General features: G+C 49.1%; 55 protein-coding genes and 1 pseudogene (1 of these 56 only partly in view). 15 read left to right on the plus strand and 41 right to left on the minus strand.

Translation table 11 applies throughout. The annotated features are described in order from the left end of the window. From B9D94_RS17215 to B9D94_RS17280, 14 genes are all read right to left on the minus strand, one after another. Window positions 1–296, minus strand: partial view of a ribonuclease FAU-1 family protein gene (locus tag B9D94_RS17215; protein ID WP_006209645.1) — the 5' portion only. The gene continues 262 nt to the left of window position 1, outside the view; 296 of the gene's 558 nt are visible here — the first part of the coding sequence; it begins with the start codon at window positions 294–296; its stop codon lies beyond the left edge, outside the window. Window positions 297–398: 102 nt separating this feature from the next. Beyond that, the gene (locus tag B9D94_RS17220; RefSeq protein WP_063479249.1) at window positions 399–3,059 is read right to left on the minus strand and encodes a PBP1A family penicillin-binding protein; all 2,661 of its coding nucleotides are present in this window, start codon (window positions 3,057–3,059) and stop codon (window positions 399–401) included. Between the two features lie 180 nt (window positions 3,060–3,239). Further along, window positions 3,240–3,479: an RNA chaperone Hfq gene (hfq, locus tag B9D94_RS17225; protein ID WP_006209643.1), complete on the minus strand. Its 240-nt coding sequence runs from the start codon at window positions 3,477–3,479 to the stop codon at window positions 3,240–3,242. Between the two features lie 52 nt (window positions 3,480–3,531). After that, the gene (gene miaA / locus B9D94_RS17230; protein WP_148247583.1) at window positions 3,532–4,479 is read right to left on the minus strand and encodes a tRNA (adenosine(37)-N6)-dimethylallyltransferase MiaA; all 948 of its coding nucleotides are present in this window, start codon (window positions 4,477–4,479) and stop codon (window positions 3,532–3,534) included. After that, window positions 4,469–5,248, minus strand: coding sequence for a class I SAM-dependent methyltransferase (locus tag B9D94_RS17235; RefSeq protein WP_036637537.1), 780 nt, complete (start codon window positions 5,246–5,248; stop codon window positions 4,469–4,471). Before B9D94_RS17235 ends, miaA begins: the two co-directional genes overlap by 11 nt. Window positions 5,249–5,265: 17 nt before the next feature. Then, a complete protein-coding gene (mutL, locus tag B9D94_RS17240) occupies window positions 5,266–7,248 on the minus strand; it encodes a DNA mismatch repair endonuclease MutL (RefSeq protein WP_148247584.1) in 1,983 nt (660 codons plus the stop codon). 38 nt (window positions 7,249–7,286) lie between these two features. Next, a complete protein-coding gene (gene mutS, locus B9D94_RS17245) occupies window positions 7,287–10,061 on the minus strand; it encodes a DNA mismatch repair protein MutS (RefSeq protein ID WP_148247585.1) in 2,775 nt (924 codons plus the stop codon). Window positions 10,062–10,122: 61 nt separating this feature from the next. Next, the gene (locus B9D94_RS17250; protein WP_148247586.1) at window positions 10,123–11,379 is read right to left on the minus strand and encodes a putative amidoligase domain-containing protein; all 1,257 of its coding nucleotides are present in this window, start codon (window positions 11,377–11,379) and stop codon (window positions 10,123–10,125) included. 107 nt (window positions 11,380–11,486) lie between these two features. Then, window positions 11,487–12,053, minus strand: coding sequence for an outer spore coat protein CotE (locus tag B9D94_RS17255; RefSeq protein WP_006209636.1), 567 nt, complete (start codon window positions 12,051–12,053; stop codon window positions 11,487–11,489). A gap of 128 nt (window positions 12,054–12,181) precedes the next feature. After that, complete coding sequence (locus tag B9D94_RS17260; RefSeq protein ID WP_006209635.1) at window positions 12,182–13,162, minus strand: aromatic acid exporter family protein; 981 nt, start codon at window positions 13,160–13,162, stop codon at window positions 12,182–12,184. Between the two features lie 101 nt (window positions 13,163–13,263). Beyond that, complete coding sequence (locus B9D94_RS17265) at window positions 13,264–14,097, minus strand: ABC transporter permease (RefSeq protein WP_006209634.1); 834 nt, start codon at window positions 14,095–14,097, stop codon at window positions 13,264–13,266. Window positions 14,098–14,102: 5 nt separating this feature from the next. Next, window positions 14,103–14,876, minus strand: a complete 774-nt coding sequence (locus B9D94_RS17270) for an ABC transporter ATP-binding protein (RefSeq protein WP_036637528.1) — start codon at window positions 14,874–14,876, stop codon at window positions 14,103–14,105. A 40-nt stretch (window positions 14,877–14,916) separates the two neighbouring features. After that, window positions 14,917–15,921 carry an ABC transporter substrate-binding protein gene (locus B9D94_RS17275; RefSeq protein ID WP_148247587.1) on the minus strand — a complete coding sequence of 335 codons (1,005 nt, stop codon included), beginning with the start codon at window positions 15,919–15,921 and terminating at the stop codon, window positions 14,917–14,919. A 183-nt stretch (window positions 15,922–16,104) separates the two neighbouring features. After that, on the minus strand, window positions 16,105–17,622 hold the full coding sequence (locus tag B9D94_RS17280; protein WP_006209631.1) for a carboxypeptidase M32: 1,518 nt from the start codon (window positions 17,620–17,622) through the stop codon (window positions 16,105–16,107). A 129-nt stretch (window positions 17,623–17,751) separates the two neighbouring features. Between B9D94_RS17280 and B9D94_RS17285 the strand changes: the two genes are divergently transcribed. The 5 genes from B9D94_RS17285 (at window position 17,752) to B9D94_RS17305 (ending at window position 20,264) form a co-directional block, all read left to right on the plus strand. Next, window positions 17,752–18,090, plus strand: coding sequence for an iron-sulfur cluster biosynthesis family protein (locus tag B9D94_RS17285; RefSeq protein ID WP_036637526.1), 339 nt, complete (start codon window positions 17,752–17,754; stop codon window positions 18,088–18,090). Between the two features lie 30 nt (window positions 18,091–18,120). Beyond that, window positions 18,121–18,690 carry a beta-class carbonic anhydrase gene (locus tag B9D94_RS17290; RefSeq protein ID WP_006209629.1) on the plus strand — a complete coding sequence of 190 codons (570 nt, stop codon included), beginning with the start codon at window positions 18,121–18,123 and terminating at the stop codon, window positions 18,688–18,690. Window positions 18,691–18,894: 204 nt separating this feature from the next. Next, a complete protein-coding gene (locus B9D94_RS17295) occupies window positions 18,895–19,473 on the plus strand; it encodes a PadR family transcriptional regulator (protein ID WP_036637524.1) in 579 nt (192 codons plus the stop codon). 56 nt (window positions 19,474–19,529) lie between these two features. Then, window positions 19,530–19,982: a hypothetical protein gene (locus B9D94_RS17300; RefSeq protein ID WP_148247588.1), complete on the plus strand. Its 453-nt coding sequence runs from the start codon at window positions 19,530–19,532 to the stop codon at window positions 19,980–19,982. Between the two features lie 3 nt (window positions 19,983–19,985). Beyond that, window positions 19,986–20,264, plus strand: coding sequence for a YxcD family protein (locus B9D94_RS17305; protein ID WP_006209626.1), 279 nt, complete (start codon window positions 19,986–19,988; stop codon window positions 20,262–20,264). Between the two features lie 102 nt (window positions 20,265–20,366). Here the strand turns inward: B9D94_RS17305 and B9D94_RS17310 are convergent, their stop codons facing one another. The 3 genes from B9D94_RS17310 to B9D94_RS17320 all read right to left on the minus strand — a co-directional run bounded on the left by B9D94_RS17310 (window position 20,367) and on the right by B9D94_RS17320 (window position 21,837). Next, complete coding sequence (locus B9D94_RS17310) at window positions 20,367–21,008, minus strand: GNAT family N-acetyltransferase (protein WP_253805996.1); 642 nt, start codon at window positions 21,006–21,008, stop codon at window positions 20,367–20,369. A 93-nt stretch (window positions 21,009–21,101) separates the two neighbouring features. Beyond that, entirely contained in the window at window positions 21,102–21,410 is a 309-nt protein-coding gene (locus B9D94_RS17315) for a helix-turn-helix transcriptional regulator (protein WP_148247589.1), read from the minus strand. Between the two features lie 157 nt (window positions 21,411–21,567). Beyond that, entirely contained in the window at window positions 21,568–21,837 is a 270-nt protein-coding gene (locus B9D94_RS17320) for a DUF6809 family protein (protein WP_148247590.1), read from the minus strand. 245 nt (window positions 21,838–22,082) lie between these two features. On the opposite strand from B9D94_RS17320, the gene B9D94_RS17325 reads away from it, so the two are divergent. Continuing rightward, entirely contained in the window at window positions 22,083–23,474 is a 1,392-nt protein-coding gene (locus B9D94_RS17325) for a TraB/GumN family protein (protein ID WP_148247591.1), read from the plus strand. A 172-nt stretch (window positions 23,475–23,646) separates the two neighbouring features. Further along, complete coding sequence (locus tag B9D94_RS17330) at window positions 23,647–25,485, plus strand: UbiD family decarboxylase (protein ID WP_148247592.1); 1,839 nt, start codon at window positions 23,647–23,649, stop codon at window positions 25,483–25,485. Window positions 25,486–25,583: 98 nt separating this feature from the next. Here B9D94_RS17330 and B9D94_RS17335 read toward each other — a convergent pair whose 3' ends face one another. Both B9D94_RS17335 and B9D94_RS17340 read right to left on the minus strand, forming a co-directional pair. Next, window positions 25,584–27,209: a helix-turn-helix domain-containing protein gene (locus B9D94_RS17335; protein ID WP_172963965.1), complete on the minus strand. Its 1,626-nt coding sequence runs from the start codon at window positions 27,207–27,209 to the stop codon at window positions 25,584–25,586. A gap of 112 nt (window positions 27,210–27,321) precedes the next feature. After that, entirely contained in the window at window positions 27,322–28,299 is a 978-nt protein-coding gene (locus tag B9D94_RS17340) for an ABC transporter substrate-binding protein (protein WP_148247593.1), read from the minus strand. A 260-nt stretch (window positions 28,300–28,559) separates the two neighbouring features. Here B9D94_RS17340 and B9D94_RS17345 point away from each other — a divergent pair, with 260 nt between their 5' ends. After that, window positions 28,560–29,087 (plus strand): GNAT family N-acetyltransferase, encoded by a 528-nt coding sequence (locus B9D94_RS17345; protein WP_148247594.1) that lies wholly within the window; start codon window positions 28,560–28,562, stop codon window positions 29,085–29,087. 40 nt (window positions 29,088–29,127) lie between these two features. On the opposite strand, the gene B9D94_RS17350 is transcribed toward B9D94_RS17345, so the two are convergent. Then, window positions 29,128–29,925: a formate/nitrite transporter family protein gene (locus B9D94_RS17350; protein ID WP_036637514.1), complete on the minus strand. Its 798-nt coding sequence runs from the start codon at window positions 29,923–29,925 to the stop codon at window positions 29,128–29,130. Window positions 29,926–30,262: 337 nt separating this feature from the next. Here B9D94_RS17350 and B9D94_RS17355 point away from each other — a divergent pair, with 337 nt between their 5' ends. Next, on the plus strand, window positions 30,263–30,859 hold the full coding sequence (locus tag B9D94_RS17355) for a YjgB family protein (RefSeq protein WP_148247595.1): 597 nt from the start codon (window positions 30,263–30,265) through the stop codon (window positions 30,857–30,859). A 114-nt stretch (window positions 30,860–30,973) separates the two neighbouring features. On the opposite strand, the gene B9D94_RS17360 is transcribed toward B9D94_RS17355, so the two are convergent. The 4 genes from B9D94_RS17360 to B9D94_RS17375 form a co-directional block, all read right to left on the minus strand. Continuing rightward, the gene (locus tag B9D94_RS17360) at window positions 30,974–31,981 is read right to left on the minus strand and encodes a phosphotransferase (RefSeq protein WP_148247596.1); all 1,008 of its coding nucleotides are present in this window, start codon (window positions 31,979–31,981) and stop codon (window positions 30,974–30,976) included. 209 nt (window positions 31,982–32,190) lie between these two features. Beyond that, entirely contained in the window at window positions 32,191–32,976 is a 786-nt protein-coding gene (locus B9D94_RS17365) for a DeoR/GlpR family DNA-binding transcription regulator (RefSeq protein ID WP_172964059.1), read from the minus strand. A gap of 325 nt (window positions 32,977–33,301) precedes the next feature. Then, window positions 33,302–34,177, minus strand: coding sequence for a formylglycine-generating enzyme family protein (locus B9D94_RS17370; RefSeq protein ID WP_148248814.1), 876 nt, complete (start codon window positions 34,175–34,177; stop codon window positions 33,302–33,304). A gap of 303 nt (window positions 34,178–34,480) precedes the next feature. Continuing rightward, entirely contained in the window at window positions 34,481–35,941 is a 1,461-nt protein-coding gene (locus B9D94_RS17375) for a sulfatase family protein (RefSeq protein WP_148247598.1), read from the minus strand. Window positions 35,942–36,195: 254 nt separating this feature from the next. On the opposite strand from B9D94_RS17375, the gene B9D94_RS17380 reads away from it, so the two are divergent. After that, window positions 36,196–36,999, plus strand: coding sequence for a helix-turn-helix domain-containing protein (locus B9D94_RS17380; RefSeq protein ID WP_148247599.1), 804 nt, complete (start codon window positions 36,196–36,198; stop codon window positions 36,997–36,999). Window positions 37,000–37,022: 23 nt separating this feature from the next. Here B9D94_RS17380 and B9D94_RS17385 read toward each other — a convergent pair whose 3' ends face one another. The 10 genes from B9D94_RS17385 to B9D94_RS17430 all read right to left on the minus strand — a co-directional run bounded on the left by B9D94_RS17385 (window position 37,023) and on the right by B9D94_RS17430 (window position 44,545). Further along, window positions 37,023–37,625 carry a class I SAM-dependent methyltransferase gene (locus B9D94_RS17385; RefSeq protein ID WP_148247600.1) on the minus strand — a complete coding sequence of 201 codons (603 nt, stop codon included), beginning with the start codon at window positions 37,623–37,625 and terminating at the stop codon, window positions 37,023–37,025. Between the two features lie 85 nt (window positions 37,626–37,710). Continuing rightward, a complete protein-coding gene (locus B9D94_RS17390; RefSeq protein ID WP_148247601.1) occupies window positions 37,711–39,636 on the minus strand; it encodes a terpene cyclase/mutase family protein in 1,926 nt (641 codons plus the stop codon). 124 nt (window positions 39,637–39,760) lie between these two features. Next, the gene (locus B9D94_RS17395; protein ID WP_006209604.1) at window positions 39,761–40,543 is read right to left on the minus strand and encodes a sulfite exporter TauE/SafE family protein; all 783 of its coding nucleotides are present in this window, start codon (window positions 40,541–40,543) and stop codon (window positions 39,761–39,763) included. Window positions 40,544–40,703: 160 nt separating this feature from the next. After that, complete coding sequence (locus B9D94_RS17400; protein WP_148247602.1) at window positions 40,704–41,831, minus strand: MBL fold metallo-hydrolase; 1,128 nt, start codon at window positions 41,829–41,831, stop codon at window positions 40,704–40,706. 112 nt (window positions 41,832–41,943) lie between these two features. Next, entirely contained in the window at window positions 41,944–42,519 is a 576-nt protein-coding gene (locus B9D94_RS17405; RefSeq protein WP_148247603.1) for a sulfurtransferase TusA family protein, read from the minus strand. 104 nt (window positions 42,520–42,623) lie between these two features. Further along, window positions 42,624–42,920, minus strand: a complete 297-nt coding sequence (locus tag B9D94_RS17410) for a rhodanese-like domain-containing protein (protein ID WP_063479220.1) — start codon at window positions 42,918–42,920, stop codon at window positions 42,624–42,626. Window positions 42,921–42,951: 31 nt separating this feature from the next. Continuing rightward, complete coding sequence (locus tag B9D94_RS17415) at window positions 42,952–43,311, minus strand: rhodanese-like domain-containing protein (RefSeq protein WP_148248815.1); 360 nt, start codon at window positions 43,309–43,311, stop codon at window positions 42,952–42,954. Between the two features lie 44 nt (window positions 43,312–43,355). Continuing rightward, entirely contained in the window at window positions 43,356–43,841 is a 486-nt protein-coding gene (locus B9D94_RS17420) for a DsrE/DsrF/DrsH-like family protein (RefSeq protein WP_036637495.1), read from the minus strand. 85 nt (window positions 43,842–43,926) lie between these two features. After that, window positions 43,927–44,154, minus strand: a complete 228-nt coding sequence (locus B9D94_RS17425) for a sulfurtransferase TusA family protein (protein WP_006209597.1) — start codon at window positions 44,152–44,154, stop codon at window positions 43,927–43,929. 130 nt (window positions 44,155–44,284) lie between these two features. After that, window positions 44,285–44,545 (minus strand): metal-sensitive transcriptional regulator, encoded by a 261-nt coding sequence (locus B9D94_RS17430; protein ID WP_006209596.1) that lies wholly within the window; start codon window positions 44,543–44,545, stop codon window positions 44,285–44,287. A gap of 261 nt (window positions 44,546–44,806) precedes the next feature. Between B9D94_RS17430 and B9D94_RS17435 the strand changes: the two genes are divergently transcribed. Then, complete coding sequence (locus B9D94_RS17435; protein ID WP_148247604.1) at window positions 44,807–46,459, plus strand: CoA-disulfide reductase; 1,653 nt, start codon at window positions 44,807–44,809, stop codon at window positions 46,457–46,459. A gap of 87 nt (window positions 46,460–46,546) precedes the next feature. Here the strand turns inward: B9D94_RS17435 and B9D94_RS17440 are convergent. The 3 genes and pseudogenes from B9D94_RS17440 to B9D94_RS17445 all read right to left on the minus strand — a co-directional run. Next, window positions 46,547–47,434 (minus strand): annotated as a pseudogene (locus tag B9D94_RS17440) (IS3 family transposase); the annotation flags it as partial. Next, the gene (locus B9D94_RS31935; RefSeq protein ID WP_367613778.1) at window positions 47,374–47,727 is read right to left on the minus strand and encodes a transposase; all 354 of its coding nucleotides are present in this window, start codon (window positions 47,725–47,727) and stop codon (window positions 47,374–47,376) included. The pseudogene B9D94_RS17440 and the gene B9D94_RS31935, both read right to left, overlap by 61 nt. A gap of 120 nt (window positions 47,728–47,847) precedes the next feature. Continuing rightward, window positions 47,848–49,233 carry an MATE family efflux transporter gene (locus tag B9D94_RS17445; protein WP_148247605.1) on the minus strand — a complete coding sequence of 462 codons (1,386 nt, stop codon included), beginning with the start codon at window positions 49,231–49,233 and terminating at the stop codon, window positions 47,848–47,850. A 691-nt stretch (window positions 49,234–49,924) separates the two neighbouring features. On the opposite strand from B9D94_RS17445, the gene B9D94_RS17450 reads away from it, so the two are divergent. Both B9D94_RS17450 and B9D94_RS17455 read left to right on the plus strand, forming a co-directional pair. After that, window positions 49,925–50,536 carry a DUF1796 family putative cysteine peptidase gene (locus tag B9D94_RS17450; RefSeq protein ID WP_148247606.1) on the plus strand — a complete coding sequence of 204 codons (612 nt, stop codon included), beginning with the start codon at window positions 49,925–49,927 and terminating at the stop codon, window positions 50,534–50,536. A 200-nt stretch (window positions 50,537–50,736) separates the two neighbouring features. Then, the gene (locus B9D94_RS17455) at window positions 50,737–51,549 is read left to right on the plus strand and encodes a hypothetical protein (protein ID WP_148247607.1); all 813 of its coding nucleotides are present in this window, start codon (window positions 50,737–50,739) and stop codon (window positions 51,547–51,549) included. A 69-nt stretch (window positions 51,550–51,618) separates the two neighbouring features. Here the strand turns inward: B9D94_RS17455 and B9D94_RS17460 are convergent, their stop codons facing one another. Beyond that, on the minus strand, window positions 51,619–52,209 hold the full coding sequence (locus B9D94_RS17460) for a hypothetical protein (protein ID WP_036636984.1): 591 nt from the start codon (window positions 52,207–52,209) through the stop codon (window positions 51,619–51,621). A 172-nt stretch (window positions 52,210–52,381) separates the two neighbouring features. After that, complete coding sequence (locus tag B9D94_RS17465) at window positions 52,382–53,218, minus strand: AraC family transcriptional regulator (protein ID WP_036636981.1); 837 nt, start codon at window positions 53,216–53,218, stop codon at window positions 52,382–52,384. Window positions 53,219–53,340: 122 nt separating this feature from the next. Here B9D94_RS17465 and B9D94_RS17470 point away from each other — a divergent pair, with 122 nt between their 5' ends. Both B9D94_RS17470 and B9D94_RS17475 read left to right on the plus strand, forming a co-directional pair. Further along, window positions 53,341–54,336: a Gfo/Idh/MocA family protein gene (locus B9D94_RS17470; RefSeq protein WP_148247608.1), complete on the plus strand. Its 996-nt coding sequence runs from the start codon at window positions 53,341–53,343 to the stop codon at window positions 54,334–54,336. Between the two features lie 35 nt (window positions 54,337–54,371). Further along, on the plus strand, window positions 54,372–55,313 hold the full coding sequence (locus B9D94_RS17475) for an aldo/keto reductase (protein ID WP_148247609.1): 942 nt from the start codon (window positions 54,372–54,374) through the stop codon (window positions 55,311–55,313). Between the two features lie 1,140 nt (window positions 55,314–56,453). Here the strand turns inward: B9D94_RS17475 and B9D94_RS17480 are convergent. Continuing rightward, window positions 56,454–57,050, minus strand: a complete 597-nt coding sequence (locus tag B9D94_RS17480) for a TetR/AcrR family transcriptional regulator (RefSeq protein ID WP_148247610.1) — start codon at window positions 57,048–57,050, stop codon at window positions 56,454–56,456. A 145-nt stretch (window positions 57,051–57,195) separates the two neighbouring features. Then, window positions 57,196–57,651, minus strand: a complete 456-nt coding sequence (locus tag B9D94_RS17485; RefSeq protein ID WP_006209585.1) for a VOC family protein — start codon at window positions 57,649–57,651, stop codon at window positions 57,196–57,198. Between the last annotated feature and the right edge of the window lie 20 nt (window positions 57,652–57,671).

The raw sequence follows: 57,671 nt of genomic DNA on the forward strand, positions 1-57,671 counted from the left end.
GTTACTCCTTGCTTCTTGCAAATATCAATGTACCATTGCACGATCTTTCGCTTGTCATCAAACATGGCGGTAACGATGAAATGGCTGTCCTTCGGATAATACTGCAGCCAAGAATAACCTTTGTCCGCGATTCGGTAGGTATGACGGCCATACGTCTTCCACAACGGTTCTTTCAGGCCGTATATGGTATATAGCGTGAGATACCCTGTAAATTGCTCACATTCCACATACCGGGAAGTGAAGTGTCGGCGGGTGATACGGCGCCAATTCGCCCGATCTCCGAATTTACGTTTCATGGAACTTTTCCTCCCCATATCGTATTCCCAGCTTACCACATTTGGGTTTCACACTCAAAACAAAGAAGCCCCCGCAATTCAAGCGGAGGCTTTCTTGTTTGGTTATGGGCTTTCTTGCGGTGCATCCTGTGTATTCGCAGGATCCGATGGATCAACAATGGTCCCCGGTACCGTAGAAACATTGCCCGTATCCGAGTTGGTTCCCCCTGTGCCGTTGCCTCCATTGTTGGAGCCATCCCCTGAACCATCAGAACCATTGCCTGGGTTCTGGCCGTCTTGACCCGTTCCGGTCCCATTGTCAGGAGGTGGATTCGTTCCATTGCCGTTTCCGCTGCCAGGTCCTTCACCAGTGCCATTTCCATTGCCTGTATCTCCAGGACCAGTGCCATTACCGTTTTCGTTACCCGGAGGCACTTCGTTCCCTGCTCCATTGTCACCATCCTCAACCGGAGGCGGTTCTTCGGTATCTACCGGAGGTGGTTCCACTTCCTCGGGCGGCAGCTCCTCCGAAACAGCGACGACCTGCAGAACGTTCGAAGGTTCCGACTCCTTGCCAGTCGAAGTATCAAAAGCAGTCACGTAGTAATCGTAGGTCAATCCTTCCATGGCGCTCACATCTTCAATGGAGGTTCCGCCCAAGGAATCGAGAATACGGGTGTATTCCGCCTCGGATGTTTCCTTACGATACAAGTGATACTGAATATTGCTGCCTTGAACCGCATTCCAGCTCAGAGATACGGTTTGTGTCTCGCCATTATACGAACCGGTCAGTCCGCTGACGGCGGTTAAAGTCGTTTCTTCTACTGGAGGCGGTGGCGGTTCGGTGCTCGGGAAGTTCTTCGCTTCATAACCCTGAACCGCCTTCTCCATCACTTTGCCCCATAATGAAGCCGAGATCGAGCTGCTTCGTTTCAGCAGATGCTGTCGGTCAGGCGTATCGTATCCCATCCACACAGCAGCGGTTAACTCCGGTGTGTATCCGACAAACCAAACATCACGGTTCGAGCTAACACCCTTGTATCCACTTTGCGTGGTTCCGGTCTTACCGGCTACCGGACGACTGATCCGGGCGTTCTTGCCCGTTCCTTCATCAACGACGCGACGCATCATGTCTGTCATTTGCGAAGCTGTAGAAGCTTCCATTACACGCTTCCCTTTGCTTCCTTTGTTCTCGTGCACAACCTTACCTTTGTTATCTTTAATCTGTTTGATCGCAAAGGCCTCTTTAAACTCACCGCCATTTGCGAAGGCACTGAACGCTTGGGCCATTTCAAAAGTATTTGTACCGGTATCCATTCCGCCCAGTGCAAGGGACAGATTCGCGTCACCCTCGGACATTTTGATGCCCAAACTCTGCGCAAAATCAAAACCGGTCTTAACTCCAATCTGATTCAACAGCCAGACGGCCGGAATATTCTCGGAGCGCTGAATCGCTTCAGGCATACTGATTGTCTCCGAGTAACCATGCAGGTTATTCGGACAGTAATTGCCGCCGAAGCACTGCTTTTTATTGCTCAGCCTGGAATCTTTCGTGAAATTCCCGGATTCCAGCGCAGGTGCGTACGACACAATTGGCTTCAACGCGGAGCCCGGTTGGCGACGGCTGTCGGTTGCCCGGCTGAACCCGCCTCTCGTATACTCACGCCCACCGGCCATGGCAACGATACCGCCGGTCTCTTGGTTAATAATAACCATAGAGCCTTCAACAGGTACATCATCCGGGCTTTCTTCGAAGTTAGCCGGGTTGCTGAACTCCTCCTCCACAGCCTGCTGAGCATTGATATCCATGGTGGTATAAATCTGGTAACCTCCGATGTTGACATCATCCTCGGTAAGGCCCCACTTCTCTTCGGCCTCTTCCATGACGTAATCAATAAACGCCGTATACTTCTGCTGTCTTTCAGGCGGTGTATAATCATAATCCACCTTTTTCGCTTCCTCAGCCTCACCGGCCGTAATGTACCCTTGCTGCTCCATCAGAGTCAGCACCACAGCACGACGCTCTTTGGAGAGGTCGGGGTTCTTCAGCGGATTGTAACGGGAGGGCCCCTTCGGCATTGCCGCCAGTGTTGCCATTTCCCACAATTCCAGATTGTTCAAGTCGGATTCCCCAAAATACCGCTCGGAAGCCGCTTTAATGCCGTAATAAGGTCCACCGAAGTTAATTCGGTTCAAATACATCTCAATGATCTCTTCCTTGCTGTGCTGACGCTCAAGCGCGAGCGCGATCGACATTTCCGTCGCTTTGCGGAAAAATGTTTTATCGCGTGTCAGGAAGATATTTTTTGCAAGCTGCTGTGTGATCGTACTTCCGCCCTCTACCATGGATCGAGCCATGATATCCTTGACCGCAGCACGGCCGATCGACCACATATCCACGCCGTTATGCTCCATAAATCGTTTATCTTCTGTTGCAATGAATGCCTGTACTAATAAATCAGGAATATCTTTGTACTCGACCGGGTCACTCTTCTGGATAGATAGTTCACCCATCAGGGTGCCGTTACGGTCATACACTTTGGAGGTACCGTAAGCGGTCAGTTTATCCTGGTTCTGCTCCAGCAGCTTCTCGCCGCTGATCAGGATGAACAAGTAACCTGCAAGCGCGCAGAAGATCGCAATGACGGCTGTAAAAAACAACGCCCATGCAATTCGTTTGCCTTTGCCTTTTTTCTTCTTCGATTTAGGTTTGGTGGTTTTGGATGTCTTCGAGTTGTCTTTGTTTTTGTTCAACCTTGACATCTGATTATCTTTTCCAGCCATTTGTCCCCCTCCTTACTCCCTTGCGGGATCAAGCCTCTGACTCTCGTCAAGTCTCGGAAAGAAAAGAACAACCTTCTCAGGTTGCTCTCTGCACTCCTTATAACTAAACGAATTATAAACAAAAAAGTTTCAAAATAATCAGGATGGTATGATTATGCTCTCTATGAATCAATCTAAAATCTATTGATCGTTGTTGTTATCCTGCATCAGGGACACATTGCGCTGCGGCATGAACGTGGAGATGGCATGCTTGTACACCATTTGCTGACGGCCGTCGCTGTCAATCACGATGGTAAAATTGTCAAAAGCTTTGATCGTTCCACGGATCTGAAAGCCGTTTGTCAGGTATACCGTGGCCGGAATGTTCTCTTTACGCAGTTGGTTCAAGAACGTGTCTTGGATGTTAATGGACTTGTTCATTAGCCGTACCCCCAATGGTTCAATTAGATTGTTTTGAAATATATTCAAGATTTCAGTGAAACTTTCCTGCTATTATAGCACGGATTTTTTGATAGTTTGCAGAAAAATTTCCCGAGTCGGTGACGTCTACCCACTCGATGTCTTTCATATGACGAAACCATGACAGCTGCCGCTTAGCGAACCGGCGTGTATCACGCTTGAGCAGAACCACCGCTTCCTCGTAGCTAAACTCCCCGTTAAGATGCGATACAATCTCCTTGTAACCAAGCCCTTGCATGGATACAAGCCCTGGAGCATACCCTTTGTCCATGAGCGCCGCCACCTCATCAACAAGTCCCTGATTCAGCATAAGATCAATTCGCTCTTCAATACGGTTATATAGCATTTGCCTGTCCATTGTCAAACCGACCAAGCATAAGTCATAGGGAGACTGCTTGGTTTGAGGGGCCAGCTGGGCTGAAAGCGGGATACCTGTCATGTGGAATACCTCCAGTGCACGAACGACCCGACGTAGGTCATTAGGGTGAAGCCGATCGGCTGTTTCAGGGTCTACATCGGCAAGTTTCCGGTGAAGGGCTTCCGCACCATTTTCGTTTGCATAACGGAACTGCTCATCCCGAAAAGCCTCGTCCGCCCCGGTCTCGCTGAACTGATAGCCATAGCATACCGATTCCACATAAAGCCCTGTTCCACCAACGATGAACGGAAGCTTGTCCCGGCCAGCAATCTCGGTTATCAATCTTCGGCTCTGCTCCTGAAATTCAGCCACTGAATAGGGATGATCCGGCTCGTGGATGTCAATGAGATGATGGGGAATGCCTTCCATCTCATCCGCAGAGATTTTGGCAGTGCCGATATCCATGCCCCGATATACCTGCATCGAATCGCCGGATATAATCTCACATCCAAATTCCTTAGCAAGTTCAATGCTCATTTTGGTTTTGCCTACAGCTGTCGGTCCGATAAGAACGAGCAGTTTCGGTTTTGATTCATCTGTCAATGGAAATCACTCCGTACGTTATTTTCGATTTTCCCCGCTCAGGCAAAGAAAAGCCCAGCCGCTCAAACTCTCCGCTGTACCTTGCTTCCTTCAGAACAACGGTCTTTCGTGCAACCCTGACCGCTTCTCTCACACTTTCCTCATCCAGCGGTTCCCCATTCGCATAATGCCTAAGCGGATTGATGGATGCCGAATCTGTGATCGGCTCGCGGAACATCGGATCGAAATAGACAATATCCACGCTCCGATCCGGCAGCGATTTCAAGTAGTCTAAGTGATGGCTGTGCCGTACCTCGATTCTCCTCATGGCCTGATCACTGGCCTCCAGATGACTTTCATAGGTCCGAAGGCCCTCTTTGAGCAGCGCATACAAGGGCAGCGAGCTCTCCAATGCGGTGACCCGGCTGTTCTCCCCGCCTTTGCCCGAGAACACCAAGGAGTCAGCGCCAAGCCCGGCCGTACAATCGAGAACAGAGTCTCCTTCGGCCATACCGGCAGCATCCAGCATAGGATCCGGATTGCCGTGCAGCACGCGTTTCAATCTGACAAATCCCATGCTCGGATGAAATTCCATGACAGAGCCGCCCGGTCCGCTGAGACGCACATGTCCGTTCAATACGACCAGAATGTCGTCGTCTCCGAATCTGCGGGCTAATTTTCGTAATGAATGACCGCCGCGCTGAACATATCGGCACCCGGTCTCCTGGGATAAGCTTATCGCACGTTTAACAATGTCCGGCGCTTCCGCTTCTCCAGTTGTAATGATCATGAAAGTCCTCCTTGCTGTTACATGACGCGTTTAAACATTTTCTCCAAATCATAAGCTGAGAATGAAACCACGATCGGTCGTCCATGCGGACAGGTGTATGGCTGGCGACAGGCGCCCAGACGCTGAATCAATGTCATGGCCTCCTGCTCGGTCAGCTTCTGGTTGGCTTTGATGGAGGCCTTGCAGGAGCACATGATCGATGAGGTCTCTCTCAGCTTCGCAACATCAATATTTCGTTCGCTCAGCACCCACTCAGCCATCTCTTCAATGATGGCTTTCTCGTCACCCTTGGGGAACCAGAACGGGTGGGAACGCACCAGAAAGGTTTGGCCGCCGAAAAACTCCATATATACGCCGACCTTCTCAAACCAGTGCAGCCGCTGCTTCACCTTTTCCGATTCCGATGGTGTGAATTCAAGTGTAATCGGCAGCAGCAGCTCCTGTGAGGCGTCAGCCGGCTTACCGAACTGCTCGTAATAGTACTCGTAGTTAATCCGCTCATGGGCGGCATGCTGATCAATCAAATATAGCCCGGAATCATTCTGAGCAATCAGATAAGTTCCGTGGTGCTGACCGATCAATGTAAGTTCTGGAAATGGCGGGATTTCCGGGGCAGGCCCTGATGCAGCCTGAAGCCATTCCTTGGTTACAGACGGAATATGGGCATTCCCCTTGTTCTCATAACGGTACTCGCTGCGATAGGAAGAGGCTGCAGCCGTTTCCCGCATGGAAGCCGTTGCTGGCGTTCCGCCTGACCCATCCCCGTAAGAGCGCTTGATACCGGATTCGGGCTGTAAATGATCCCGCTTCTCGGGCCACGCTGATCCATGTGGCGGGAAGGACGTCATACCTTGATCGGATTGATCACCGCTTCGTGCCGCCGGGGCCTCTCCGTCTTCCCTGCTTCTTACCGACGCATCCCGACCCTGCGCATTGGGAAAATGCAACTGCTCCTGAATGAAGGCATGCTCGCTTTTGCCAATAGCTTGTTTGGCAGGGCGGGGAATGAGTATTTCCTGCTGCAGCACCTTGCGGATCTCCTCCTCCACAAATGCAAACAGCTCCTGTTCTTTGCTGAACCGCACTTCCAGCTTGGATGGATGCACGTTCACATCAATCAATGAGGGATGCATGGTCAGCTGAATGACAATGAGCGGAAACCGGTTAATCGGCAGCAGCGTGTGATACCCTCTTAAGATGGCCTGCATCAGGCCATAGTTGCGGACATATCTTCCATTGATGATCAGCGACATGCCGTTCCGGTTAGCCCGGGTGTAATCCGGACGGCTGATGTATCCGCTGAGTGTGTAATCCATATTCTCCGCTTCAAACGCGAGCATGGCTTTAGCGGATTGGGTGCCATAGATAGCCGCAATCACTTGCAAAGCATCACCATTACCCAGCGTTTGAAGCAGAGAGTTTCCATTATGCTGAAGCGTAAAAGCAATATCCGGCCGCGAAAGAGCCAACCGATACATGTAATCGGAAATATGCCCAAGCTCCGTCTGGATCGTTTTCATATATTTCAGCCTTGCCGGCGTGTTAAAAAACAATTCTTTCACCAGGAAATCCGTTCCCCTGGGTGCAGCAGTCTCTTCGTTCACACGAAGATGGCCGCCTTCGATTTCGATCTTCCGGCCGCGGCCGTCCTGAACATTGGACGTCACCAGCCGTACCTTGGATACCGCGGCAATGGACGGCAAGGCTTCGCCTCGGAATCCGAGGCTCGTGATCTGAAACAGATCCCGGCCTTCCGTAATTTTGCTTGTCGCATGGCGGTAAAAAGCCGTCTCGCAATCTTCCGGGTCAATGCCTGCCCCGTTATCCGTGACACGAATGCTGTCGAGTCCGCCTTCTTCGACCGTAACGTCGATCTTGGTGCTCCCGGCATCGATGGCATTCTCCACAAGCTCCTTCACAACGGAGGCAGGCCGCTCCACCACCTCGCCGGCAGCAATTTGGTTTGCGATATGCTCGTCCAAAATACGAATAATCCCCATTGTTCCTACCTCCGTTTCACTTCAATCCCATGCAAAAATTATATATCCTTCGCCTGGATCTTCAGATCATTCAAGAACTGCATGGCCTGAAGAGGTGTCATATTCATCACGTCTGCACCCTTCACCGCATCGATAATACCTCTGATCGCAGGAGTTTGTACAGCTTCCGGCGCCATGGCATGTCCATCCTTGCCAACCTTCGCCGTTCTCGGATCAGGCACTTCGTCTTCTCCAAAAATAGAGAGCTGTACCACACCCCCCTTCCGTTCTCCATGGCTCAGGTCGCGAGGGGTATACGGGAACGCATCTTCACGCTGCTCCCTTGCCATTACTGCTCCATCGGTACCCTCGGCAGCCAAAGAGGCTGAAGCGGTCTCTTCCCGCTGCAATGCCGCCCCATGCTCCGAAGCCACAGCAGCCAGCGAAGCCTGCTCCAAGCCCTGCAGCAGGCCATAAGCACGGTCAATGATGCTGCCGGGCAGACCTGCCAATCTGGCGCAATAAATACCATAGCTGCTGTCTGCTGCCCCCGGGATCAGCTTGCGGAGAAAATGAACCTTATCTCCGCTCTCCTGAACGGCCATGGAATAGTTCTTAAGGCCGCCAAGACTTTCCTGAAGATGAGCCAGCTCATGGAAATGCGTGGATACAAGCGCCTTGCATCCGATATGATCATGCACATATTCAATGACGGCTTGTGCAATGGCCATGCCTTCGCTTGTTGACGTCCCGCGTCCCAGTTCATCAATGATAATCAGACTGCGAGGCGTTGCTTTTTCCGTCATGACCTGAATATCTGCCATTTCGACCATAAAGGTGCTCTGGCCTCCAATTAAGTCGTCCGCTGCTCCGATGCGGGTAAAGATCCGGTCTACCAGCGGGATAACCGCGCGCTCTGCCGGAACAAAGCAGCCGAGCTGGGCCAGGATTGACAATAAGGCAACCTGGCGCATATATGTGCTTTTTCCAGCCATATTCGGACCGGTAATAAGCATGATAGAGGAGCCGTCCTTACGCAAATCCGTGCCATTCGCAATAAATGCAGAATCCTTCATGACCGATTCAACAACAGGATGGCGTCCGCCTTCAACGATGTAATCATACCCGTCGCTCAGCTCAGGCTTCACGAACCGGTACTCTGCACTGACCGCAGCCAGCGATTGGTAAACGTCGATTTCCGCGATTCGCTCGGCAAGCTTCTGCAATCGGCTCACTTGTGTATTCAGCTTGTCCCTAAGCTCGGTAAAGAGGGCATATTCAAGGTCCACCATCTTCTCCTGGGCCTCCAGGATCAAACCTTCCTTCTCCTTCAGCTCCGGTGTAACATATCGTTCCGCATTGGCGAGCGTCTGCTTCCGCTCATACCGGCCTTCCGGCAGGGAAGACAGATTGGACTTGGTTACCTCGATGAAGTAGCCAAACACCTTGTTGTAGCCGATCTTCAGGGATTTGATTCCTGTAGCCGCGCGTTCCTTGGCTTCCAGCTCTGCGATCCAGCGTTTGCCGCTGGTGCTTGCCTCACGGAATTCGTCCAGGCGCTCGTGATATCCCGGCTTGATAATCCCTCCATCACGTACGGACACCGGCGGCTCATCCACAATGGCGTCCTCGATCAGCTCGCACAGATCGTCGCAAATATCCGTATCCGCGGCTACACGCCGGAGGGTTTCGGAAGGAGATTGAGCACACAGCTCTTTCAGGGAAGGAATTTGTCTCAGCGACAGCTTGAGCGCATTCAAATCCCGACCATTCGCACTGCCAAACGCAATCCGGCCTACCAGCCGTTCCAGATCGTAAATCTCTTTAAGCGCCATCCGCAAATCTTCTCGCAGTATGTACTGGTTATAGAGATGTTCCACAGCCTCCAGCCGCTCTTCGATCCGGCTTCGGGACAACAGCGGTTTATCGATTCTCCGCCGCAGGAGCCTTGCCCCCATCGAGGTCTCCGTTCGGTCCAGAAGCCACAGGAGCGAACCCTTCTTCGAACGCTCACGCACCGTCTCGACCAGCTCCAGATTGCGTCTTGTGAATGGATCCAGGACCATGTACTGTCCCGGTTCATAGGAAGCAATCTGCGTCAGCTGCCCTAGTGACCGCTTCTGCGTCTCGCTTAAATACGAGATCAGCAGAGATACGCAGGCTCTGCGTTCCTCTTCCAGACGAGCCCAGGCGGGCTCCCCGAATTGGGTTCGAACCAACGCATCCTCTCTTCGATCCCACGCCGTATATACGATATTCCGGCTGCCGGGAAGCGACTGTGAAGAGATGATCTCAAGCAGCGCTGCGTCACCGATAATCTCGGAAGGCTCATAGAGGCCAATCTCGTCCCGGAGCCACTCCTCCGACCATGGAACCGAGGTCACATAGAGCTCGCCGGTCGACAAGTCGCATGCGGATAAAGACATCAATCCGCCCGCTTCTGTGACACACACCATATAGTTGTTCGATTTGTCGTGAACAACCTTGCCGTCCATGATCGTTCCCGGCGTTACGACCCGGACGATTTCCCGGCGCACCATGCCTTTGGTGACGGAGGCATCCTCCATCTGCTCACAGATGGCGACTTTGTACCCTTTTTCAATCAACCGCTGGATATACCCTTCGGCTGAATGATACGGCACTCCGCACATCGGTATTTTCTCGGTGCCACCGCCTTCGCGGCCGGTTAGTGTAATCTCCAGTTCCTTCGACGCGAGGATCGCATCATCAAAAAACATTTCATAAAAATCGCCTAAGCGGAAAAAAAGAAACGCATCCTTCGCTTGTTCCTTCACATTTAAATATTGTTCAATCATCGGCGTATATTTAGCCATGACGTACCTCCATGCCTTTTCTAGCTTGGCCTCTATTATAACAGAAATTGACCTCAAGGCATCAAGGCTTAACGGGAATATTCCACAGCGGTCTGATATCCCTGCTCTCATCCCAGGTTCGCCCCGCCTCGATATGCACAAGAGCAAGCTCAATTTCACGGGCATAGTCCTTATACTCCGGCAGTGCGGACAGATCCCGGTGCCACCCCGCTATACACTCTTTGAGCACGGTCTTATCCCCGTCGTAATAGGCCCGGTGGTATCGTTCGGTATTCAGGGGCCTTGCGAGCAGCCGGTCGCTGTATCGGGCGATCAGATAGGCGAGATACAGCGATACCTTCGCCACGAGGGGGGAGACGAGAAAGCTGGGAAGCGTTCGGTACTCAAAACCGCCATACGGCTGCCTCCGGAAATCTCCCAGGAAACCGTATCGGGGTCTGCGATGGCGCCCTTTGGGATCTTCCAGCAGCGCCAGCGGCAGTGCCAGATAATTATCCAGCGTCTGAAGCAGTGACAATGACAGCGGAACACCGCTGAAATGAATATGCCCACCAAGCGGGAAGTCCCCGCAAGGCAGAGCACCTGCTCTCCATGTCAGCGAACGATCCAGAATCATCGTTTGAGCGGTGCGCAGCGCTTTTTGCATTTCGTGAAGCAATTCCTTAGGATCTGCTTTGGGTGACGGCCTTAATTCGGCAATGGGGTAAACGACCTCCCCCCGAAAACGCACGGCATCACTGCCGACTTCCCCGCCACGTGCCATGAACTCGGAAGCAAACACGATTTGCCCGTTGTCCTGCATCAGCACAAACTCCGGATCCATTCCGATCAGCAGCGATGGAGTGATTGGAGCGTCTTCGGTCTCGTTAAGCGTATTGCCCCCTTCCATCGGGCCGCCCTTGGCACTCATAACCGCTTTATTCCGTCCCCCCTTTATTCGAACACTCTCAACCACGTATCTCCGCCCGGGCCGGGCCGTAATGATGACCTCTCCTTCATCCACACCCAGCGTATACAGCGAACGCAGTGCCGCTTTCTCCAGTCTCCGGTGCAGACCGTCTTCGTATCTCCCATTCTCGGGATCAGGCTCATACAATACCTCGCTGCCTCCCAGCTGATGGTGGCGGATCGAGGCTGCAGCCAGCTTCCGAACATGAACCGAGTATTTGGCTGTGTAGCGGTGCTCCTCCCCGGAAGCCATGCCCAACTGGCAAGGAATGCCGGACCTGATCATACGTGCCTGTGCCAGGATCGCATTTGCCCCATTGATTGGAATATAACCCTTTGCAGCAGCTGGTTTTACCATGGATTTAGTCATCCCCTAGCCCCCCTCGCGAAAAAAATAAAAAAGAGGGCATCCGCCCTCCGCAAAGCTGCCCTCACTGCATATGCTAAGATTATAATCATTCCTACAGGAGGGGTAACTTACAGTTCATCCTCCAGACCTTCGTAATCAAGGTCTTCGTAATCATCGACATCGTCTCCCAGGGCGTAGTCGAACTCTTTGTCTTCGTAGTCACCATGGTGGTTGGTGCATACTTTTACAACGACCTTGGTTTCGGCCACCAGTTCCACCGCATACTCTCTCTCTACCCGCAGGATGACACTCGTGCCATTCGAGGATACGCTGGCTTCGACGCAGCTCGGCTCCTGTGTCGCTTCTGCCGACACCTCCACCGTTGCTGCGCGATGCTTCGGATCCAGATAGGAAAGAGGCACGCGTTCTACATACGACACCGTTTCTTTCGCCACGTCGGTCTGCGAATTTTTGTCATAGGAATACCAGATGTTAACATCGTAAGTACCAATAACTTCAATTCCGTCTCCGGCGGCAACCGCCTCGTATTGATGGTTTATAATCCAGGCCCCCAAAATACTGGTCGGATTATTAGGCGGAGTCACGGTATGTGTTACGGTAGAGAACTTACGACCCTTGCCGCAGATCGCCTTCGTGATGATTTCTCTACATTGGTGTTTATGACTCAATGACATCTTCGAACCTCCTCCATACAATCATTCCATACATGTGTATGCACGAGATGGGCGAATGTTGAATGAAGTGGTCCAAATAAATTCATATGATGCTAAAAATATCAGATTTTTTTTTGAAAAACCCTGAGCTACGGGGCCGAATCCGCACGCTTCTGCGGTTTTTTTGCCGTGGGTGCCTTATACTTCTTCGATATATTCAAATAGTATTCCAGCTCATGGCAGAGCTGCAGAATCGCGGATCTGACCTCGAATTCCTCGCGGGTGGTCGGGAGATCCATTTCCTTGAACCGGTCTTCCAGCTCAATCAGCAGACCTTCGGACTTGCCCGTATATCCTTCAGCAACAACATCCTTGCTTAATTGATCGAAAATTTCAGCGGTCAGCACCCCGTGAGGAAGACGCTCGTACACCTGCGATATCTGATGCATCATGCTCTGGATGTTCTCCATCTGTTCCTTCCGCATATAGAAATATATGTTCCAAGAGCCGTCCGGATGAATCATCTGATTCTCCGATGCCCGCTTCGCTTCTTCTATTCCCCGCTCGATCTGCCGATTGGCCTCAATCAGTTCTTTACCGTCCCATATATGTTCAGGGTCTCTCAGCGTGAGCGAGAAATGATTGAAAATGACAGAGAAGAGCCCGTCCACCCTGCGGCGGATCTCCATCATCGCTCCCTCACTGTTTGGCATGTACACCAAGTTCACCAGCATCGCTGACCCAAGGCCGATAATTAGTAACTCAACCTGAGTAAGGAGAATGTCGAAGCCAATCTCTTCGCCCTGAAACACTCGAAACACCACGACGGAGCTGGTAACGATTCCTTCCTTGAAATTCGCTTTTGAAATCGCAGGGAATGCGAGAAGTATGTAGAGTGCCAGAACCCAGTAATGAAAGCCGAGAAAATAAAAAAGAATGCACGCCAGCAGCAGTCCCAGCAGCGAAGCAAAGAACCTGGATGATATGGAGCGCACACTCCGTTTGCGCGTGACGTCCACGCCGAGTATAGCAAGAAGACCGGCGGACGTAGCCCCCGGTATATTTAAGGCATCTGTAATTAAAATGGCAAGCAGGCTTGCCGCGGCCGTTTTGATGACACGAAATCCCATGTGATGAAGAGCCTCCAGGCGATTGTGATGGTTTTACTTCATCCTAGCCTATTTTCATGCCATAGACAACCATACAGGGAACCTGCCCAAGACAAGGCGCTTTAACGATGAGTTAACAATTTTCTTTCTATATATACAACGATTTGATACATGGCCGTGGCCACGACAGCGATAATGAGAAGGCTTGATAGGACGAGCGTAAAGTTGAATACCTGAAAGCCGTACATGATCAGATAACCAAGACCCGATTTCGCAACCAGGAATTCACCGACTATGACACCGACCCATGCCATGCCCACATTGACCTTCAGTGTAGACACGATGGCCGGATAGGATGCCGGCAGAATGACACGCTGAAAGACCTGACGCTTGGTGCCGCCGAAAGTACGGACAACCTTGATCAGATTGGAATCCACCTCATTAAAGCTGTTGTATACCACAAGGGTGGTCACAATGACCGTAATGGATAATGTAGTGATCACGATAGCGGTAAAGCCGGCGCCGAACATGACAATAAAGATAGGACCCAGCGCCACTTTCGGCATGCTGTTGAACACAACCATGTAAGGGTCCAGAACCTTATTAAGAAACGGTGACCACCAGATCAAGACAGCCAGCAGCGTGCCGACAAGCGTGCCCAGCAGGAACCCGACAACCGTCTCTCCAACCGTGATCCCCAGATGCCCCCACAACTCGCCGCTAACCATGTTGCCCCATATATTAGAGAAGATTTTGGACGGGTAGCTGAATAAAAGCACGTCAATCCACTTCCATCTTCCAGCCGCTTCCCACCAGATAAAAAACAGCAGCAGCAAGCTAAGCTGGACCGCCAGTACCCGATTCCGGATGCTTTTCTTCTTCTTTGTGTGCTTAACATAGATATCCTGGAGCCAGCCCTTCGAAGAAGAAGCAGAAGGCTCATGCCTTGTTGTCATAGGCTTCACTCCTTCCCGATGGTTTGCATTTCGCCCCAAATCTCATGAAACAATTCATTAAAGCCCGGCTCCTTGCGGGCAAAAAAAGGCTGCGCCCGTCGGATGTTCTCCGGAATATCAAATAACCGGTGAATCCGCCCGGGATTGCGGTTTAAGAGAATGACCCGATCGCTCATCGCAATGGCCTCCGACAGGTCATGGGTCACCAGAATGGCGGTCTTTCCCCGCTCTTTCAAAGTCTCCACAATCAAATCCTCGAGCTGCAGCTTCGTCTGATAATCCAATGCGGAGAATGGCTCATCGAGCAGAAGCAGACCGGGATCCGTTGCCAAGGTCCTAACGAGTGCGACCCGCTGTCTCATCCCGCCTGAGAGTTGTGACGGATACAGATTGCCGCTGTCGCCAAGCCCCATCTCCCTGAGCAGATTCTGCACGGCGCTGCGGCTCTCCGGATTCAATCGTTCCGTCAATTCCAAACCAATCAAGGCGTTATCCATAATGGTCCGCCACGGAAATAAATAGTCCTGCTGCAGCATGTATCCCACCTCCGGTGACGGCCCGTATATCGGATCGCCATTCACGTAAGCGGCTCCTTTGGACGGCTGCAGCAGGCCGGCAATGACAGACAATATGGTCGTCTTGCCACAACCGCTAGGTCCAACCAGGCTGACAAATTCGCCGGGCTCCACCTTCAAGTGAATTCCTTCCACAGCCAGAGAGGCTTCCCGATCGGTGACATATACGTGAGCGATATCATTCAATTCAACTACCGGTACCATGGTGCTCTCTCCTTTCGTTCTATGGATCAGGAGTACGTCATTATTTCGCTAACTTCGCTTTCTCGGCAAACGTGTTGTTAACGATCTTCTCAGGAGCTACCCGCTCTTTCAGTTCGCCGGCTTGATCCATCACGTCCAGCAGATTGTTCCATTCTGCATCATCCACGATCGGATCGGTTGCGTAGCTCCCCTGCTCTTTGTACCGTTTAACAGAAGAAACGACGATATCCCGGTCGCTATCCTTGAAATAAGGCATGATGGCATCAGCAATATCCTCAGGAGTGTTGGCATCCACCCATTGCTGTGCCTTGTAGAGGGCATTGGTAAACTTCTGAACCGTTGCGTCATGTTTGTCGATATAACTCTGCTTGGTCATGAACACCGTATAAGGCAGATGTCCGCTTTCCACGCCGAAGGAAGCTACCACCTTACCCCGGCCTTCTTTTTCGAAGATGGAGGCTTGCGGCTCAAAGAGCTGCACAAACTCACCCGTACCGGAAGCATAGGCTGATGCGATATTGGCAAAATCAATGTTCTGAATCAGCTCGAGATCACCGTGCGGGTCAATCCCTTTTTTGTTCAATGTGAACTCGCCTGCCATCTGCGGCATTCCGCCCTTGCGCTGGCCCAGGAATACCTTACCCTTCACGTTGTTCCAATCAAACGCGCCTGATCCGTCCCGGGCCATCAGGAATGTGCCATCCGTCTGTGTCAGCTGACCGAAGTTAATGACAGGATCCTCAGAGCCCTGCTGATAGACGTAAATCGAGGTTTCGGAGCCGACTAGCGCCACATCGATAGCTCCTGACAGCAAGGCCGTCATAGTTTTGTCACCGCCCGGGGTCGTCTGCAGCTCCACATCAAGCCCCTCTTCCTTGAAAAATCCTTTCTCCAACGCGACATACTGCGGCGCATAGAAGATCGAACGTGTCACTTCGCCAATCTTGACTTTTGTAGCCGATCCACCGCCACCGCACCCGGCAAGCGCTACTCCGCAAACAAGCAGCATCGATAACGCCAGCCCCCACCATTTTTGAAGCTTCATGGTAACCCTCCATTCCCTTGAACAAACTTTTCTTTTCAACATATGCATGCGTCTGCCCAAAGGTTAAACGCCTGGCAGTGTCACTCATGCCGCTGTACCCTATGTGCGGAGAAGATAAAATACCAAATGAGCTTTTCCTATGTAAAAGAAAAAAACGCAGCCACAAGGGCTGCGTCTCATCCATTAAAGCTTATAAATCTCTTTATATTTCTCTTCCAGATAATCCGCCAGATAGTCCGGGTTCAGCTCTTCTCCTGTGATTCTCACAATAATCTCGGAAGGTTTCTCGCTCTTGCCGTACTTGTAAACCTTGTCTGTCAGCCATTCTTTGATTGGAGCCAAATTCCCCTCTTCAATCAACTGGTCAAGGTTCGGCAGCTCTTTACGCATCGTGTGAAGCATTTGGGCAGCATACATGTTACCCAGCGAATAGGATGCAAAATATCCGAAATCACCGCCGGACCAGTGAACATCCTGCAGCACGCCCATTCCATCGTTTGTCGGCATAATGCCGAGGTATTCCTTATACTTCGCGTTCCAGGTTTCCGGAAGATCCTTCACAGCCAATCCTTCGTTAAAGAGCATTTTCTCGATCTCGTAGCGAATGATGATGTGCAGGTTATATGTCAGTTCGTCTGCCTCAATACGAATCAAAGAGTTCTCTACCTTGTTCGCAGCCAGATAGAATTGCTCAACGTCCACTTCCTTTAATTGCTCAGGGAAGTACTGCTGGAGGTCCGCAAAATAACGACGCCAGAACGGGCGGCTCCGGCCAATCATATTCTCCCAAAGACGGGATTGGGACTCATGAATGCCCATGGAGGTGCCGCCGGAGAGCGGCGTGCCTGCCAGTGTCTTGTCGATATTTTGCTCATATAGTGCATGCCCGCCCTCGTGCAAGGAGCTGAATACCGCACTGAGCACGTCATCCGGAAGATACATGGTCGTAATGCGCACATCGCCAGGATTGAGACCCGTCGCAAATGGATGCACACTCTCATCCAGGCGTCCTGCTTCAAAGTCATAACCCATTTGCTCCAGCAGAAACAAGCTGAATTTCTCCTGCTGTTCCTTTGGGAACAGCTGTTTCAAGAAAGCTGTTTCCGGCTTGAAGGAAGACTCCTGGATTGCATGGACCAGCGGCACCAGACGCGCTTTCAGACGTTCGAAGATGGCATCCACCTTCTCCACCGTCAGATCCGGCTCGTACATATCAAGCAGTGTATCGTATCGGGTATCCTTCACGCCCCAATATTCGATAAACTCCTGCTTGAACGCTACGATTTTGGTTAAGTATGGCTCGAAACCTTCGAAATCACTATTCTTCTTCGCTTCCTCCCACTTCGTTTCCGATTGGGCGGCAAGAATGGAATATTCCTGGAAGCGTTCAGGTGGAATGGATTTGCTCTGGTCGTACATTTTACGCACTTCCGCGATCATGCGGCGTTTGCGATCATCCAACTGCTCTGCCTGTTCCGGCTCGGCAAAAAAAGACAGAAGCTGTCCCATCTCCTCCGAGATTTGCAGTTTAAATGCTTCTGTAGATAGAACCCCGATCGTTTCGGAACGAATTTCGGTTCCTTTGCGGGGAGCACCTGTCCGTAAATCCCAATGAAGTAGGCCTATAGCTTCGTAGTAGCTCATGATTTTGCGAACCAATCGATCAAATTGTTCCCATTGCTGTGAATGTTGTACTGCCATACGGGCTCACCTTCTTTTTTTAGTGATAGGAATCTTTTATACTCTATTGATGATACTTTTTACAAGGTATATAATCAACTTCCAGAAAGAATAAATAACATTCTACATATAAAGGAGTGTCAGGATGCCTTGATTATTCAACTCACCCCCCAAGCCGAGCAGAAGCTGAAGGATAAACTTGGGGACAAGCCAGGCACCATCAGGCTGATCTATGACACGGAGGGATGCGGATGTGCCGTCAACGGCGTTCCAAGCCTGCGAATTGTAGATGAGCCTACAGTGGATGATATCACTGTAGATACGGGAAGCCCTGTGCCTTTTATTGTAAACCGTCGGCAGGAAATTTTCTTCGAGGACAAGATGAAGCTTGACGCCGATCCCGGCGTGTGCTCCTTCCGCCTTGACAGCAGCGGACAACATTACGGCACCAATATTCAGATTATAGATACCCGAGTGCAACAACTATAAACGACGATCGAAACGAAGGAGAGAATATCCATGGAACAACACCTAAACAGCATTTTGGAACACAACCGCAGCTTTGTAGAGAACAAAGAATACGAATCCTATCTGACCGGTCGTTTTCCTGAGAAAAAACTCGTCATCATCACCTGCATGGATACACGGCTCGTCGAACTGCTTCCAAAAGCAATGAATTTCAAGAATGGCGATGTCAAAATCATTAAAAACGCCGGCGCTATCATCTCTCAGCCTTTCGGCAGTGTGATGCGGAGCGTTATGGTTGCACTGTACGAGCTTCACGCGGAAGAAGTAATCGTAGTAGGCCACTATGAATGCGGCATGGCTTCCCTGAACGCCGAGGATATGATCCAGCATATGAGAGACCGCGGGATCTCGGATGAAGTTCTCTCCACGCTTGAAAATTCCGGCATCCGCTTGTCCAAATGGCTTCGCGGTTTCGATAACATTACAGACGGCGTAAAAAACACCGTTGACTTGATCAAAAAACACCCGCTGCTTCCGCCAAACGTACCCGTTCACGGCATGGTTATCGACCCTAACACAGGCGCGCTTGATCTGGTAGTCGAAGGTTACGAGAACAAATAAATCATTCAAAGTCAAATTGGAGCACAAGCGCTGAGGCGTTTGTGCTTTTTTAGTCACAATTTTACCAAAAGCAGAGAGAAAGAACCCTCCCCCAGTTGTCAAACCATACAGTTTCAGTGTACACTTTTTATCAACCGGACCGATAGGCGGATTTCCATCCCAACCTTAGTGTCCACGATATGCGTTTCAAAGGGAGTTATGTCCATGAATACGTTGTCATACGGCTTGTTAGGACTACTAGCAAGAAGAGAATCATCAGGATACGATTTGATGCTTCGCATACAGCCATTTTGGCAAGCCAAACACAGTCAAATTTATCCCCTGCTGTCCAGCATGGAGGAGAAGCAATTGTTGTCCTCTCACTGGGTCCAGCAAAGTGATAAACCGGACAAGAAAATCTATGCGATTACCGAAAAGGGCATGCAGAAGCTGCGCGAATGGATGTACCAACCCATTGCTCCCGCAGTCACCAAAGATGAACTTTCTCTTCGAACCTTCTGCCTGTGGTTAGCGGAGATCGGCATCGCCGTTGATATTTTCGAGGACCGCAGAATTGGCTATCTGGAGAAAAAGCGTTATTACGAGCAGATTTTAGAGGGGATTCCGGAGGAAACCCGAGAGCTTGGAAGCAAGGCATTCAGCAATTATGTACTCGCTACCAAAGGATTGATGATGGCTGAGACCGAGCTGAAATGGTGTGATTGGGTACTGGATTTATTAAAACAGCAGCAGCGCTCAACCGCCTCAAAACATGGTCGCACAAATTTTGAAACCTTATCGTGACTCGTCCGTAGTACTCTTTATTACTCTAAATTCACTGGGAGGTTCGACAGAACACGATGAAAAAAGTATTGACTATTCTTGTAGCGATTACACTGTTCTTTGTAGCGCTGACACCAGATTCCGCAGATGCCAGAAGAGGCGGCGGCGGTTTCAAATCCGGTAATAAAACATACAACAGCACTCCGAAAAAGAATGATACCAATAATGTGCAACAATCCAACAACCGTTCCAATAACACAGGAGCTGCAGCCAACACAACCAAACGCGGATTCTTTAGCGGCGGCGGCTTGATGAAAGGTCTTATGATCGGTGGTCTTGCCGGTTTGCTCTTCGGCGGAATGTTCGCTGGCATGGGCTTCATGGGCGAAATTATGGGATTGTTGATTAACCTCATTGCAATCTGGGCTTTGATTATGGTCGTTATGGCTGTTGTACGTGCCGTGAAGAATCGTCGTCAACAAAACGAGCGTCGCGACAACAACAACAATAACAATAATAATCGGTACTAATCCATGGTTCTAAGCATGGACGAAATCATCAATGCGGTCTGTCTTCACCAGGCGGAACGCAGAGGCGTCAAACCGACAGATGTATCGCTTGAGCTTAGCTGGGATGAGGATACCGGTTATACGGCGGAAGTATGGGTAAGCGGAAGAACCCAGTATTTGATTGAGGCTAACCTCATTGAAGCGATTCTTCGCTACCTGCACTCCGAGTACAACATTCGCGCATACAGCGAACAGGTAAGACTTGAGCTTGAAGACGAAATTATCGCAATTGTTCAACAATAAGCAAGAAATCATAAAAACTGCCGCCTTGCGTAACGCGAGGCGGCAGTTTTTTTATAATAAACCCTCTTCTCTTCCCAACTTATCTGCAAACGTTCCTGCTGGCTATTCATGCTGCTGAAGACCATCCGGCGTGTACACCATGCAATACTGCCGGAGTGAACTGTTGGGTAACGGAATGATTTTGACCATGCGATAATCGTAGTGCTCATAAATGGGTACGTTGCTTGGGGTCTGTGTCTCCAACGTACATAAGATATTCTTCGTATGACATTCTGCAAGCAGTGGCTTTATGATCCTCGAAACGTATCCTTGTCCGCGGCAGCCTTCCTGCACAGCAATCATATCCAAGTGCATATACTGCCGCTCGCCCAGCATCGATAGCCAAACTGAACTCATGCTGCGCAAAATGGTTAGTCCTCGAACAAATCCTCGTATTCCAATGATTCGGCAAATCGGCAAGGATTTGATTATGGCAAGCCCGATCTGTTTCGCATACTTAACGTTAGAGAGCAGTGTTCCTGCCTGTCGCTCCGAATGGAATACCAACGCCACGGCCTCGAAGTCCTTAGACGTCGTTAATACATCCGAATAAGGATACAACATTTCAATATAGCACTGAAAAAAAATATTCAGTGCGTCGAGCCTCGTTGTCTCATCAGGCAAAATAAGTTGATATAAAGGGTCATCCTTTGCAAAAGCTTGCGCCAGCACACTGGCTGCCTTTGGAATGTCAGATCGATCCACTCTCAATAATGTGCTACAAATAATTCCACCTCAAATTGAATTGTCTTTCGAATCAGCAGGTCCATACTTGCTCACCACTATACGCTATTTTATCTAGGAAGAATCCACGCGAAACACCTGATACTGCTTCCGGTATTCCCCGGGGGTGTACGACGATTGACGTTTGAATAACCGTGTAAAGTAGTTATTATCCTGGAAGCCGCGTTGCTCTCCGATTTTGATCAGGGACAGCTCCGAATGTGCCAGCAGCCGTTTAGCTCGCTCAATCTGCAGATGATGTCTGTATTGCAGCGGACTCATCCCCGAGTATTGCTTCAAGCAGCGCGCCAAATAATCAAAATGATAATGCAGCTCGCGGTCCAACTCTCCCGAATCAAAGGGCTGCTCCAGGTGATTCGCCAAGTAGGAAGCTACCTTTTCGCCAAGAAAATAGGATCCGGCATGCGGACTGCTCTTTCACATCCCGTTCTGCAATTGCAGGAGAAGTTGACCGAACAAATTATGGAGCTCAAACGATCGGTATGGTGTAAGCGCACTGTGCAGTACAAGCATATAACATCTATTCCTCATTAAATACTTCGATCATCAACAGGGCACCTTTTCTAAATCCATGCACGAACGCTGCCGCCGTATGCATTGCACTTGATTGACCTGCCAAATCAAACAACTCTTCAATTTGCTCAAATTCAGTTTCCAATAAATTTTTTTTGAAGGACTCCATGCAGCTAGAAATTTTTCTATTAATTGACTTATAATTTGGATCAATAGATTTTATTGATTCATCAGGACGCCAATTTCCATAGTATATTTCCTCTAGAATATTAATCATTTCCCTTCCTTTCCTTTAAACACGTCTGATTTATTAGATAAGCTTACACCAAAAAAATAAATCGATTGATATTTATCCAAATTCCGCATAGGTTTTTCTGTCGCAGTGAGCTCTCCCCCTGATGAGGACTCTTCTATTCAATGGAACTAGGCCTCTATATTCCAGAGCTATCCTATCTTATGGTATAATCTACTATTGTGGTGGTTATCTTCCATACAGAACCGATTTGAGAGGAGAACAATTTCATGCAAGAGCACAAACGCTGGAGTAGAGTCAAGCGCTGGGCCGGTGCCGGGGCATTAAGCTTAACCATTCTGTTAGGCAATGTCTTCCCGATTCATGCCGACACACCGACTGCTCCCGTACCCGACATCAGCCCTTGGTCGATAGCTACACTGAACGAAGGTGAGAAATACGGCATATATCCGATGGAATGGTATTATGACGGAACCTTCAGACAATCCATTACGGAAGATAAGTTTCAATCTTTAATGGCTACTACGGCGAAGAAGCTGGATCAGCTGGGTCTTAAGAAAAAAGAAGCTTCCTTGTCCTATGTAACAGCCGATGTAATCACAAGAGAAATGGTCATCACCTCTTTATTCAAGCTCCTGTCCAATTACGAGCTGCCGGAAGCTTTCGGGAACACGGCGGTCAAACCGATGGATTACATGCAGCAAAAAGGCATCGTAAAAGGCACCAAAGCAGGTCTGCAGCTGGATCAGCCATCAAGCGTCGAACAAGCGGTCGTGATGGCCAGCCGATTGATTGAGTATACATATGATACGGCCGATGGCGGAGCCGAAGGCCTGATGTGGAAAGTGACTAACGATAACAACACACTGTATTTGCTCGGATCGGTTCATTTGGGATTGACCGACATGTATCCGATGCATCCGAGCATTCGCGATGCGTTTGCGGCATCGGACGATCTTTGGGTCGAGGTTGATATTGTCAACGGGGATATGTCTTATTTCCAAGAGAAGATGATGTACAGTGACGGTACGAAGCTGCAGGATCATATATCCGCAACTTCCTACGAGAAGCTGCAGAAGACGCTGAAAAAGCTGGCACTGCCAGCAAACACGTTTGATAGCTTCAAGCCCTTTAGCGTATCCAACACCCTCTCCACGTTCGGTTATTTCGAGAATCCGGCCGACAGTGCGTTGGCCATGGCAACCGGTATCGACAGCTATTTCCTTACTAGTGCCATGCTGACAGGCAAGCCAATTCATGAGTTGGAGAGCATTAAGCTGCAAGCTGACCTGTTCGCTGACGTGCCTGCCGAAACGCAGGAGAAAGAATTGAATGAGCTGCTGGATGTCCTCTTGTCAGAAAAAGGATCGCAGGAAATTGCCAACAACCTGAAGCAAATGCAGCTGGATTGGATTGAAGGCGACGTGGAAGGCCTGAAGAAAACCCTGACCGCTGACGGACAGCTCACCCAAGGGGAAACCAATCAGCGTCTGATCGGCGAACGAGACAAGAACATGGCCATTAAACTGTCCGAGCTGCTGGAAAAAGAAGGAGAGCATACTTCCTTTGTCGTGGTAGGCGCGGCACATTATGTCATGGATGGCATGGTTGTCGATTTATTAAAAGAAAAAGGTTATGATGTACAGCTTGTACAGAAATAAACAAGGTATCCTGCTGTATTGATATTGTATCGCCCTGTCCGTATTCATGTGGACAGGGCGATTTTTTATATATAGAGATGCTCCGCATGTATCATGTGTCATTGACCTGCGCTCACAGATTACCGATAATGGTAGAATGAGTTCACTATCTTCAAAGGATTGGAGCTATATCATGAAATATCACAATTTGGAAGAGTGCATCATTGATCTGGAAAAAAACGGGCATTTAGTTCGTATACATGAAGAGGTTGACCCTCATCTTGAAATGGCAGCCATACATATGAAGGTCTACGAGGCAGGCGGCCCGGCACTGTTGTTTGAGAACGTAAAAGGTTCGAACTTCCGTGCGGTATCCAACCTGTTTGGAACGATGGAGCGCAGCAAATTCATTTTTCGGGACACGTTCGAGTCTACGCAAGATGTCATTGCATTGCGCAATGAACCCATGAAAGCGCTCAAGAATCCTTTTAAATATGTCGGGACGGGATTAGCGGCTAAAACCGCATTGCCTCTCAAAAAAACAACCGCCCTCCCGCAAGGGTTTCAGGAAATCCAAATCGCCGATCTGCCGCTGATCAAACATTGGAAGGACGACGGCGGCGCTTTTGTCACCTTACCACAAGTGTATTCCGAAGATCCGGAAAAACCGGGCATTATGAATTCCAATCTGGGGATGTACCGCGTCCAGCTTACAGGCAACGAATATGAAATGAACAAAGAAGTCGGCATCCATTACCAGATCCACCGCGGCATCGGCATCCATCAGGCAAAAGCAAACAAGCTGGGCCAGCCTCTTAAAGTAAGTATTTTTATAGGGGGTCCACCTGCCCACACGATATCGGCCGTGATGCCGTTGCCTGAGGGCATGAGCGAGCTTACCTTCGCGGGTTTGCTGTCAGGGCGCCATTTCCGGTACAGCTATGTCGATGGTTATTGTATAAGCCACGATGCGGATTTTGTAATTACAGGGGAGATTCATCCCGGCGAGACCAAACCGGAAGGACCATTCGGTGATCATCTGGGCTATTACAGCCTTGTTCATCCTTTTCCTGTCATGAGAGTGCACAAGGTATATGCCAAACAGCGGGCCATTTATCCGTTTACGGTTGTCGGCAGACCGCCGCAGGAAGATACGTCCTTTGGAGAGCTGATTCATGAGCTGACCGGCGGGGCGATTCGCCAAGAGATCCCGGGTGTCAAAGAAGTGCATGCGGTTGATGCTGCCGGGGTTCACCCCCTGCTGTTTGCCATTGGCAGCGAACGCTACACCCCCTACCAACAAGTAAAACAGCCGGCAGAGCTGCTCACCATTGCCAATCGGATTCTAGGCACCGGCCAATTGAGTCTGGCCAAATATCTGTTCATTGCCGCTGAAGAGAAACAAGCGTTAAGCACGCACCATATCGAGGGGTTCTTGACGTATATCTTGGAGCGCATCAATCTGCACCGGGACATCCATTTTCAGACCAATACTACAATCGATACCCTCGATTATTCCGGAACCGGACTCAATACTGGCAGCAAGGTTGTCTTTGCAGCGGTTGGGGATAAAAAAAGAGAGCTCTGCCGTGAAGTGCCTGAAACCTTGAAGGATCTGCCAGGATTCTCCCCTGCCCGATTGATCATGCCAGGCATTGTGGCTATACAGGGTTCCCCATTTACGAGTTATTCCGATGTGCAGCTGGAAATGGACGGACTAAGCGAGGCTATTCGAGCGAGAGGCCCTCTCCCCTCTTGCCCGATGATCATTCTATGTGATGACAGTGAATTCATGAGTGCGGCCATCAGCAATTTTCTCTGGGCGACCTTTACGCGAAGCAACCCTTCCCATGACATTCACGGTGTGAACGGCTACTATGAGCACAAGCATTGGGGCTGCGACAATATCATTATCGATGCCCGTTCGAAACCGCATCAAGCACCGCCCCTCATTCCGGATGCCGCAGTCGAACAACATATCAAGCGCTTGTTTACAGACGGCGGCAGTTTAAGCCGCATTCAAATACGCTAGCAGCCGTAAACGTGCTTTGAATCTTATTTCCTTCAAATGAAAGCAAACCTAAAATGGGCTGGTCCTTAGTCATTACTGACTTTGGATCAGTCCATTTATTATGCCAGCACCCTCAGCACATCTTCAATCTTCTTCCCATGCGAGATCACCCCATAATTCATCCAGGTCAGAAAATCGACCTCGTACACGCAGCCGCCCTGTACAGCAGGTAGTGATTGCCATTCTGACCAGTCCAGCATACTCCGTTCCTCCCCTTCCCAGGAAGAATGACGCTTATCAAACGTAATGAACAGATGATCGGCATCCAGCAACTTCAACCATTCCTTGGTAAGGCTGGCTATCCTGGCCCCCCGGGACAACTGCAGAACGAGTGGATGCGGGGTCAGACCAAGGTCCTTGTACAGTATAGGTCCCGTATATCCGTGATCAGGACCCGCATAGAGACTGATTCCGAGGGCTGATATTCGAAGACAAGCAACGGTCTGTGTACGGACCGATTGCCTAAGAAGCCTCTTGGCTTCGCTGGCCTTATGCTCATACTGTGAAATGATATCCAACACGCGGTCCTTCCTGCCCAACAGTTCCGCCGATTTACGCAGGGTCAGACGCCAATCCTCACCCGGGTGCGGGAACTGATACGTTGGAGCCAACCGTCCCAAACCATCGTCCGACATCCAGCGTTCAAACCCGATATTTATGATAATGCAGTCAGGCTTATGACAAGACAGTACAGCAATATCCTCGTTCTCAATATCAATAACCGGGACGTGCAGCAAACCGAGGTAATCCTGCTTACCCCATCTGGAGTGTGAGCACTGCACGACCGGGGTTATTCCGAGGGCCACCAGAAAATCTTCAAGGAAAGGTGCAAACACTCGCATATTCTCCTGTCGGTAGTGGTTACGGCGATATTGTCCAGGAGAAACACCAACGGTTTGTTTGAAACGACGGTTAAAATAATATTCGCTGTTAAAACCGACAAACTGTGCAATGTCCAGCAGTCGGTCATCGCTTGCCAGCAGCATATGTTTTGCCCGATCTATTCGAATCCCGTTCAGATAATCGAGGGGATACTGGGTCGTAATCTCTTTGAATATACGTGTATAATGCCAGCGTGCAACATTCGCTAATTCAGCCAGTTGTTCCACGGTCCATGGGTTTGCATAATGCTCTTTCAGATGTTCAATCGATAACTCTACAGCATGACGCATATTCAACGTGTAAGAATCGTTCTGATTCTGACGATATAGGAATAGCATGAACGCTTGAAAACAGACGGCTAATTCGAAGGATTCAAGTTCGTTACATGTATGCCGGTGCCGATAAAGGCTTTCCAGATAGTCGATGCATTGGGAGAACGGGCGGCACAACAGTTCCCCCTGCCGCAGAGAAGATTGAGAGCTCCTTACAGGTGCAGTTTGTCCAGGGTCATCTCCCTCACTCCGCCAGAGTTCATAAGTTAAATGATAGAAACACATGCCTTCTGTTTCAGAACGGAGACGTGCTGTCGAACCGGGAGCTATCAGATAACTCTGCCCTCCACGCATAGTGAGCTCTGTTTTATCCAAGACCCATTTCCCGCTTCCGGCCGTCACGATCAGCAGCGTAAACTCGTTGCCCTGCACGAAATCTTCCCGCCAATCGATGTACTCTGAACGAAGCTGAATATCCTTCAACACATAGAACCAAGTGAAGCGGTTTATCCTGCCGTTCTCATTCTTCATCTCATCTTCCCCTGACCAAGAAACTTTTTTCGAATATAGTGCAAAGAAACAGAAAGCTCATCCAGCGCAGCCGGCAGCTTTCTGTTTATATTCTAGTTTACGGACGATCTGCTTATTGGACAAACCATTTCAAGAGATCATCAACCTTCATCATATTAGCGGTAATTGCGCCGGATTGCCAGTGCGTCCGATTGCCTTTATAGACATTTCCATTTTTGACTGCCGGTACCGACTTCCATAGCGGGCTATCAAATACTTGCATCGCTTCTTGGTTCTCCTCCGAGTCCCATCCGCCGTTCGATGGGAATACGATGATATGATCTGCATCCAGCTCAGGAATTTTCTCTTGCGACAAAATGGCCTGATAATCGGTCATGTTTCTCACAAACGGATGAGGGATCAATCCCATCTCTTTATAGATGTTGCCGGTAAAACGGTTTTCGATACCAAACAGAGCAAGCGTCTTATCCCCGATATTCAGCCTGAGGACGGCAACGGTCTCTTCGCCAACGGCCTGTTTCAGCTTCGCTTTGGCGTCAGCGATCTTCTCATTGTACTCGTTAAGCGCACGTTCAGCTTCTTCAGGAATACCGAGCACATCCCCTATCGTTTTCAGGATTTCCGTTGGTTTCTGCAGAATGGACTCCGGCAGCCGATAGGTGGGGGCTATTTTGGAATACAGTTCATATTTTGCTGCATCCACCGCACCGTCAACGATGATCAAATCCGGGCTTGCCTCCAGCAGCCCTTCCATGCTCCCTGTTATATCAAAGGTTGGCACATCCAGATCCAAGTAATCCTGTTTCCCCCAGCTCGGATGATACCACTGAACAACTGGCGTAACGCCGAGAGCCAAGAGATAGTCCTCCACATAAATACCCGCTACCCGTTTCGGATTTACCGGAATTTCGACGTCGCCGAATTCATCCTTCATCACTTTGGTATCAGCCTCTGTCTGATCCATCTTATTTTGAGCCGCCTGCTTGTCCGCCGTGTCCTGCTGATTGCCGCATCCAGCCAGAACCATCATCAGTACAAGTAAAGCTATTATCCATCTGGCGCTCTTGTGATGTGTCCTTATCCCTAACATAAAAACCATTTCTCCCCTTGCCTGTTGTTAAAAGGTACGAAACGAGATCCTATTGCATCTATTGATTATGATAATCATTCTCATTTCGTTCAGATACATTGTATCCCACTCAATATCACCAAACAATGCACTTTCTCAAAATATTTCTTATACAAACTCAAAAGAAAGGCCTCCTGCTAGGAGCCCCTCTTCTCTTATCCTATGAATCTTTATATAATGAATAGTATTCAGACTGTTAATTTCTACCTGGGAGGGAAAACATGTTTCCACGATTAGAGACAAAACGATTGTTACTGCGAGAAATTCACCAACAGGATGCTAGGGCTCTTTATGATTGCTTCTCGAATGACGATGTTGTCCGCTACTACGGACAAGACAAGCTGACTTCCCTCGACGAAGCGCTCCAACTGGTTGATTTTTTCGCCAAAAACCATGCCGAGAAACGCGGCCTTCGATGGGGAATCGAGCTCCAAGGGACGAGCGGTTTGATCGGAACGATCGGATTTAATCTATGGTCTCCAAGGCACAAGAGGGCCGAAATCGGCTATGAACTTCATCCTGAGTTCTGGGGTCAGGGGTATGCAAGCGAAGCTGCTTCGGCCATCATTGCCTATGGGTTTCACACGCTGGATCTGTCCCGTATCGGCGCCGTTGTTTTGATCGAGAACCAGGCATCCCGGACGCTCCTAACCAAGCTCGGTTTTGAAGCGGAGGGAATTCTTCGCCGATATATTTATCAAGACGGTGTTCCGCATGACACCCAGATGTACTCCCTATTAAGAGAGTAACCGGACGGGCATGATAGGGCTCCCCTATTGTCGTTACGTGTTATTCATCAAGCGATTCCGAAGCATCCAGGAAGGGTTTATTTACAAAATAATACATAAAGCCCATAAGCAGCACGCCTCCAACTAAATTGCCGAGCGTCACCGGAATCAAATTGTGCAGCACACCATCAAATGAAATCGTGCCCGGATGGTTCAGAACCAACGCGATGGCAAACGTACACATATTCGCAATGCTGTGCTCATAGCCGGAGATGAAGAAGCAGAATACAAACAGCATCATCGCGAACATTTTGGCGCCATCGCCCTTCAGTGACATGGGGATAAAAAATGCAAGGCATACGAGCCAGTTGCACAAAATCGCCCGGAAGAACAGCTGCACCATCGGGGTTGTCATTTTCTGCTCAACCACATGCAGCAGGAACCCGTTCACGGACGAATCCATAAAGAGTCCCGTCAAGAAAATCAATAACGCAAACGCGCATGCGCCCAAAATGTTCCCGATGTAACTGAAGATCCACAATTTGACAACCTCAATCCACTTGAGCTTCTTGCGCAGAGCGGCGTACGTGTAGTAGAAGGTATTCCCGGTAAACAAATCTCCTCCCCCATACGCAATCAGAATGATGGCGGCGCCAAACGTAAGGGCAGCCATCGGGTACGTCAAGGGGGAATGCTCCAGATAAAAAAAGTTCCCTGTCTTAAACGCGACAATGACGCCAAAGCCAATGAACATACTGGCAAGCATGGACCGTGCTAAATATCGAAGCTGGCTTTGCTTAAATATTTTGTGTTTTTTCAGAGCAAGCTGCTCCACTTTGAATAGCGATTTGGTTTCCATAACTCCTCCTGAAGAAAGACGGTTCTATATAGATTACACGATTTTACATATAATTCATATCATCTTGAGCATTATCATATGAGAAATGCCCCGCTTATAATGAATCTTCGATCGGCCTCATCATCTCTTTCCGCAGCCGGTGTACCCGTTAGACGTGTGGTGATCACAGCCTTCTGCAAACCAGCTTCGCTTTTGAGTATCAATTCTGAGATTTCATCTTCATATAATCGTAACCTAATATTTCTTCGCTTCCACTATCATGGGAGGATAAGTCCGGAATTCTTGTTTGATAAACGGAGCATGTGGTAAATACATGTTACAAAGGAGAGGATACAACATGGACATGAAACAGCTAGCTAAAAAAGCAATCGTCACCTTTACCATGGCAGGGGTTGTCGGCCTGAGTGCTTTGGGAGTGAATTATACCGTTTTCCCTATACACCAAGCAGAAGCGGCCACAACGGCAAGCACCGGCAATTACGCTTCCGAACAGGCTCTTCAGAAACTCAACAGTTTCTATAAACCCGCACTAAAGGGCCAGTTTCCTGGTGCAGTCAGCGGTTTAACAATCGGTAAAAGCACAAAGCAGGATGTTTACAAAACGATTGGCGAGCCTTCTTTACCAGGTAAGGATGCAGAGGCCTTTGACTTGTACGGTGCCAACATGGGGAACCCGGGCTATGCCTTCTCCTATAAACTGAACAAAATCCGCGAGATGCGTTATTTTGGAACCAATGTGGAACGACAGACTAATATCGGCGGCATTACGATGAAGATGTTAAAGCAAAACTGGTTTGCTCCGGATGCCACATCCACTTTCAAAAACGGCAAGACCACTCAAACCAAACTCACCTACAATCGGGGAGATTACAAATTAGAGTTTATCTTTAACAGCAGTACAGAGCTTGACCATATTAATCTGATGAAAAAATAATGCAAAAAACCATGATTTCTTAGAAATCATGGTCAGAGCGTCAAGCCCGGTCTCTAAGAGAGTCCGGGTTTTTTCTTGGTTGCGTTGCGTTTCATCGATTAGCCTTCCTTCTGCTTACATCAAATATTGATTCAACATGTCGTCCATCCACTCATGACTGTGTTCCAGACGTTTGCATCCTGCAGCCAGCGAACCCACCTGCTCCCTTAACACGTTGACATCATCCGTTCCTTCTATATAACGACTCATAAAGTGCAAAAACACATCGACCATGCGCAAGCGCATGAGAAACGGAATCGCCGTAATTTCTTCCGAACTTAACCGTACACGGCACGCAAACCCTTCACAGAACCTCTTAATGAGTTCTCGCTCAAACTCAGAACCCAGAAAACCTGAAATCACAACTGCAGGCTCCATTGCTCTCACGTCCCGCGTGCAAAACTCAAAATCAAGCAATGCGACAACTTTGCTTGATTCCTCTGCGTCTACCAGCAGGTTAGAACAATTCAGATCGCCATGAACCAGCTGCTGCGGAAGCTTTTTCAGGGAGTCCAGCCTGCCGCATATATCAACATAGGCCTCTTCTAATATAACAAGCGCGTCGCGGAGATCGCTTAACGGCTGTGGCGGGCGCTGGCAAAAACCAAGAACAAAGGCCTCACTGCATAAAGGATACGATTGAAGCAGCTCGTAATACGGCGGATACACCGGGTCCATACCAACTGAACAAACCGCAAGTGCGTTTACAAGCTCCCCCGTCTTCTCCCCGAAAGATAACACGGATTGAATCGAGTCTGCTTCCGGGCGCACTCCTTCAATGTAAGCAAATAGGCATGCGTATCGGTCGCTGCCATCCGATAATTGCACCACATGATCGCCCGATGTGGAGATGATTGGCACAGGAATCTTAAAACTTAGCGGCATCTGCGGCAGCGAGTTCAGAACAGCAAGTTCGAACTGGATCTTGCCCTTATCCCGATGTGTATTGTACATACGCATGACAGAACGGCGGTTCTCACGAACACGATGGATAAAACAGGTGGTATTGTTCCAGCCCGTAGGACCATCCACCGTGCTGCCGTTCCAGTCAGGCCAGTACGCTTCCATCAATCGTTGAATCATGATTATTACCTCTCCAACTCTTTGTAATCGATTCTTATGGCAGAAATCGGGGCTGGTTCACTTCCGAACCGTATTATACAACTTCAGTGCCATCCTAAATATAGGTTGTGTTGAAATAGGAGCCGGTTCCATGATTTCATTAACATGGGCGAGTCGGCTTTGTGGAGGACCGTTTTTTTAAGCGCCGTTTAGTTACTCAGATTCCATGCTCAACATAATGATGAGCTCTCTTCCGTTTTAGCTACCTCTACCTTTACACCGGTCTCCTGAATGCGTTTCACCACTTCCTGGTCTGCCTTCTCATCGGTAATCAACACATCCAGATCTTCGACAGCACCAGCTTTAGCAAAACCATCCTGACCGATAACATGATGTGTCGCCATTCCAATTCTGCGGCGGGAGACGGCAGAAGCCGCACGTCCAAAAGCGGCTACTTCAGGTGTCGCAACGAAGATTCCCTCATCGGAAATGCCGCCGCCGGTCATAAAACCGATATCAAATTTGAATTGGCGAATAGACTCGCTCGCAAGCACATCCGTCATATTGCCGGATGGTTTAACCCGTCCTCCAATTAGATACGTATCTATCCATTCGCGTTCGCGTAAAGCTTCGGCAACCTTCATGGAGTTCGTCACAATCGTCAGCGGCATCTGCTCGGGAAGATGCTTCAGCAGCAAGTAGGTCAGTGAACTGCTGCCGATAAACAACGTATCTTTCTCGCGTATATAGGAGACGGCAAGTTTGGCAATGGCGTTCCCTTCCTGCGTGCCTTCGCCATACCGTAGTTCCGGGGGTTGGGGCGGCTGCCTGACTTTCATGGAAGGAATCGCTCCTCCGTGTGTTTTCTGAAGTAAGCCCTGATCCTCCATAATCGTCAGGTCCCGGCGAATCGAATCAATTGAAATTTCAAATCGTTCGGCCAATTCCTTGGCAATCACCCGTTTCTCTTGATGCAGCAAAGCAAGAATTTTCTGACGACGTTCCTCGGCAAACATTCCTGATTGATCTTGCATCATGCATTAACCCTCCATATTATTCATTATTTTTCCATCTACACCTCGATTATATTCATTTTTATTCTGTTTTGCAATCTGTTTTTATCAGTTTTATGCGTTTATATTCGTTTTTCATGAAATGAATTGCCTGGGAAAGTGGATGAATACGGTAGCGTAGGAGCAGGATTACGGCTGCAAGTCCTTAACAGGGTCTTGCAGAGCTGAGTGCGGCGCGTTCTGCGGCTGCATTCCTGAGGAAAAATACGGCAGGACACTTTTTCATAATGAAATTGTGGAAAACATGCCTGGATAACTGCCTTCCACATTATCCTCTCACAACGCGGAAACCGCAGTTCCCCGTTGAGCTGTCGGGCGTATTACCGCTTCTCGCAGCTACTCTATATCGGTTGCAATAGGATTTATGACACAGATACGAACCGCCTCGCATCGATCTGCTGCCGCTTGGCTTCGCATAGAATGGGTTGGCTGCAGAGGTCTGTTGATGATAGGCAGGACTGAACCAATCCGCACACCATTCCCACACGTTGCCGGACATGTTATACAGTCCGTAACCATTGGGTTTGTAGGCATCTACCGGCGCTGTACCGATGTATCCGTCGCTGGCGTTATTTTTGACCGGGAATTTGCCCTGCCATATGTTGCATTGATGTTCGCCGTCCTGCTTCAACAGATCGCCCCATGGATAAGTCCTGCCCTCCAAACCGCCACGTGCCGCATACTCCCATTCGGCTTCTGTCGGAAGCCGCACGCCCGCCCATTGGCAATAAACATCCGCGTCATTCCAGGAAACATGTACAACCGGATGATCCATCCGACCTTCAATACTCGAATCTTTACCCTCCGGCGCTGCCCAGTAGGCTCCTTCAACGACCAGCCACCATGGCACTCCCTGCGGGACCTGGACGACGCTTGCCTTTGTTTCTTCCGATGCCAGCAGCTCAAACACATAGGACCATCCATATTTCTCCGCATCCGTCACATAACCCGTTGTTTCTACAAAACGTTGAAATTCCGCATTCGTAACGGTAAATGGCGATATCTCAAAACCAGATACACTTACTCCCCGAGCAGGACCTTCTCCGTCTCGTGGGAACCCTTCCTTCGTATCGGTCCCCATCATAAATTTCCCCTCTGGGATGTGAACCATGTTGGCATGGGGTGCAGCATATGCATCATGCATCTTGGCTCTGCTCGGAGTTCCATCACAATCCTTGGCTACGCTCAGATTTCCACCCTGCTCCTTAACTACGCTCAGTTTCCCAGCACAATCCTTGGCCACGTTCGATTTTCCATCCTGCTCCATGGCTGCACCCAGGTTACCATCAAGTCGATCCTTCCCATTGCTTTCCACAAGCTGTACCTTTTCCCTGGAACCTGCACAGCAAGCATGATGTTCTTGCATACCTCTGCCTCCTCTTCATGCAAACAACGGGACCTCCACTCTGTCGTGGCTGCCCCGCTGTTCTAACCTTTCTCTAATCCCCTAAGCCAACTCCTGCGGATGGCGGCGTATCAGCTCCGGCACCGCTTCTCCGCGGCCCGTGTTTCTCAAACGCTCGATGTATCGAGGGAGATGACCTTTGGCATGGTAAGGGCCACCCTCCTTCATCACCGTCCACAGCGGGTCCACGTCAAAAGGCATCGTTGCCATCATAAGATCATGCCATTCATTGAGCAGGTATACAGCCTCCCTGCAAAGGTCCGGCCTTTCAGACGCCAGATTGTGCTGTTCATGCACATCCTCGTGGATATGGAACAGCATCTCTTTGTCAAACAGATGATAGCCGTCATGATACGTTCGGATGTACAGCCAATCCCCGAATCGCACACTGCGCTGACAGACATGGGCACACTGAGATACCACCAGATAGTCACGGCCGCTCCCTTTCCCGCTTCGCAAACTCTCTGCATAACTGATGCCATCCCAGCTTTGCACGGGTGAAACGTTCATATATTCCGCCATCGTAGGCAGCAGATCCAGATGATAGTGCAGCTCGTTATCCGTTACCCCCTTCATCATGCCAGGCCCCCGGATAATCATCGGAATGCGGCAGGTTCCCTGATCTGCTGTCCCATGCTCGCCATAAATTCCAAGCTCACCCATATTCTCGCCATGATCCGCGGTAATGATGATGATCAGATCATCCCACACGCCTTTGTGGCTTAACAATTCAAAAATAGCGCCGATATGCTCGTCCATATGCCGAATGCCGCAATCATAACCATCCACCATCGTACGTAAATCCTCCATCGACCTGATCTCACCAGGATGGCGCGGATAATCGGGGGATACCTCGCTGTTGTACATGTTAATTTCGTTCACACCGTGCGGGCCCACCTTCTTCTGATGCTCCTGCAGCACATCTGCGGTAATCCAGTCAGGGAGAGGTTCGTGCTCGAAGGGATTTCCCAGCGACTCGGGTGCCCGATACGGTGTATGCGGATCCCAAAAATTCACGTACAGCATCCAGTTCTCCTCATCCGCATTCCGTTCCAGCCAATCCAGCACAACGGGGGAAACTTCTTCCGCCGATTCCAAACCGCCCTTGCCGGTGTTATACATTTCATTAAAGCCCGCATAGAAGGTCCAGGCCGAATGCCGTTCCCCGAACGGACTGATCAACGCCGTCTTCATGCCGGCACGCCGGAAAATAGCCGGGAAACTCTCGGAGGCCAGCTTGTCGCGGAAATCCCGGGTAATGCCTTCATGCCTTACGTCAGCAGCCGTTCCTCCATGACCGACCACACCGTTATGAATACCGAACTTCCCTGTCATTAATGCCGTTCTTGAAGGGAAACAAGGCGCATCCGAGGTATAATAATTGTCGAAGCGAACACCTTCTGCCGCTATCCGGTCAATGTTCGGCGATGTATTCCGGTGATACCCGTAGCAGCCCAGATGGTCCGGTCTGGTAGAATCCAAATCCAGCAATAACACTCTCATATCCGCATCGTTTCCTTCCTCATCTAAATTCGCATATACTCTCTTCAGATCATGTCAGCGTTTACAAATATTCATGCAGTTGACTGAAATTATAGGCCACGATTCCACGAACCGTCGATGTACATTTCATTCATTACTTGTACATTTCTATTTCTTTTTTCAACAATCGTCCGATTAAAGCAATGATTTCACTACTCTTGGGGAGCCTGGATATGCTAGGCTATAGGTATAAAATCACTGTGAGGTGCTGACCATTGATCAAGTTGATGAGTGTGAATTTTGATGACTGCATTCCGAACTGGCGGACACAGCTTGAGACGATTGAATATAACGTTCTTGTAGTTGTGAGAGAAGGCAAAGTAAGGTACGAACTGAATGGGGAAGAGATGATTGCAGAGAAAGACGACGTACTCTTTATCCCGCAATCGACAAGACGCAGCGGAACGAACTGGAACGGCATACCTCATCAGAAACATACCATCCTCTTTACAATGGATCGTCATGAATCTACGGGCATCCCATTCCTGGATGAAGGGAAATGCCTAAAATTCAACCTGTCCCATATTCAATATGCGTATCATCGCTGCGAGCGTTTGTACGAAGAAATGCGGGGAGATAAAAGCTACCGTACCATGATCTGCCTGGGCATTATGCAGGAGCTGATCGGCATGCTGGCCCGTGAACTCGAGAAGACCGAGCTGGCACCAAGCAAACGCAAATACGCGGATACCATCAAATCTTATCTGCTGGAGCATTACCGCGACCCTATCGAAATCGAGTCGTTGGCAAAGTTAATCCATCGCTCTCCCAACTATGCTACTGCCCTCTTCAAGGAGGTGCACGGTCATTCTCCCATTCGGTATATGCATCAGCTGCGCGTGCTGGAAGCCTGCAGCCTCCTGCTTCATTCGGACATGACAATCGCTCACATCGCGCAGTATCTGGGTTATTATGATACGTCCTACTTTTACCGCATTTTCAAAAAATACACCGGCCTTTCGCCCTCCGACTATGTACTGCAAGGTGAACGGCCCGATATTTCCAAGCTATTCACCTGATTCTAGAAATCCCTGGCTTTCATTCACTTAAGCGGCTTCTGTCCTGCGAACTGAATGACATGGGACAGACCTTGATGTCCCTGCCCTTCCTGGCGAACGACCTCTCCCATAAAAAAATGCACGATCCGCCAGTCTGCAAAGGGCTCGAGAATATCCGCTGGCGTGTATAAAAACTGTTGATCTTGCGGTCCCCCGCTTCGATAAGGAATTTGATGAACAGAATAAACCTCGGTGAGGAAGTAGCCTCCCGGCTTCACTGCTTCCCTCACACCGGCCAGAGTCTTCGTTCTCAGTTCCTTCGGAAAATGCCCGAACACACAAATGATTTCATCCCACAGATCCTTCGTCCATTGTGCTTCCTGCAGATCCACGAGCTCAGTGTGAATGCTCACGCCGTTTGCCGCGGCCAACCGTTTGGCTTTATCCAGGCCCGATTCCGCGTAATCCCATACGGTTACCTTCATGCCTTCACGAGCCAAATAAACCGCATTTCGCCCTTCTCCCTCGGCAATAGCGAGTGCATCACCTGAGAGTGCTAGTTTCTTATGCATGTCGGCAATGAATACATTCGCTTCTGTTCCAAATACGTAATCTTCCCCCTGAAACCGTTCATTCCATGGATTCATCGTTTCACACCTCTTTTTTGTAAGTTCACTTTATCCTCGAGCCTGAATCTGTACCAGCCCTGTACCAATCGAGTCTAATACCATATTACCATGGCTGAGGCAGGGTTGCAGCGAGCCCCCTCATGACCCCGTATTTCTTCTTGTAATGGCTTAAAGTCAAGAGCGGCCATATGTACCGATAGCTGTGATAGTGAGTATAGAAGCTGCCCGGAAGCCCGGCACCCATCGGATAGGAGGCCGTCCAGTCGTCTTCATGAAGCAATTCGATGAGTCTGTTTATCCCTCTGTTAACGCCAGTGGACGGCTCTGACTGAACCGCTATGAGTGCATCGAGTGCCCACGCGGTTTGGGATGCCGTGCTTTGGCCTAGAGGCATGTATTGCATCACCTGGTCGCTGGTGCAGGATTCACCCCAGCCCCCGTCCGGATTTTGAATCTCAAGGAGCCATGCGGCTCCTCTTTGAATCGCCGAATGGTCCGCCGGCAGACCGGCAGCCTCTAAACCTGTCAATGCTGCCCAGGTGCCGTAAATGTAACAGATTCCCCATCTTCCATACCATGAGCCGTTTTTTTCCTGATGAGTGATAAGCCATTCGGTTCCTCGTTTGATAAAATCATGCTTCATGCCGAATCCGCAAAAGTTTCCGAGATATTCAAGCGTGCGTCCGGTAAGGTCGGCCCCGGAGGGGTCAATGGCCGCGGATTTCGCACCGTCTATCGCCAGCCACGTCAGCATTTCCTTATCGGTGTTTTTTTCGAAGGCGGGCCATCCGCCATCTTTATTTTGCATCGATAACACCCAGTTCAGTCCCCGATTGGTTGAATGCTGATAAATGGGCGTGGTATGCGACAACGAGTGGATCGCTCTTAAAGCAGCAGTCGTGTCATCCACATCAGGATTCAAGGTATTGGTCTCGGAGAAGCCCCATCCGCCGGGAACCGTATCCCGGTTATGAATGCTCCAATCCGCCGTTTTATCCTGTTGTCTGGATAAGAGATAGGCTGCTGCCCGCTGTGTCGTCTGTTGATCCCCGTCGACGCCGGACTCCTGCAGCGCATACAAAATCAAAGCCGTGTCCCAAATCGTCGAGGGCGAATTCTGAATCGTGACCTTGCCGTCCACGCGGTACTGCAGCGCGGTCAGCCCTTGAACCGCATTCATGAGTATGGGATGCCGTTTATCATAGCCCAGTGCAAGCAGGGCAAATACCATAAGAATGGTGCTGCTCGCATAACTATAGAGGGTGCCGTCCGATTCGATCCGATCCAGCATGAACTTCTCGCCCTTGGTTGAGGCGGCTTCATGGATGAAACGAGGAGTTCCGAGAAGTCTGCTGAGGCCCATACGTATGCTTTCCCCAATCTCCCGATTTTCCTGGGGTAACGAATCATCGTCATCATCGCGGGAATCGTTCAGATCGGACAAATCGGGAGCCGTCTCCGTAGATATGGAGAAATTCCTGTCGGCCATAATCAGCATGGGAATGAGATGAATGCGGGAGTACCCTGAGAATTCATATAGATTGATGGGCAGATAGGCAGGAAACAGAATGATCTCCAGCGGTATGAGCGATATGGACGCCGGCCACTTTCGCTGGCCCGTTGCAGCCAGGATCGCTTTTGTCAAAACACTCTTGGATTTACCCAGCCCGCCTTGCGATTGAATGTATCGTCTGGTATGTTCCATGTGTTCGTCGGACCATTTGCTGAATCCGGAGTAGAGCAGCCCATAATAGGCATCAATAGTAGCCGATAAGCTGCCTCCTTCTTCGTCGTGATACCAGCGCCAACAGCCTTCCGGCTGCTGCTCTGCAAGGATGCGATCATGCAATTCTCTGATAAGCTCTTCATTCTGAATCTCCAATATTCGAAAGAGGATTATGACATAGGCATCCAGCGTAATCCCGTTCTCAAAGCAAAAATGCCAGGACCCGTCTTGATGCTGCCGCTGTATGAAAAAATCAATCAGCTTGCTTATTTCCTCTTCTACCGCGCTCTGTACATCATTCATGTTCTCATACCTCCATCGTAGCCTCATGATGAACATTATATGAGTGCAGGAATAAGGAAATGATGTGCCGCTTAAGGAACGTCAGAAACGATCATGAATCTCCATAGAGACCAGGGTCTGCCTATCATAAAATGTCCAGCCAAATTTTGATGGCCGTCGCCAGGATTAACACGGCTAGAATGATCTGCAGTACCTTGGTATTCATCTTCTTGCCTGCCGAAGCGCCCAAAGGAGAAGCAATCAGGCTGGCAATCACCATGATGAGTGCAGGAACATAATCCACCTGTCCTGTTGTCAACTTGCCTATTGCCGAGCCGATCGAAGAGATGAATGTGATTGCGAGAGAAGTGGCGATGGTCATCCGGGTTGGAATTTTCAGCACAACCAGCATAATCGGTACGAGAAGGAAAGCTCCGGCTGCTCCGACGATCCCGGCTCCAATTCCGACGATAAGCGCGAGCACAGCGGCGAGCCACTTGTTGAACGTAACCTGATCAAGCGATATATCGTCCACTCCTTTGTTCGGAATGAACATCATCACGGCGGCAATGAGTGCCAGGATTCCATAGATGAGATTGATGCCGTCTTCACTCATCATGTTGGAGCCGAAACCGCCGAGGAAGCTGCCCAGCAATATGGCTGAGCCCATATAGATAATGAGCGTTTTGTTTAAATAACCGCCTTTGCGGTATGCCCACACCCCGCCGATGGTTGCAAAAAACACCTGTACAGCACTGATTCCGGACACTTCATGCGCCGTAAATGCCGCTAGCCCGAACAACGGCGGAATGTACAGCAGCATCGGATATTTGATAATCGAGCCGCCGATACCGACCATGCCTGAAATAAACGAGCCAATGAATCCAATGAAAAATATGGTCGTGATGAAGATTGCGCTCAGTTCCATCATGATGCCCCCTTATATCTTAGGAAAAGGGAACCTGTGCCGGTTCCCTTTCCCCATCAATCTGTGTTCATTCATCAAGTTTACTTGTTCGAGTCATGAAGTAATCATCCCTCATCACTCTGAATATGGAGTCGTTCAAAAGAATGGCGATCCATCCAGATCAGCGTACCGCACAGCGGTTAGGCCCGGTCTCCATCTCACGCTGCTTGTCGGTGTCCGGCAGCATTTTCCCCATGTTTGTTTGACGAATTTCTTGATAGCTGTTCGGCTGCGGAGGCAAATTCTTCGTTACCATTGTTCGAAATTCTGCTTCATCGGACATATTCAGGCCGTGGTTATCCCGGTACAAATCGCCCAGTTTCTTCGCAACCGTCCCGTCCTCGTTCAGCTCGTCCATGATCATAAAGTGGGCTGGCAGCACGGTCAGATCATCCGATAATTCGGCGTAACGGGCATAAAGGGTTTCTCGCAAATCGCCAACCCAGTCCTCTGCCAAGCCGGCCAAGTCCGGGCGACCAATGGAATCGATAAACAGAATATCGCCTGTCAGCAGGTACTGATCATCGATGACAAACGAAGTGGAACCGATGGTGTGACCCGGAGAATAGAGCGCTTCGATGCTGATGGTGGTGCTGCCGATTCTTACCTTTTCTCCATCCTGCAGCGGTTTGTACTCAAACACGACCTCAGCAGCGTCTTTCGGAGGAAGCCAGTATGCTGCACCCGTTTGCTCTGCCATCATTCGTCCCCCGGAAATATGGTCGGCATGCAGATGAGTATCCAGCACATGCCTGATTTCAGCATTGATGCTTCGAGCGAATTCAAGATAAACCTCGGTCATACGGGTCGGATCAAACAAAGCAGCCTCACCGTTCGATACCGCCATATAAGACAAACACCCTTTTCCTATCCGAACAAACTGATAGAGCTCACCGCCGTCTGCGAGGTTTCCAACCTTCAGCGGAACCAGATGTTCACTCCACGCTTTCATGCCGCCCTTCAGGTAAGCCACATTCCGGCCATGCTCGGCCAGCATCTCAGCCACCATTACCGAGGAGCCTTCCTTGGCGCATACCACGAGCACCTCTTGATCTGACGGAATCTGATCCAGAATATCCACTACCCCGTCGATCAGATCAAAGTAGGGTATATTCAGATGCTTCAATTGTTCACCTTCAATCTTCCACTCTTCAAAATCCGAAGGATTGCGAACATCCAGAATGAACTGACTTTCTTTATGAATTGCCTTCATGGCAAGTTCTTGTGCTTGCATTTCTCGTACTGTCATGTTGAAATTCCTCCCGTAGATTTATAATGCCTCGCGCCATCAACCTGCATATCCTACGCCCTATCAAACCGTCAGTCTTGCATAGGCGCCCAGCACCCTGTGATCCATCAGCTTATTCGTCCAAGCCCTTCGTTGCTCCGCTCCAGCCGCTCATTCCCGGCACTACGTTTAGTACACTTGTAAATCCGCTTGCGGCAAGCTTTTGTGCCGCCATATCACTGCGGGTTCCCGTGCGGCAGATAACGTAAATGAAGTCCTGCCGATTCAGTTCATTCAATCGCTGATCCAGCTCGCCAAGCGGAATGGACACTGCATTCGGAATATGCTTGAAGGCAAATTCCGCCGTTTCCCTCACATCGAGAATCACGACCGATGCGCCGGATTGCAGCTTCTCTTCCAATTGCGCATTAGTAGTCACATGCGGGTAGGATCGTTCCGCCGACTCCTCCCCTGAAGACTTGCGCAGGTAATGCTTCAGCACGTCACCCTCTTCAATCGTTCCAAGATAATGGTGTCCCGTGCTTTCCGCCCACGCTTTCAGGTCGGCCTTGGACCCTTTGTCAGTCGCCTCAACCTCCAGCACTTGGCCACCTTCAAGTTCCTTCATCACTTTTTTCGTAAGAACGATGGGCATCGGGCAAGCCAGCCCCTTCGCGTCAAGCTTTACATTGGAATCAATTCCGGCCATATCGTTTCGAGCCTCCATTCTATTTTTTATACCACCCAGGGTATATTTCATTCCAAAAAAAAGGTGCGGCAAACACACCTGTTACGGTTTTACCGAAAACCAGCCTACTCGGTCTTACCTTCCCATGCGAGCATGCCGCCCGTCATATTGATGACTTGATAGCCCTGACCCTCCAAGTATTCCGTCGCCTTACCGCTGCGACCGCCGGATCGGCATACCACAATGTACTCCTTCGACTGATCCAAATCCTGCTTACGAAATTCAACCAAACCAAGTGGAATGTTGACTGCGCCTGGAATTTTTCCTTCTGCGACTTCTTCCGTCTCTCGCACATCGATAATATGCAGGATTGTTCCCTCTTCCAGCTTCTTCTCTACTTCTTTAGGAGAAATCTCTCTCATACCTGTATACACTCCCTCTTCATATTAATATTCAGGACCACGTACTCATACCGCCTTTGACATTCGTTACCTTCTCAAAACCCGATTTCTTCAACAATGTACCCGCCTTACTGCTTCTCATGCCGCTCTGACAGATCAATACCACTTCCTGATCCTTCAAAAGTGAGTCACTGCTAAACCGAAGCTGATCCAGCGGAATATTGCGAAAGCCTCGAATATGATTTGCCTTGAATTCACGCGGTGAACGGACGTCGATGAATTGTTTGTTCCGATCCGCCAGTTCATCCTTGAGCTGGGCAGCCGTAATCTGCCTGACTCCCTTCGTGGGAAGAATTCTCCATAGGATAAATAAAATAATAAGTGCAATGAACACGATATTTAACATATTCATCATGAATTCCCCCTTGATATTGAGGTACAATCGCCCATCGCTCATTAAATGAACAAGTTTACGTTGCCATCCTGGGCATCACCCAGATAACCGGCTACACCCGCATATTCAATATCCTCAAACAGCTCCTCTTTTTGCAAACCAAGAAGATCCATCGTCATCGTGCATGCAACCAGCTTCACGTCTTGCTCCTTAGCCAGTTCAATCAACTGCGGCAGCGGAACAGCATTGTGCTTCTTGATAACGTCTTTAATCATTTTCGGACCCATCCCCGCAAAATTCATTCTGGAGAGTCCCATGTTATCTGCCCCGCGCGGCATCATTTTTCCGAACATTTTCTCCATAAAACTCTTTTTCTTGGGCAGTAAAACCTCCTCATCCTTGCGAAGAGCGTTCAACCCCCAGAAGGTGTGAAATATCGTGACCTCATGATCGTAGGCGGCGGCACCATTCGCAATAATGTAAGCAGCCATCGCCTTGTCGTAATCACCGCTGAATAGAACAATCGTTGTCTTTTTGGCTTCTGTCACCTCGTGATCTCCCCTTGTAATTCATAATGTTAGATTCCACTGCATTTCCTCATACCCCTATGGGTATATTAAAACTCAAAAAAAATTATCCCTTCTTAATCCAAAATTTCAACACATCGCCGTCCTCTTGAAGTTCCAACAATTCGTTGCCAGTCGACTTGGCCCATGCCGTCAAATCGCTCTTTGCGCCTGGATCCGTTGTATGAATCTCCAGCACCTGACCTGCTTCCATTCCCTTCATCTCCTGCTTCGTTTTCACGATCGGCATGGGACATGCCAAACCTGTGGCATCCAATACTTTATCCACGTTCATCATGATTCCTCCTTACACGTAATGAAAAAGATCTATTTAAATACCCATAGGGGTATATTATCCGGTTATGGACGGTGTGTCAACCCTGCGATCGGCTCCAACCTGCTGCTCCAACAAAAAACAACGGCGGTTATCTGCTTCGTACGAGCAGGTTCACCGCTTCAACTACAAGCTTTTCTGTATCTTGTCCGCTTTCTTCGGCTTTCTGTACACATTCCACAAGGTTTGAGCTGACTACGACGCCAATCGTACGATCAATCGCCGTCCGCGCTGCCGATAGCTGGGTGATCACATCCTTGCAGTCCTTGTCCTCCTCCATCATCTTCAGGATGCCCCGCAGCTGACCCTCAATGCGCTTCATCCGATTTTTCATCTGATCATTGTAATTCATCTCAAATCCTCCCGTCTGTATACGAATTTAATTACCCTATAATTCTTATCGTTTTACATGACATCAAATATATACCCATAAGGGTATAGTGTCAAATGTAGGGATATCTCCATCATCATGATGAAGTTTCATTTGGAATCCATTGAACTTATCCCCTTTTTGATTTTTGTCACACATTTCATGTCTGCTCTATGCTATGATACCCCGTAGGGTATATAAAAAACCATTCATAATATCCACCAATATAGGGAGGAATATACTATGGGCAACAAAATCATCATTGTCGGCGGTGTAGCCGGAGGAGCTTCGGCAGCTGCCAGGCTGCGGAGACTGGACGAGAGTTCGAGTATTATTTTAGTGGAACGGGGAGAATATATTTCGTTTGCCAACTGTGGTCTGCCATATTATATAGGAGAAACGATTCAGGAACGAAGTAAGCTGTTGGTTCAAACCGTACCTGGTCTCAGCAGCCGGTATCAATTGGATATACGGAATTTAAGCGAGGTTACGTCCATTCAGCGGCAAGAGAAGCAGGTTACCATTAAGAACCTTAGAACCGGGGATATCTATACCGAAAGTTACGATTATCTGATTCTCTCGCCTGGGGCGAAGCCCATCGTGCCGGATATACCCGGCCTGTCGGAATCCCGCAACGTATTCACACTGCGCAATATCCCGGATACCGACCGGATCAAACAATATATAGAGAAAGAAAAGCCGAAGGAGGCCGTTGTCGTTGGGGGTGGATTTATAGGTCTTGAGATGGCTGAGAACCTGGCCGAACATGGTATTCAGGTAACACTCATTGAAATGGCTAACCAGGTCATGGCTCCTCTAGACTACGAGATGGCCTCCATCGTACATTCACATCTGATGGAACAAGGGGTCCGTTTAATTCTGGAAGATGGTGTTCGAGCCTTTCACGATGGAGGGAGCCGGATCGAGCTTTCCAGCGGCCTGCTTGTGTCCACCGATATGACACTCCTGTCTATTGGCGTTCGTCCCGAGAATGTGCTGGCTGTTGAAGCAGGTCTGCAAGTCAATGAACGCGGCGGCATTCGTGTGAATGCCCATATGCAAACGTCCGATCCCCATATCTATGCCATCGGTGATGCCATTGAGGTGAATGATTACATTCACCAAAGCCCTGCCATCATTCCTCTCGCAGGACCTGCCAACAAGCAGGGACGCCTTGTCGCAGACCGTATCTATGGGAAAAACAGCAGTTATAAGGGCACCCTTGGCTCCTCGATTGCCAAAGTCTTTGAACTGACGGTAGCGGCTACGGGTTCCAATGAGAAACGACTCAAGCAGATGAATATCCCTTATCAGGCCATCCACATTCATCCTTTGTCTCATGCCGGATATTACCCCGGGGCGTATCCAATCTCGTTGAAGCTGCTGTTCCATCCGGAAAGCGGACAAATCTACGGCGCACAGGCGGTTGGGGCAGATGGGGTGGATAAACGAATCGATGTGATTGCTACAGCGATCAAGGGCAACCTCAACGTGTGGGATCTGACGGAGGTGGAGCTTGCGTACGCTCCCCCCTATTCCTCTGCCAAGGACCCCATCAATTACGCCGGATATGTTGCATCCAACATACTGGATGGGTTGGTTGAAACCGTACAATGGTTTGAAATGAACGACTTGGTCTCAAGCGGCGCCACCTTAATTGACGTGCGTGAACCCAGCGAGCGGGAAGCAGGTTATATTGAAGGCTCCATCAACATCCCGCTGAACGACCTGCGCAGCCGTTTGAAAGATCTGCCGCAGAACGAAACCTTGTATGTAACCTGCCAGGTAGGGCTGCGCGGCTATTTGGCAGCACGCATACTGACTGAGCATGGCTTCCGTGTAAAAAACCTGGACGGCGGCTGGAAAACGTACGCTTCGGTTTATAAGTCATCCTAACCGGGCCCGTCTTGGTCCGGCTATGAAAGAATATGTAAAAAGCCCCGGTTTTGGTCATACCCCTGTCAAGTAGACAGGTGAAAAAGACTAAGCAGCCAGCGCGTGTCGGTACTCAATCGGCGCGCGCTGTTTAAGTTTTGCCTGAAAACGCTGGTAGTTGTAAAAGTAGATATAATCTTCAACGGCTTGATGTAACTCTTCTTCTGATTTACACTGAAGGAGGTACAACTTTTCTGTTTTGAGATGCGAAAAAAAGGATTCGATGCATGCATTATCTAGGCAGGTTGCTTTGCGAGAGTGGCTGCCTTTAATGCTGAATTCTTCTAACCGTGTGTTGTACGCCTGAGACGTGTATTGGAAGCCCTGATCCGAATGGAGCACGGCTTCTGAGACGTCTTTTTTTCTTATCCACTGCTCGACGGTATCGAGTACAAGTTCCAAATCGTTACGTCTAGAAATCTGCCAAGCTACAATCTCATTATTAAACAAATCTTGAATCACGGACAAATAATAAAAGTGTGTTCCGTCAGAGATATAGGTAATATCCGTCACCATTTTTTGTCCCGGGGCAGTAGCATGAAATTGCCGTTTGAGTCGGTTAGGGTACACCACGGATGGTGTATAACTAGATAATTTTCGTTTCTTTCGAATCACAGACTGAATCGACAGCTCTTTCATCAAACGCCATACCTTTTTGTGATTCACACGGTAACCAGCTTCCCACAAAGCCGTTACCATTCGAGGATAACCGAAATATGGATGAGCCAAGTGAGTAGCCATCATGTGTTCTTTGATCTCTTGATCCAGGCCTTCTTTTTGGCTACTACGATAAAGGCGCATTGACCGCCACTTGTAGTAACTGGCTCTAGGCACTCCCACAACAGCTAACAACCTTGTAACGCCGTGTTGGTCCCTCAATTCTTCGATGATTTCATAGTTTTGCTGTCGACTAAGGCTGTCTCCTTTAACAGATTGGGATACCGCTTTTTTAAATAATCTACCTGCGCTTTTAGATAATCTCGTTCTTCTTCGATACTTGAGAACGTCGTGCGAGGGCGTCCTTTCATGGGACTACCAGAGCCTTTACGCGTATCGAATACCTCTCCATCTCGATATTTTCTCACCCACGTTTTAAGTTGTGTACAACTTCGTATTCCCAGCTTGTCTGCTACAGCTTGATAGCTCATAGATCCCTCGAGGTAGCATTGAACTGCTCTTAATTTGAACTCCTCCGTATACGATTGAAAAACTTGTCCCTTTTTAGCCATAAAAATACCCCCTCCAAGTTCGCTCGATTCTCATGATAACATGAGGCTTTTTTCGAGTGTCTACTTTGAGGGGATAATACCAGTTTCGGGGCTTTTTCCTTAACAAGCATATAGAATCACCTAAATTAACTTATGCGCATACCATTTCTTTCCACGGAATCGCCAGAGGAAGATAGCTCCCCGCACACCCCATTCGCAATTCATCGCAAGCCATACGCCGAGAATGCCATAGCCTAGGACAATCCCCATAATATATCCGAGAATGACCCGGAACAACCACATGGTCAGCATCGACGTAATCGAAGTGAATTTGGAGTCGCCCGCTGCCCGAAGCGCCGATGGCAGTATAAAACTAACCGACCATAACGGCACCTGTACCAGCGTATTAATCAGCAGTACGACAAACAGATCGTTCACAATCTCCGGAGGCGGGTTGAACAATCCCACCAGCGGCCTGTACAGGGGCATGAGAATCAATCCCATAAGGGCGAGCGAAAATGCGCCCAGCCATAAAAAGGATCTGATGAATTTGCGGGCATCCGCAATATTTCCACGACCGATGCACTGACCTACCACGGTTACGATCGTTAAGGACAATGCACTCGCTGGAATTTGGAATACCGCGGCAAGCGAAGAACCGATGGCGTTCGTTGCGATTGCGTAAGTACCCAGGCTAACGATAAATACTTGGGTTAACAATTTCCCCCCGTTAAAAAACATCTGCTCCGCAGCGAACGGGAGCCCGATAAACATAATCTTGCGCAGCATGGATATTGGAAAATGAAACAGGTCGCGCAGGCGGATATGGAGCGTTGCGTCTACTTTGAACAGGTAGTACAGTGCACAGGCTGCACCGGCAAAGCGGGCGATGTTCACAGCCAGCGTCATCCCCATAACGCCCATATTCAGGAGCGTGATGAATACGATGTTAAGCAGAACGTAGAGCAGGTTCATGATTAACGACAACGCAAGCGACGCCCGGGTCTTGCCGATCCCCCGCAGTGCACCGCAAACCGCTTGCACCACTGCAATCCCGATGAAGGAGGTGCTGCTTCCGATCAGATAAATTCGCGCACTCTCAAGCACTTCAGGTGAGGCTGAGCCAAATAGCAGATTCAGAACAGGCTGGTGAAGCCCAATAATCAACAGAGCAATCCCTAACGCAATCATCGCAACCGAAGTTACCGTAGCCGCGGAAGCCCTTGATACCATCAGGGCATTGCCGCTTCCCTTATACTGCGCCACCACGACGGTTCCCCCGGTGGCCACCGCCACAAACACATTGATCAGGAATATATTCAGGGAATCCACCATGTTCACGGCGCTGACAGCCGCTACCCCCGATGAGCTGATCATGGCCGTATTGACCAAATTCAAGCCAATAATAAACGCCTGATCGATCAGAATCGGGAAGAACAGAGCCAAGATCTGTCGGTAATCCATCGACTCCCCGGATAAATTTCTTTGAAGCAAGCCGTTCATTTGGGTTCGTAATCGAACCAGCATCTGTCATCACATTCTTTTCGCTGTAATATAAAGAAAAAACTCTTCATACGAAGAGCTTCAGGCTAACGGTATATAGAAAATGCCGCCGCAACTGTTCCTCATGGGAGAGCTCACTCCCTCGCCAAGGGGACAGATACGGATGAATTCATTTGATCCCGGATAAACCCCGTCTTTGATTGGAGGATATCACCAGACCCGAGTCCTGTCAACGGATGTGCGCCACAGCAAAAGACCGTAAACCGCTGAAATACGGAGCTTCCCAAGAGCCTGCGGGTTGAAATCCTATATAACGCAGCAGAAGAGGGTGCACCCTCCGTTAGTGCGTAGGAGGTGGTATCTTTGGTGCGGTATTTGCGGAAGCGAAGTTAATAACCGGAGAGAAATAATATGGCAGCAGGTTCATTCAAGAATTAGCTTGAATCTACATTAAGCAGATTCTTATTTCTTCAACAGTCGTTGTCATTCTCGGAAAAATATGAATTATACGAAAAACGAGCTGTGTGCCACTGAACTGAACCTTCAACTGTTAGAGTGTATCTAACAATTGGGGAGCAGTTCACATTCGCGGCTTGTTTTTTCAGGTAACTTTTCCTCAATGTTGCACTCCACGCCTTCCCTTGGTCGTTGCCCCATACCAACTCTATCAAAATACATATGATATAAAATGATAGATTTAAGGAGGTCTGGTAGCATGACAACCCATCTTCCATTTGATGCCGTTTTCAGTCTCGGATACAACTGTCAAGTCGCTGTTCAGCTTAGAAGAAACAAGCTGCGCAAGATGGCAGGGCCCTGGGATTGGTTCAACTTCGCCTCGACCAGTGAATTTTGCAAAGTCATTAGAAATCAATTCAGCGAATTCATGCTGCGGGATAATCTGGACATCTACGGCAAATCCGTGAATTGTTACTATGTACGGGACAAACACTCTTCCTGCTTGTCCTTTCATGATTTCAAGAACGATCCGGAGGAGCGCCCGCTGTTTGATTACCCTGCCTTTCGCGAACGCCTGGACAGAAGGATCGAACGGTTTAACAGCTGTTTGAATTCTACTCAAAACACACTCCTCGTGCGGATCATCCCGCATAAAAAAGATGCTGAAACGATTGATCAAGCTATTCGTGAAACATACTCAAACCCAAACGTAACCCTGTTATTTGTCATGCTTGTCAATGCTCCGCACATCGTGCAGCTCCCATCGTTCTCTGACCAGGTTCTCATTATTCAAATACCGAAAGGGGCCACTTGGGAGGGGGATTTTGATGCCTGGAAGGCTGTACTTGGAAGGTTTTCACTTAAGTAGGGGAATAAACGTTTGACAAATTCATATTTTTCCCGTATATTTACAAAAAAAGAATCGGAATCTCTTACGAAGGAAGCACCCGTAAGTCTGGCGTCTAACCGCGCCTTTCTTATGGGTGCTTTTTTTGTCGCGGATCCTGCTATCTCTGCGTCATTTACTTGCTGCGCTGGAGATCATCTTTGAATTAAGGAGCGATGTTTATGTTTAGAAGAATGCTGTTTTCATGCCTTGTTATGATTCTGTTGTTTGCTGCTGCCCCCATTCATTTCGCAGATGCGTCAACGATTGAGTTCACCGATTCGGTAAACGCTCAATTTAAAGCCACAGCTGAACGTGCTCCGGGAACCATCGGTTCCAGACTCATCAAGCAGTACGATGATTTTAAATCAGAACGCAAGCAGGCGATGGATTGGGATGATCGAATCTCCGCTCTTCGATATGCTAATGAAGCCAGAACTTCGGAAACACGCAAGCAAATCAATGATATCGACAAGGACCATATCCATAAACTGGAGGAACAGCTCCAGGCAGCCAAGACTAAATACCAACCATTGTTTAATGGATATACCGCCCTGAACAAGCAAATCGCCGCAGCCAGGAAACTTAAAGATAAATCGCTGTCCAAGCTGCTGCAATCACAAGCCGACGGAATGAAAATTCTGGTTGGCCTGGGACGTCAGGATATTCGAAACAAACAAGCTGCGCTTACCGCCGCCAAGAAAGAGAGAACGTCCAAAGCCGCTAAGATCCGCTCGATCCTATCCGAGATGGATCCGTACAAAAGCAAAATCAAAGGAGACAAGAGTGCTATATCCACTCCAAACAAACTGATGGAAACCGAGTGGAAAAACTTCAAAGCAGCTGTGAAGGCCAAAGAATCTGCCAGAACCAGCGACACCCTGTCCCGTTTATTAACCCTCTCCGGTCAGATTCTGACGAAGAAGAAAAGCATCTACCAATATGAACAGAAAATCGAGACCATCATCACACGCGCTAATGCACAATTAAAATGAGCCCGAGATACAAAAAAACCTCTGCAGCAGGCAGAGGTTTCACTGGATTGTATGGGTGCCTTGATATAGTTAACGTGCTGTGGCCTGCAATGGGTAATGGACCCCGGCCAGTCTCGACTCATCGAGCAGCGGATAATCATATAACATCCCTTCATATACGATTTCGAACGCCGGATGCTGGAAAAAATCATGCGGCGTTACCGCTGAAGAAGGACGGTCCCACAAGTGGATTCTGCTCTGCTTCATCGCCTCGGCTACAAACTGCGAACAGAAGTAGGAGCGTTCCCGTGTGATATCGAGTCTCATCAGAACACCGATCATTCCGATGAGATTGTAGCCGTAAGCATCCTCTTCATCCTTGTAATGCTGAATCACGCTTCTTGCTGCCTCATATTGCTGACTAGCCACCTGGAGACGAAGGAGAGCACAGCGCGTGCCGGGGAAGTGTCGGAATGTTCCTTCATAGACATCCTCCTCCACAAATCCACCGCTCCAGGGATTGTTGGCACATTTCCGGCCAAAACTGAATACTTCATTCAGATTCTCATCCAATGCCAGCGAAGCATGGTTATATGGTGCGGCAGTAATTCGTTTAATCAATTTGGTAAACATCGTACCTGTATCAGTCAGCAGAACGTATATATTTTTGCTATCGGTCATTTGGCTTTCCCCCACATACATTTACATATTTCACTTGGATCCGGATTTCGTCAAATCCTTCGTTAACTTCATTGTAGTAGAGGCAAGCCATTTTCATAACCGACCATAGGTGTGATTAGGACCTGGACCTAAGTCGAGTTCTATCCCTGACCCGACAACGTAATATAGATAACTATACCCCATATAAGCGACGATAGGAAGATGGTGTCATGCCTTCATGCTCCATAAATCGCTTGTTAAAATAGCTGACACTGGGATAACCCGCTTCCACTGCAATTTGTCCGATCGTTTTTTCCTTGTGATCGAGCAGCCACTGCTTTGCCATCTGAAGGCGGCATCGTGTTACAAAATCCATCGGGGTCATCTCCATCACGTTGCGAAACAATTTGCAAAAATAGTAGGTCGTTACGCCAAGCCTGGCCGCCCACTCTTCCAGAATAAACGGCTGCGCAGCCTCCTGCTGCATGATCGGCAGCAGCTCCAGAATTCGGTTCGCCGAGCTATTGGATTTATTGTCCGATAACGCGGAAGCCTGCTCTACGAATACGGCGAGCAGGGAATAAGTCAACGTGGACAATTGTGCGGGTTTGAGCATACGATGGGTCTCTGCCTCGGTTAATAGAGCTTCATGTGCTTCCTCAAACGCAGACGGCTGACGAATGCTCCATAATTGACTCTTATGAAATCCACGCTCGATAAAATAATTCTGCAAACCGCTTCCATAAAAATGGAACCACCGCACATCCCAAGGGTCGTCCTCGCTGCTGTAATAACGCTGAGCCTGCATAGGAAAATACAGCACGGCTTCTCCGGGACCCAACGTATGAACCACATTATCGATTTCAATACATCCTTTGCCGGAAGCAACATAATGGATGTTAAAATTGTTTAAAGACCCGGCGGCCCGGGTTACGGTATGATCCGGTTCATCCCGGTATATTCCAACCGATTCCGGCAGGCAGAAGAACGGCATTAACGGGAGGGTCAGCAGGTGGCTTTGTCGTTTCATCGCAACGCTCCTTGAATGACAATATTGTTATATCGTAATACAAAATAATATTATATCAATTTTAATTCCTGTCTTTTATAATCGCAATATAATCTTAATAAGTCGTATAGGAGCTGATGAACATGAGCCAGAAACTTCGTTGGGGAATACTGGGATGTGCCAGCATTGCCAAACGTTCGGTCATTCCCGGATTACAGCAATCCCGTCTGAATGAAGTCGCTGCCATTGCTAGCCGAGACCAGGATAAAGCCACACAGGCGGCAGAGGAATTAAATATCCCGACTGCATACGGCAGTTATGAATCCTTGCTAGCGGATTCTTCCATAGATGCAATCTATATACCGCTCCCGAATCATCTGCATAAAGAATGGAGCATCCGCGCAGCGGAAGCCGGCAAACACATTCTATGCGAGAAACCGCTCGCCTTGACTGAAGCTGAGGCAGCAGAAATGGCCGAGGCGGCGGCTAAAGCAGGCGTGCTTCTAGCTGAAGCCTTTATGTACCGTTACCACCCGAGGTATGACATGATCAAAGAGCTTATCACTTCAGGAGCCATCGGAGAGGTTCGGGGCATCCGCAGTGCGTTCACGTTTAACAGTTCAGCCAATCATGGGAACGTCCGGTTTCGCAAGGACTGGGGCGGCGGTTCCATCTATGATGTCGGTTGTTATCCGATCAACGCCGCGCGTATTCTACTGGATAAGGAACCCGAAGCCGTCACCGTCCAAGCCTTTTTCTCGCCGGAACATGATCATGTTGACATGATGGCTTCCGGATTAATTGAATTCGAAGGTGATGTTTCTCTTACGTTTGACTGCGGGATGTGGGCAGCGTATCGAAACCCGCTTGAAGTCGTGGGCACGGAAGGCCTGATTGAAGTCCCCTTCGCCTACAGCCTGCCCGAGAACGGTGCTAACTTCTTCTTAACGACCGGAGACGGTCGCAAAGAAATCGAGGTTCCTCATGCAAACGCATACAGCGAGCAGGGTGACCATATGGCCGAAGCCATATTAAACAACAAGCCCCTCCGTTTCCCGACGGAAGATGCCATCCACAACATGAAAGTCATCGACGCTTGCCTGCAATCCGCCCATGAGCGAAAGAGAATAGTGCTGTAATTATGCTGTAATTACACCCCAAGGAGGATATGAATATGAAATATATATCAATCAAGGGATTAGACAAACCGGTCTCTGCACTGATGAAAGGAACGGACTACTTCTATCATGATTCGTATGAGAAAGCCGCTGCTAATCTGGACGCCTATCTCGCTATAGGCGGCAATTCCGTTGACACCGCGCATATCTATTGCGGAGGTCAAAGCGAAGAAGTCATCGGCCGTTATATGCAGGAAAGAGGAAATCGTGAACAGCTCGTCATTTTGACCAAGGGCGCCCATCACGATCAGAACGGACCGCGTGTCAGCAAAAAAGATATTAAACACGATATCACGATAAGCTTTGAAAGGCTCCAAACGGATTACATTGATCTGTACGCGCTGCACCGTGATGACTCCTCTGTTCCAGCAGGCGAAGTGATTGAAGCGTTGAATGAATACATTGCGAATGGCAGTGTGGGGGCCATCGGGGTATCCAACTGGACATGGGAGCGTATCCGTGATGCAAATGACTATGCCGCCGCAAATGGACTGGTCGGATTCTCCTTCAGCAGCCCCAATCTAAGTCTGGCCAAGCCGAATGAACCGTTCTGGAAAGGCTGTGTCTCGGCGGACGCCGAAACCTGCGCTTGGCATAAGTCCGAGCAATTCCCGCTCCTCTCCTGGTCTTCTCAAGCCAGAGGATTCTTCACCGGCCGATTCACGCCGGAGATTCGAGACAATGCTGACCTTGTGCGGGTATTCTACAGCGATGAGAACTGGAAGCGGTTAGAGCGGGCCAAACAACTGGCAGCATCCAAAAATGTGACAGCCATACAGATCGCTTTGGCATACGTGTTGAACCAGCCATTCCCAACCTGTGCGCTAATCGGTGCACAGTCAGCAGATGAATTAAAATCCTGTGATGAAGGATCTCTTATTCAGCTGACAAAAGAAGAATTGGACTGGTTGGATCTTACAACGGATCAGATGTCCTGATCACACACAATGTTGGGTCCAAATTTACCGTCCAAATACTAACAACTTACCCTTGCAATTGAAGATCGTGAAGAGTAATTCCATGTATCCAAACCAAAACTCCAACCCCTATCCAAAGGTTGGAGTTTTTCTGCATCCGGATCATTTCACCTAAAACCACTCACTTAAATCGATACCACTGCTTAAGCGTTATCATGCCTACAGTCATTTGTCCAACGTATGCTTCGAACCAGAACCAAAATTTCTAACGGACTAAGCAGACGTTATTCGAAAATATCCGCCTCTTTTATAAAACTAACGGACACCAGAGTCCTAATAAACAGTAAAAATGGGGATTCAAGGCGGATTATGGTTGTATAGCGTATCTCTGGTCCGTTAGATTTGGAATAGAGCACGATATTAGCATATAAAGGCCATGAGGTCCGTAAGATTTTCTACTGCCTACTCTGTTGCGTTACTGCTCATCTAGTTGCCCTACGGCTCACTCTGTTGCTCTACTGCTCATCTAGTTGCCCTACGGCTCACTCTGTTGCTCTACTGTTCATCTAGTTGCCCTACTGCTCACCCTGTTGCTCGTCAGCCCATCTTGTTACTCTACTGCTCACCTGTTGCCCTACTGCTCACCTGTTGCCCTACTGCTCCCCCGTTGCTCTACGGCTTACCTTGTACTCTACTGCCTATACTGTTACTCTACCTGCTCTCCTTGTTGCCCTACTGCTCCCCCGTTGCTCTACGGTTTACCTTGTACTCTACTGCTCACCCTGTTACTCTACTGCTCTCCCGTTGCTCTACGGCTTACCTTGTACTCTACTGCTTACACTGTTACTCTACCTGCTCTCCTTGTTACCCTACTGCTCCCCCGTTGCTCTAAGGCTTACCTTGTACTCTACTGCCTATACTGTTACTCTACTGCTCACCCTGTTACCCTACTGCCCATTCTTTAGCTCTACTTACCTTGTGTCTATTGCTCACCTATTCCTTGTCGCCCTACTGCTTACTCTGTTACTCTACGGCTCACCTGGTCTCTGCAAACGCCCCTTCACTCCTCACGCCCCATAATAATCATTACGAGATCCACAAGGCCAAAAAACCGACCCTGGTTCAGGATCGGTTTCTCTTAATTCTCTTCGCTTATGGCTTTCAGGTCAAGGACTTCATCCTGAATCCCTCGAGCATTCCTGTTATCACATCCATCGTTTCCTGAAGGCCTCCAGCCGTTTCCGGCATCTGTGCGATCCATAGCGAGCATTCATTTAACGCCCCTGACAAGGCATGGGTTAATGCATCCACAGGAACCGGCTTCAGAATTTCCTGTTCCTGCATCAAGACCAGCTGCTCTCTCAGATGAGTCATTGAATTCTGCTCGTCCATCTCGCGCCAAGCCTCCCAGCCCACAACACTGGGACCGTCAATAAGCATGATTCGCTTGTTTTGCGGTTCTACCACGGCAGTGATAAAGGCACGACAGCCAAGCAGCAGCTGATTCCAAGGATCCTCTGAACTAGTCGCTTCCTGTTCTACCCGATCTGCAATTTCCGTTTGCACTAACTCAAGCACGGCAAGGAATAAACCTTGTTTATTCTTAAAATGATGGTACAGCGCGCCGCGAGTAACCTTGGCTTCGTCAGCAACCTCCTCCAGTGCTGTATTCGCATAACCCTTATCCGTAAAGTGGGTTCTGGCTACCTTCAGCAGCAGTTGAATGGTCTCATGGGTCTCGCTTTTGCTTCTTCTCATAGTATGCAGGTTCTCTCCTATACAAAAATACTGATATTAAATTCGACGATACCAGCCCTAACACTCAGACGCAAGCGGCTTTATTTCATCCGATAGAAGATATGCCAGCTCCGTTAACAAAACAATCATGCAGGGATGAACACACTCATTTTCCAGCTCCGCTCTCGTCGGATGACCATACATCCTCGTTGTACTGCTCCAGAAAGGCCTGTGAAGGCGGGATGATCTTGATAACATCGATAAGCACCCCATTCGGGTCGCTGGTAATGAAATGCCGTTGGCCAAACTCCTCGTCCCGAATATCCAGATGAAGCGGCAGCTTCTCATTTATTATAAGCCTTTCGTACTCCGCATCAACATCCGCCACCTCAAAATTTAGAAGCAGTCCTTGTACATTCGCCTGATAAGCGGAAGGAACCGTAGGGTGATCTTTAGACAAAAAGGCGAGTTCATAGGAGTTCTTCCCTTGTTCTCCCCATTTCAGGCTTACATACCAATCGGCTTCAAAAACAATCTCAAATCCAAATAGCCGCGTGTAAAACTCTGCGCTTTCGGCTATTTGCTTTGTCATAATAACGGGATAAAATCCTTGAAGCTTCATATGGGAAACATCTCCTTATA

The sequence above is a fragment of the Paenibacillus sp. Cedars genome (assembly GCF_003184205.1).
GTDB classification, from domain to species: Bacteria; Bacillota; Bacilli; order Paenibacillales; family Paenibacillaceae; genus Paenibacillus_AQ; species Paenibacillus_AQ glucanolyticus.

What these genes read in the sequence shown, in the direction of transcription:
- B9D94_RS17355 (WP_148247595.1), top strand. Translation starts at nt 30,263, where the DNA reads ATGGACATGAAACAGCTAGCTAAAAAAGCAATCGTCACCTTTACCATG.
- B9D94_RS17270 (WP_036637528.1), bottom strand. Translation starts at nt 14,876, where the DNA reads ATGGTACCGGTAGTTGAATTGAATGATATCGCTCACGTATATGTCACC.
- B9D94_RS17480 (WP_148247610.1), bottom strand. Translation starts at nt 57,050, where the DNA reads ATGAGAAGAAGCAAAAGCGAGACCCATGAGACCATTCAACTGCTGCTG.
- B9D94_RS17250 (WP_148247586.1), bottom strand. Translation starts at nt 11,379, where the DNA reads ATGACTAAATCCATGGTAAAACCAGCTGCTGCAAAGGGTTATATTCCA.
- B9D94_RS17370 (WP_148248814.1), bottom strand. Translation starts at nt 34,177, where the DNA reads ATGCATGATGCATATGCTGCACCCCATGCCAACATGGTTCACATCCCA.
- B9D94_RS17470 (WP_148247608.1), top strand. Translation starts at nt 53,341, where the DNA reads ATGAGCCAGAAACTTCGTTGGGGAATACTGGGATGTGCCAGCATTGCC.
- B9D94_RS17360 (WP_148247596.1), bottom strand. Translation starts at nt 31,981, where the DNA reads ATGATTCAACGATTGATGGAAGCGTACTGGCCTGACTGGAACGGCAGC.
- B9D94_RS17445 (WP_148247605.1), bottom strand. Translation starts at nt 49,233, where the DNA reads ATGCTGGTTCGATTACGAACCCAAATGAACGGCTTGCTTCAAAGAAAT.
- B9D94_RS17320 (WP_148247590.1), bottom strand. Translation starts at nt 21,837, where the DNA reads ATGATTAATATTCTAGAGGAAATATACTATGGAAATTGGCGTCCTGAT.
- B9D94_RS17385 (WP_148247600.1), bottom strand. Translation starts at nt 37,625, where the DNA reads ATGAATCCATGGAATGAACGGTTTCAGGGGGAAGATTACGTATTTGGA.
- B9D94_RS17395 (WP_006209604.1), bottom strand. Translation starts at nt 40,543, where the DNA reads ATGGAACTGAGCGCAATCTTCATCACGACCATATTTTTCATTGGATTC.
- B9D94_RS17275 (WP_148247587.1), bottom strand. Translation starts at nt 15,921, where the DNA reads ATGAAGCTTCAAAAATGGTGGGGGCTGGCGTTATCGATGCTGCTTGTT.
- B9D94_RS17220 (WP_063479249.1), bottom strand. Translation starts at nt 3,059, where the DNA reads ATGGCTGGAAAAGATAATCAGATGTCAAGGTTGAACAAAAACAAAGAC.
- mutS (WP_148247585.1), bottom strand. Translation starts at nt 10,061, where the DNA reads ATGGCTAAATATACGCCGATGATTGAACAATATTTAAATGTGAAGGAA.
- B9D94_RS17400 (WP_148247602.1), bottom strand. Translation starts at nt 41,831, where the DNA reads ATGACAGTACGAGAAATGCAAGCACAAGAACTTGCCATGAAGGCAATT.
- B9D94_RS17415 (WP_148248815.1), bottom strand. Translation starts at nt 43,311, where the DNA reads ATGAATATGTTAAATATCGTGTTCATTGCACTTATTATTTTATTTATC.
- hfq (WP_006209643.1), bottom strand. Translation starts at nt 3,479, where the DNA reads ATGAACAAGTCCATTAACATCCAAGACACGTTCTTGAACCAACTGCGT.
- B9D94_RS17305 (WP_006209626.1), top strand. Translation starts at nt 19,986, where the DNA reads ATGGTTCTAAGCATGGACGAAATCATCAATGCGGTCTGTCTTCACCAG.
- B9D94_RS17345 (WP_148247594.1), top strand. Translation starts at nt 28,560, where the DNA reads ATGTTTCCACGATTAGAGACAAAACGATTGTTACTGCGAGAAATTCAC.
- B9D94_RS17330 (WP_148247592.1), top strand. Translation starts at nt 23,647, where the DNA reads ATGAAATATCACAATTTGGAAGAGTGCATCATTGATCTGGAAAAAAAC.
- B9D94_RS17425 (WP_006209597.1), bottom strand. Translation starts at nt 44,154, where the DNA reads ATGAACGTGGATAAAGTATTGGATGCCACAGGTTTGGCATGTCCCATG.
- B9D94_RS17475 (WP_148247609.1), top strand. Translation starts at nt 54,372, where the DNA reads ATGAAATATATATCAATCAAGGGATTAGACAAACCGGTCTCTGCACTG.
- B9D94_RS17365 (WP_172964059.1), bottom strand. Translation starts at nt 32,976, where the DNA reads ATGTTTGCCGAGGAACGTCGTCAGAAAATTCTTGCTTTGCTGCATCAA.
- B9D94_RS17300 (WP_148247588.1), top strand. Translation starts at nt 19,530, where the DNA reads ATGAAAAAAGTATTGACTATTCTTGTAGCGATTACACTGTTCTTTGTA.
- B9D94_RS17410 (WP_063479220.1), bottom strand. Translation starts at nt 42,920, where the DNA reads ATGAGAGAGATTTCTCCTAAAGAAGTAGAGAAGAAGCTGGAAGAGGGA.
- B9D94_RS17260 (WP_006209635.1), bottom strand. Translation starts at nt 13,162, where the DNA reads ATGGGATTTCGTGTCATCAAAACGGCCGCGGCAAGCCTGCTTGCCATT.
- B9D94_RS17460 (WP_036636984.1), bottom strand. Translation starts at nt 52,209, where the DNA reads ATGACCGATAGCAAAAATATATACGTTCTGCTGACTGATACAGGTACG.
- mutL (WP_148247584.1), bottom strand. Translation starts at nt 7,248, where the DNA reads ATGGGGATTATTCGTATTTTGGACGAGCATATCGCAAACCAAATTGCT.
- B9D94_RS17325 (WP_148247591.1), top strand. Translation starts at nt 22,083, where the DNA reads ATGCAAGAGCACAAACGCTGGAGTAGAGTCAAGCGCTGGGCCGGTGCC.
- B9D94_RS17455 (WP_148247607.1), top strand. Translation starts at nt 50,737, where the DNA reads ATGTTTAGAAGAATGCTGTTTTCATGCCTTGTTATGATTCTGTTGTTT.
- B9D94_RS17435 (WP_148247604.1), top strand. Translation starts at nt 44,807, where the DNA reads ATGGGCAACAAAATCATCATTGTCGGCGGTGTAGCCGGAGGAGCTTCG.
- B9D94_RS17290 (WP_006209629.1), top strand. Translation starts at nt 18,121, where the DNA reads ATGGAACAACACCTAAACAGCATTTTGGAACACAACCGCAGCTTTGTA.
- B9D94_RS17405 (WP_148247603.1), bottom strand. Translation starts at nt 42,519, where the DNA reads ATGGCCGGAATTGATTCCAATGTAAAGCTTGACGCGAAGGGGCTGGCT.
- B9D94_RS17295 (WP_036637524.1), top strand. Translation starts at nt 18,895, where the DNA reads ATGAATACGTTGTCATACGGCTTGTTAGGACTACTAGCAAGAAGAGAA.
- B9D94_RS17340 (WP_148247593.1), bottom strand. Translation starts at nt 28,299, where the DNA reads ATGTTAGGGATAAGGACACATCACAAGAGCGCCAGATGGATAATAGCT.
- B9D94_RS17255 (WP_006209636.1), bottom strand. Translation starts at nt 12,053, where the DNA reads ATGTCATTGAGTCATAAACACCAATGTAGAGAAATCATCACGAAGGCG.
- B9D94_RS17390 (WP_148247601.1), bottom strand. Translation starts at nt 39,636, where the DNA reads ATGAATGATGTACAGAGCGCGGTAGAAGAGGAAATAAGCAAGCTGATT.
- B9D94_RS17450 (WP_148247606.1), top strand. Translation starts at nt 49,925, where the DNA reads ATGACAACCCATCTTCCATTTGATGCCGTTTTCAGTCTCGGATACAAC.
- B9D94_RS17335 (WP_172963965.1), bottom strand. Translation starts at nt 27,209, where the DNA reads ATGAAGAATGAGAACGGCAGGATAAACCGCTTCACTTGGTTCTATGTG.
- B9D94_RS17235 (WP_036637537.1), bottom strand. Translation starts at nt 5,248, where the DNA reads ATGATCATTACAACTGGAGAAGCGGAAGCGCCGGACATTGTTAAACGT.
- B9D94_RS31935 (WP_367613778.1), bottom strand. Translation starts at nt 47,727, where the DNA reads ATGGCTAAAAAGGGACAAGTTTTTCAATCGTATACGGAGGAGTTCAAA.
- B9D94_RS17430 (WP_006209596.1), bottom strand. Translation starts at nt 44,545, where the DNA reads ATGAATTACAATGATCAGATGAAAAATCGGATGAAGCGCATTGAGGGT.
- B9D94_RS17375 (WP_148247598.1), bottom strand. Translation starts at nt 35,941, where the DNA reads ATGAGAGTGTTATTGCTGGATTTGGATTCTACCAGACCGGACCATCTG.
- B9D94_RS17265 (WP_006209634.1), bottom strand. Translation starts at nt 14,097, where the DNA reads ATGACAACAAGGCATGAGCCTTCTGCTTCTTCTTCGAAGGGCTGGCTC.
- B9D94_RS17485 (WP_006209585.1), bottom strand. Translation starts at nt 57,651, where the DNA reads ATGAAGCTTCAAGGATTTTATCCCGTTATTATGACAAAGCAAATAGCC.
- B9D94_RS17465 (WP_036636981.1), bottom strand. Translation starts at nt 53,218, where the DNA reads ATGAAACGACAAAGCCACCTGCTGACCCTCCCGTTAATGCCGTTCTTC.
- B9D94_RS17280 (WP_006209631.1), bottom strand. Translation starts at nt 17,622, where the DNA reads ATGGCAGTACAACATTCACAGCAATGGGAACAATTTGATCGATTGGTT.
- B9D94_RS17350 (WP_036637514.1), bottom strand. Translation starts at nt 29,925, where the DNA reads ATGGAAACCAAATCGCTATTCAAAGTGGAGCAGCTTGCTCTGAAAAAA.